This is a genomic window from Vibrio sp. ER1A, from assembly GCF_000733315.1.
Lineage (GTDB): Bacteria > Pseudomonadota > Gammaproteobacteria > Enterobacterales > Vibrionaceae > Vibrio > Vibrio mediterranei.
The window spans coordinates 96304-153974 of record NZ_JPJA01000088.1 but is presented as its reverse complement, the minus strand read 5'-3'; the positions used below and the strand labels follow the sequence as shown (position 1 = coordinate 153974).

General features: G+C 44.0%; 53 protein-coding genes (2 of these 53 only partly in view). 24 read left to right on the top strand and 29 right to left on the bottom strand.

The window, feature by feature from the left end:
- The 5 genes in view from ugpB to HW45_RS16340 are tightly spaced (at most 60 nt apart) and all read left to right on the top strand, a layout consistent with a single transcriptional unit that may run on beyond the window.
- Positions 1 to 444, top strand: the 3' end of a protein-coding gene (gene ugpB, locus HW45_RS16360; RefSeq protein WP_038228235.1) for a sn-glycerol-3-phosphate ABC transporter substrate-binding protein UgpB. Its footprint begins 864 nt before the window's first position; the window shows 444 of its 1308 coding nt (coding positions 865-1308); its start codon lies beyond the left edge, outside the window; it ends in the stop codon at positions 442 to 444.
- 60 nt (positions 445 to 504) lie between these two features.
- Entirely contained in the window at positions 505 to 1386 is an 882-nt protein-coding gene (gene ugpA / locus HW45_RS16355; protein ID WP_038228233.1) for a sn-glycerol-3-phosphate ABC transporter permease UgpA, read from the top strand.
- On the top strand, positions 1386 to 2234 hold the full coding sequence (ugpE, locus tag HW45_RS16350; protein WP_006072237.1) for a sn-glycerol-3-phosphate ABC transporter permease UgpE: 849 nt from the start codon (positions 1386 to 1388) through the stop codon (positions 2232 to 2234). The genes ugpA and ugpE overlap by 1 nt, the downstream gene beginning before the upstream one ends.
- Entirely contained in the window at positions 2235 to 3341 is a 1107-nt protein-coding gene (locus HW45_RS16345; protein WP_038228230.1) for a sn-glycerol-3-phosphate import ATP-binding protein UgpC, read from the top strand. It begins immediately after the preceding gene.
- On the top strand, positions 3334 to 4146 hold the full coding sequence (locus tag HW45_RS16340) for an HAD-IIB family hydrolase (protein WP_038228228.1): 813 nt from the start codon (positions 3334 to 3336) through the stop codon (positions 4144 to 4146). Before HW45_RS16345 ends, HW45_RS16340 begins: the two co-directional genes overlap by 8 nt.
- Before the next feature lie 84 nt (positions 4147 to 4230).
- Here HW45_RS16340 and HW45_RS16335 read toward each other — a convergent pair whose 3' ends face one another.
- Entirely contained in the window at positions 4231 to 5613 is a 1383-nt protein-coding gene (locus tag HW45_RS16335) for a nucleobase:cation symporter-2 family protein (protein ID WP_038228225.1), read from the bottom strand.
- Positions 5614 to 5862: 249 nt separating this feature from the next.
- On the opposite strand from HW45_RS16335, the gene HW45_RS16330 reads away from it, so the two are divergent.
- Both HW45_RS16330 and HW45_RS16325 read left to right on the top strand, forming a co-directional pair.
- On the top strand, positions 5863 to 7002 hold the full coding sequence (locus HW45_RS16330) for an acyl-CoA desaturase (RefSeq protein WP_038228223.1): 1140 nt from the start codon (positions 5863 to 5865) through the stop codon (positions 7000 to 7002).
- A gap of 90 nt (positions 7003 to 7092) precedes the next feature.
- Positions 7093 to 8316: an MFS transporter gene (locus tag HW45_RS16325; RefSeq protein ID WP_038228220.1), complete on the top strand. Its 1224-nt coding sequence runs from the start codon at positions 7093 to 7095 to the stop codon at positions 8314 to 8316.
- Here the strand turns inward: HW45_RS16325 and HW45_RS16320 are convergent.
- Positions 8313 to 9266 (bottom strand): sensor domain-containing diguanylate cyclase, encoded by a 954-nt coding sequence (locus tag HW45_RS16320; protein WP_006072227.1) that lies wholly within the window; start codon positions 9264 to 9266, stop codon positions 8313 to 8315. The genes HW45_RS16325 and HW45_RS16320 overlap by 4 nt on opposite strands.
- A complete protein-coding gene (locus HW45_RS16315; RefSeq protein ID WP_038228218.1) occupies positions 9263 to 10225 on the bottom strand; it encodes a response regulator in 963 nt (320 codons plus the stop codon). The genes HW45_RS16320 and HW45_RS16315 overlap by 4 nt, the downstream gene beginning before the upstream one ends.
- A gap of 421 nt (positions 10226 to 10646) precedes the next feature.
- Between HW45_RS16315 and HW45_RS16310 the strand changes: the two genes are divergently transcribed.
- Together HW45_RS16310 and HW45_RS16305 are read left to right on the top strand one after the other, a co-directional pair.
- A complete protein-coding gene (locus tag HW45_RS16310) occupies positions 10647 to 11846 on the top strand; it encodes a helix-turn-helix transcriptional regulator (RefSeq protein ID WP_038228215.1) in 1200 nt (399 codons plus the stop codon).
- A 108-nt stretch (positions 11847 to 11954) separates the two neighbouring features.
- The gene (locus HW45_RS16305; RefSeq protein WP_038228213.1) at positions 11955 to 14441 is read left to right on the top strand and encodes a hypothetical protein; all 2487 of its coding nucleotides are present in this window, start codon (positions 11955 to 11957) and stop codon (positions 14439 to 14441) included.
- Positions 14442 to 14473: 32 nt separating this feature from the next.
- Here the strand turns inward: HW45_RS16305 and HW45_RS16300 are convergent, their stop codons facing one another.
- On the bottom strand, positions 14474 to 14728 hold the full coding sequence (locus tag HW45_RS16300) for a DUF1289 domain-containing protein (protein ID WP_038228210.1): 255 nt from the start codon (positions 14726 to 14728) through the stop codon (positions 14474 to 14476).
- Between the two features lie 229 nt (positions 14729 to 14957).
- Here HW45_RS16300 and HW45_RS16295 point away from each other — a divergent pair, with 229 nt between their 5' ends.
- Complete coding sequence (locus tag HW45_RS16295) at positions 14958 to 15413, top strand: META domain-containing protein (protein ID WP_006072222.1); 456 nt, start codon at positions 14958 to 14960, stop codon at positions 15411 to 15413.
- A gap of 59 nt (positions 15414 to 15472) precedes the next feature.
- Here HW45_RS16295 and HW45_RS16290 read toward each other — a convergent pair whose 3' ends face one another.
- From HW45_RS16290 to HW45_RS16280, 3 genes are all read right to left on the bottom strand, one after another.
- Positions 15473 to 16405, bottom strand: coding sequence for a class I SAM-dependent methyltransferase (locus HW45_RS16290; RefSeq protein ID WP_038222543.1), 933 nt, complete (start codon positions 16403 to 16405; stop codon positions 15473 to 15475).
- Between the two features lie 26 nt (positions 16406 to 16431).
- Positions 16432 to 17118 carry a TIGR01621 family pseudouridine synthase gene (locus tag HW45_RS16285; RefSeq protein ID WP_006072220.1) on the bottom strand — a complete coding sequence of 229 codons (687 nt, stop codon included), beginning with the start codon at positions 17116 to 17118 and terminating at the stop codon, positions 16432 to 16434.
- 92 nt (positions 17119 to 17210) lie between these two features.
- Positions 17211 to 18554 (bottom strand): sodium-dependent transporter, encoded by a 1344-nt coding sequence (locus tag HW45_RS16280; RefSeq protein ID WP_038228209.1) that lies wholly within the window; start codon positions 18552 to 18554, stop codon positions 17211 to 17213.
- 508 nt (positions 18555 to 19062) lie between these two features.
- On the opposite strand from HW45_RS16280, the gene cls reads away from it, so the two are divergent.
- The 3 genes from cls to HW45_RS16265 all read left to right on the top strand — a co-directional run bounded on the left by cls (position 19063) and on the right by HW45_RS16265 (position 22239).
- The gene (gene cls / locus HW45_RS16275; RefSeq protein ID WP_038228207.1) at positions 19063 to 20520 is read left to right on the top strand and encodes a cardiolipin synthase; all 1458 of its coding nucleotides are present in this window, start codon (positions 19063 to 19065) and stop codon (positions 20518 to 20520) included.
- Positions 20521 to 20662: 142 nt separating this feature from the next.
- Positions 20663 to 21868, top strand: coding sequence for a cystathionine beta-lyase (locus HW45_RS16270; protein ID WP_038228206.1), 1206 nt, complete (start codon positions 20663 to 20665; stop codon positions 21866 to 21868).
- Positions 21869 to 21924: 56 nt separating this feature from the next.
- Positions 21925 to 22239, top strand: a complete 315-nt coding sequence (locus tag HW45_RS16265; protein WP_038228205.1) for a DUF6693 family protein — start codon at positions 21925 to 21927, stop codon at positions 22237 to 22239.
- Between the two features lie 69 nt (positions 22240 to 22308).
- On the opposite strand, the gene HW45_RS16260 is transcribed toward HW45_RS16265, so the two are convergent.
- The gene (locus tag HW45_RS16260; protein WP_038228204.1) at positions 22309 to 22944 is read right to left on the bottom strand and encodes an NAD(P)H-binding protein; all 636 of its coding nucleotides are present in this window, start codon (positions 22942 to 22944) and stop codon (positions 22309 to 22311) included.
- Positions 22945 to 23094: 150 nt separating this feature from the next.
- On the opposite strand from HW45_RS16260, the gene HW45_RS16255 reads away from it, so the two are divergent.
- Positions 23095 to 23709, top strand: coding sequence for a DsbA family protein (locus HW45_RS16255; RefSeq protein WP_038228203.1), 615 nt, complete (start codon positions 23095 to 23097; stop codon positions 23707 to 23709).
- Positions 23710 to 23771: 62 nt separating this feature from the next.
- Here HW45_RS16255 and gyrA read toward each other — a convergent pair whose 3' ends face one another.
- Entirely contained in the window at positions 23772 to 26399 is a 2628-nt protein-coding gene (gene gyrA / locus HW45_RS16250; RefSeq protein ID WP_038228202.1) for a DNA topoisomerase (ATP-hydrolyzing) subunit A, read from the bottom strand.
- A gap of 312 nt (positions 26400 to 26711) precedes the next feature.
- Between gyrA and ubiG the strand changes: the two genes are divergently transcribed.
- From ubiG to HW45_RS16220, 6 genes are all read left to right on the top strand, one after another.
- Entirely contained in the window at positions 26712 to 27422 is a 711-nt protein-coding gene (gene ubiG, locus HW45_RS16245; protein ID WP_038228201.1) for a bifunctional 2-polyprenyl-6-hydroxyphenol methylase/3-demethylubiquinol 3-O-methyltransferase UbiG, read from the top strand.
- A gap of 489 nt (positions 27423 to 27911) precedes the next feature.
- A complete protein-coding gene (nrdA, locus tag HW45_RS16240; RefSeq protein ID WP_038228200.1) occupies positions 27912 to 30203 on the top strand; it encodes a class 1a ribonucleoside-diphosphate reductase subunit alpha in 2292 nt (763 codons plus the stop codon).
- Between the two features lie 74 nt (positions 30204 to 30277).
- Complete coding sequence (gene nrdB, locus HW45_RS16235) at positions 30278 to 31411, top strand: class Ia ribonucleoside-diphosphate reductase subunit beta (RefSeq protein ID WP_006073932.1); 1134 nt, start codon at positions 30278 to 30280, stop codon at positions 31409 to 31411.
- Positions 31411 to 31686 (top strand): class I ribonucleotide reductase maintenance protein YfaE, encoded by a 276-nt coding sequence (gene yfaE / locus HW45_RS16230; protein WP_006073928.1) that lies wholly within the window; start codon positions 31411 to 31413, stop codon positions 31684 to 31686. Before nrdB ends, yfaE begins: the two co-directional genes overlap by 1 nt.
- Before the next feature lie 325 nt (positions 31687 to 32011).
- Complete coding sequence (gene cspE, locus HW45_RS16225) at positions 32012 to 32224, top strand: transcription antiterminator/RNA stability regulator CspE (protein ID WP_006073927.1); 213 nt, start codon at positions 32012 to 32014, stop codon at positions 32222 to 32224.
- A gap of 282 nt (positions 32225 to 32506) precedes the next feature.
- On the top strand, positions 32507 to 32716 hold the full coding sequence (locus tag HW45_RS16220) for a hypothetical protein (protein ID WP_038222859.1): 210 nt from the start codon (positions 32507 to 32509) through the stop codon (positions 32714 to 32716).
- 194 nt (positions 32717 to 32910) lie between these two features.
- Here the strand turns inward: HW45_RS16220 and HW45_RS16215 are convergent, their stop codons facing one another.
- From HW45_RS16215 to HW45_RS16200, 4 genes are all read right to left on the bottom strand, one after another.
- A complete protein-coding gene (locus HW45_RS16215) occupies positions 32911 to 33762 on the bottom strand; it encodes a sterol desaturase family protein (protein WP_081875840.1) in 852 nt (283 codons plus the stop codon).
- A 24-nt stretch (positions 33763 to 33786) separates the two neighbouring features.
- The gene (locus HW45_RS16210; protein ID WP_038228191.1) at positions 33787 to 34806 is read right to left on the bottom strand and encodes a DUF2804 domain-containing protein; all 1020 of its coding nucleotides are present in this window, start codon (positions 34804 to 34806) and stop codon (positions 33787 to 33789) included.
- Between the two features lie 206 nt (positions 34807 to 35012).
- Complete coding sequence (locus HW45_RS16205; protein WP_006073920.1) at positions 35013 to 35252, bottom strand: hypothetical protein; 240 nt, start codon at positions 35250 to 35252, stop codon at positions 35013 to 35015.
- Between the two features lie 193 nt (positions 35253 to 35445).
- Entirely contained in the window at positions 35446 to 36687 is a 1242-nt protein-coding gene (locus HW45_RS16200) for a CinA family nicotinamide mononucleotide deamidase-related protein (protein WP_038228188.1), read from the bottom strand.
- A 162-nt stretch (positions 36688 to 36849) separates the two neighbouring features.
- Between HW45_RS16200 and HW45_RS16195 the strand changes: the two genes are divergently transcribed.
- Positions 36850 to 37419, top strand: coding sequence for a TetR/AcrR family transcriptional regulator (locus HW45_RS16195; protein WP_006073917.1), 570 nt, complete (start codon positions 36850 to 36852; stop codon positions 37417 to 37419).
- Positions 37420 to 37463: 44 nt separating this feature from the next.
- On the opposite strand, the gene HW45_RS16190 is transcribed toward HW45_RS16195, so the two are convergent.
- The 9 genes from HW45_RS16190 to HW45_RS16150 all read right to left on the bottom strand — a co-directional run bounded on the left by HW45_RS16190 (position 37464) and on the right by HW45_RS16150 (position 46552).
- Complete coding sequence (locus tag HW45_RS16190; protein ID WP_038228186.1) at positions 37464 to 38966, bottom strand: arylsulfatase; 1503 nt, start codon at positions 38964 to 38966, stop codon at positions 37464 to 37466.
- Between the two features lie 17 nt (positions 38967 to 38983).
- Positions 38984 to 39385, bottom strand: coding sequence for a DUF4345 domain-containing protein (locus HW45_RS16185; protein WP_038228184.1), 402 nt, complete (start codon positions 39383 to 39385; stop codon positions 38984 to 38986).
- Positions 39386 to 39465: 80 nt separating this feature from the next.
- A complete protein-coding gene (locus HW45_RS16180) occupies positions 39466 to 39933 on the bottom strand; it encodes a hypothetical protein (RefSeq protein ID WP_038228182.1) in 468 nt (155 codons plus the stop codon).
- Between the two features lie 4 nt (positions 39934 to 39937).
- Entirely contained in the window at positions 39938 to 41179 is a 1242-nt protein-coding gene (locus HW45_RS16175; RefSeq protein ID WP_038228179.1) for an anaerobic sulfatase maturase, read from the bottom strand.
- Between the two features lie 100 nt (positions 41180 to 41279).
- Positions 41280 to 43022, bottom strand: a complete 1743-nt coding sequence (locus tag HW45_RS16170; RefSeq protein WP_038228178.1) for an arylsulfatase — start codon at positions 43020 to 43022, stop codon at positions 41280 to 41282.
- A 13-nt stretch (positions 43023 to 43035) separates the two neighbouring features.
- Positions 43036 to 43458, bottom strand: a complete 423-nt coding sequence (locus HW45_RS28410) for a tetratricopeptide repeat protein (RefSeq protein WP_051868174.1) — start codon at positions 43456 to 43458, stop codon at positions 43036 to 43038.
- Between the two features lie 9 nt (positions 43459 to 43467).
- Positions 43468 to 43875, bottom strand: coding sequence for a hypothetical protein (locus tag HW45_RS16160; RefSeq protein WP_038228175.1), 408 nt, complete (start codon positions 43873 to 43875; stop codon positions 43468 to 43470).
- Between the two features lie 63 nt (positions 43876 to 43938).
- Positions 43939 to 45114 carry an iron-containing alcohol dehydrogenase gene (locus HW45_RS16155; RefSeq protein ID WP_038228172.1) on the bottom strand — a complete coding sequence of 392 codons (1176 nt, stop codon included), beginning with the start codon at positions 45112 to 45114 and terminating at the stop codon, positions 43939 to 43941.
- A 22-nt stretch (positions 45115 to 45136) separates the two neighbouring features.
- Positions 45137 to 46552 (bottom strand): coniferyl aldehyde dehydrogenase, encoded by a 1416-nt coding sequence (locus tag HW45_RS16150; RefSeq protein WP_051868172.1) that lies wholly within the window; start codon positions 46550 to 46552, stop codon positions 45137 to 45139.
- A gap of 290 nt (positions 46553 to 46842) precedes the next feature.
- Between HW45_RS16150 and HW45_RS16145 the strand changes: the two genes are divergently transcribed.
- A complete protein-coding gene (locus HW45_RS16145) occupies positions 46843 to 47358 on the top strand; it encodes a glycine cleavage system protein R (protein ID WP_038228169.1) in 516 nt (171 codons plus the stop codon).
- 100 nt (positions 47359 to 47458) lie between these two features.
- Here HW45_RS16145 and HW45_RS16140 read toward each other — a convergent pair whose 3' ends face one another.
- Positions 47459 to 48139, bottom strand: a complete 681-nt coding sequence (locus HW45_RS16140; RefSeq protein WP_038228168.1) for a DNA-3-methyladenine glycosylase I — start codon at positions 48137 to 48139, stop codon at positions 47459 to 47461.
- Positions 48140 to 48267: 128 nt separating this feature from the next.
- Here HW45_RS16140 and HW45_RS16135 point away from each other — a divergent pair, with 128 nt between their 5' ends.
- Positions 48268 to 49062: a fumarylacetoacetate hydrolase family protein gene (locus tag HW45_RS16135; protein WP_006073898.1), complete on the top strand. Its 795-nt coding sequence runs from the start codon at positions 48268 to 48270 to the stop codon at positions 49060 to 49062.
- Between the two features lie 3 nt (positions 49063 to 49065).
- Here HW45_RS16135 and HW45_RS16130 read toward each other — a convergent pair whose 3' ends face one another.
- The 6 genes from HW45_RS16130 to HW45_RS16105 form a co-directional block, all read right to left on the bottom strand.
- Positions 49066 to 49671 carry a DNA-3-methyladenine glycosylase I gene (locus HW45_RS16130; RefSeq protein WP_152559684.1) on the bottom strand — a complete coding sequence of 202 codons (606 nt, stop codon included), beginning with the start codon at positions 49669 to 49671 and terminating at the stop codon, positions 49066 to 49068.
- Between the two features lie 41 nt (positions 49672 to 49712).
- Positions 49713 to 52817 carry an efflux RND transporter permease subunit gene (locus HW45_RS16125; RefSeq protein ID WP_038228162.1) on the bottom strand — a complete coding sequence of 1035 codons (3105 nt, stop codon included), beginning with the start codon at positions 52815 to 52817 and terminating at the stop codon, positions 49713 to 49715.
- A complete protein-coding gene (locus HW45_RS16120) occupies positions 52817 to 53893 on the bottom strand; it encodes an efflux RND transporter periplasmic adaptor subunit (RefSeq protein WP_038222853.1) in 1077 nt (358 codons plus the stop codon). The genes HW45_RS16125 and HW45_RS16120 overlap by 1 nt, the downstream gene beginning before the upstream one ends.
- Position 53894: 1 nt before the next feature.
- Entirely contained in the window at positions 53895 to 54929 is a 1035-nt protein-coding gene (locus HW45_RS16115) for an efflux RND transporter periplasmic adaptor subunit (RefSeq protein ID WP_038228161.1), read from the bottom strand.
- A 167-nt stretch (positions 54930 to 55096) separates the two neighbouring features.
- The gene (locus tag HW45_RS16110) at positions 55097 to 55864 is read right to left on the bottom strand and encodes a carbohydrate deacetylase (protein WP_038228160.1); all 768 of its coding nucleotides are present in this window, start codon (positions 55862 to 55864) and stop codon (positions 55097 to 55099) included.
- A gap of 21 nt (positions 55865 to 55885) precedes the next feature.
- Positions 55886 to 57211 carry a 6-phospho-beta-glucosidase gene (locus HW45_RS16105; RefSeq protein ID WP_038228158.1) on the bottom strand — a complete coding sequence of 442 codons (1326 nt, stop codon included), beginning with the start codon at positions 57209 to 57211 and terminating at the stop codon, positions 55886 to 55888.
- A gap of 102 nt (positions 57212 to 57313) precedes the next feature.
- Here HW45_RS16105 and HW45_RS16100 point away from each other — a divergent pair, with 102 nt between their 5' ends.
- Positions 57314 to 57671, top strand: the beginning of a protein-coding gene (locus tag HW45_RS16100; protein WP_038228156.1) for a LysR substrate-binding domain-containing protein. Its footprint extends 539 nt past the window's final position; 358 of the gene's 897 nt are visible here — the first part of the coding sequence; its start codon is at positions 57314 to 57316; its stop codon lies beyond the right edge, outside the window.

Here is a 57671-nt window from a genome sequence, read left to right as displayed (position 1 = left end):
CCGTACGATGATGACCTAATTGCAAGGCCACAAAATACCATCATTGGCGGTGCATCACTTTGGGTACTTAGAGGTCATACGTCAGAGGAATACAAAGGCGTAGCTAAGTTCTTCACGTATTTATCGAGCCCTGAAGTTCAAGCAGATTGGCACCAGTTCACTGGCTACCTACCTATCACCAAACAAGCCTACGAGCTGACTAAACAACAAGGCTTCTACCAAGCGAATCCAGGAACGGATACTGCGGTATTGCAAATGACATCAACAAAACCAACAGCGAACTCAAAAGGCATTCGCTTTGGTAACTTCCTACAAACCCGCGACATCATTAATGAAGAGTTAGAAGCCGTGTGGGCAGGTAAAGCGTCTGCTAAGTCTGCACTTAACAATGCCGTTCGTCGTGGTGACGAGCAGTTGCGCCGCTTTGAACGCACACAAAAATAATTGTCTTTGTCTTTTCGCCGTCATTTTCTAATCGAGAGTGACGGCTCTTTGGTACACCGTATGTCATCACAAGTTGTTTTTAAAAATAAATGGCTGCCCTATGCGTTAATTGCACCCCAGCTTATTATTACCCTTGTCTTCTTTATTTGGCCCGCAGGTCAGGCTGTATTTCAGTCTTCTCAGTTGGAGGATGCGTTTGGCATCAGCCGTGAGTTTGTTGGTCTGGAGAACTTTACTAAGCTTCTCAACGATAGCTATTACCTTGATTCCTTTTTCACTACGATCCAATTTAGTATCAGCGTTGCACTACTGGCATTAGTCAGTGCGCTTATTCTCTCTGCTTTTGCTGAGCATATTGTTAGAGGTGCCACGGTATATCGCACATTTCTCATATGGCCATATGCGGTAGCACCTGTTGTTGCAGGATCTCTATGGCTATTTTTGTTTGACCCAACCATCGGGGTTGTTACTGATATTTTGAATTGGTTTGGGGTTAATTGGAATCCAACCTTAAACGGAAGTCATGCCATGTGGATGGTAGTAATAACTTCAACCTGGAAACAGATCAGTTATAACTTCCTCTTCTTCTTAGCTGCCTTGCAATCGGTTCCTAAATCGTTGCACGAAGCTGCTGCAATTGATGGTAGTGGTCCGGTGAAACGCTTTCTCACGATTAGCTTTCCGCTTATTTCCCCAACCAGCTTCTTCTTACTCGTGGTTAACTTTGTCTACGCCTTCTTCGACACCTTCGCCATTATTCATGCAATGACACAAGGCGGTCCAAGTAACAGTACATCGACGCTGGTATACAAAGTGTATAACGATGGTTTTATCGGACTCGATCTTGGTTCATCAGCAGCACAGTCAGTGATTCTTATGGTTTTGGTCGCAATGCTGACCGTTGTTCAATTCAAATACGTTGAGAAAAAGGTAGCGTACTAATGGTAGAAAGAAGACCTCTTTTCAATGTGTTTTGTCACATTATTCTTGTACTAGGCATTGTTTCTATTGCTTTACCGGTGTGGATCGCTTTGGTAGCGACGACACATGAGAACACAGAGTTTGCAACAGGCACACCGTTATGGTTTGGCGATCTGGGATTTAGTGTGTTCTCAGACCTGCTGAGCAATGAAAGTACATTTAATAACAACGCGCTTCCAATCACACACATGCTGACCAACTCTCTTATCATGGCGCTGTGTATCACCATAGGAAAACTGACTATTTCAATAACATCGGCTTATGCTGTGGTCTTTTTCCGCTTTCCTGGACGAATGATTGCGTTTTGGATGATCTTTTTCACGTTAATGTTACCGGTCGAAGTGAGAATCATGCCAACGTTCGAAGTCATCACTAATTTGAATATGCTTAACTCGTTTTCGGGATTAACCATTCCTCTCATCGCGAGTGCAACGGCAACATTCTTATTCAGGCAGTTTTTTATGACCGTGCCGAATGAGCTAGTTGAAGCGGCCCGTATTGATGGCGCAGGTCCGATTAAGTTCTTTTTCGATATTCTGCTTCCTCTCTCGCGCACTAATATTGCAGCGCTATTCGTGATCACTTTCATTTATGGTTGGAATCAATACCTCTGGCCATTACTCATTACCACTGATGCCCAGTACTACACCATAGTGATGGGTATTAAACAAATGCTTGGCGTCGTCGATGGAGTGATCGAGTGGAACAAGATTATGGCCACCACCATCATCGCCATGTTACCGCCAGTCATCGTGGTTATTGCTATGCAAAAAGTATTCGTCAAAGGCTTGGTAGATTCGGAGAAATAAATGTCAACGCTTACTCTTTCTAATATCGCTAAATGCTACCCAAATGGTTACCAAGCGATCCCTAATATTAACCTCGACATCGATGACGGTGAGATGGTTGTCCTTGTTGGCCCAAGTGGCTGTGGCAAATCCACCTTGCTACGTATGCTAGCCGGATTGGAAGAAATCAGTTCAGGTACTCTGCGTATCGACGATAACATCGTGAACGAGCTAGAACCCGGTGAACGCGATATTGCCATGGTGTTCCAGAACTATGCGTTATACCCGCATATGACGGTATACGACAATATGGCCTATGGACTACGCAATCGCAAAACGCCAAAAGCGGAAATACAGCGCCTTGTCGGCCAAGCTGCGGAAATGCTCGAGCTCGATGGTTTATTAAACCGAAAACCGAAGCAGCTTTCCGGAGGTCAGCGACAAAGGGTGGCAATGGGCCGCGCCATTGTGCGCGAACCAAAAGTATTTTTATTTGACGAGCCGTTATCCAACTTGGATGCCAAGCTACGAGTTCAAATGCGGCTTGAGATAAAACGCCTACAGCGTCGCCTTGGCACCACATCGGTATACGTTACGCACGACCAAGTCGAAGCCATGACACTAGCCGATACGTTGGTGGTACTCAATAAAGGTAATATTGAGCAAGTAGGCACTCCTTTAGATATTTATGACTATCCAGAATCTCTGTTTGTGGCAACCTTTATTGGTTCACCATCCATGAACATTCTCGACGCCAAAGTATCCGCTGAAGGTATAGAGCTAGGTTCATCGTTATTCAAAATGGATACCAAAGCTCTTAACCTTGGCTCAGTAAAACTAGGGCTTAGGCCTGAACATTTGACGCTAAACGACATTGACCCTTGGTTTCATGTAGAAGTTGAGCTCATCGAAGCATTAGGGGCTGATCTATTGCTCTATTGCATCACATCCGGAAGTGAGCCTCAAAAACTGGTTGTCCGTGTCGAAGGTCACTCTAAAATAGCCATTGGTGACCAACTTGGTATCGATGTTGATCGACAGCATATTCATCTTTTCAGCAGTGAAACCTCAAAGCGCCTTCATTTCAATGATCACACTACTCTTCAGCAAGAGGTCATTAATGCCTAAGTCGTTATCTGCGTTATCGCCGCATCAAGCGAGAAAGATCGAATGGCTGTTCACCGATGTGGACGATACATTGACTTGGGAAGGGGCATTGCCTCCCGAGACATTACTCGCTCTCAATAAACTAAGGTCGAGTGGGATTAAAGTCGTTGCTGTCACTGGCGCTTGCGCTGGGTGGTGTGACCAAATCGCCAAGCTGTGGCCAGTTCATGGTGTCATTGGGGAAAATGGCGCATTTTGGATGATGAAAAACCAACAAGGGTTTCACGTCCACTCACTACAACCGATGGACGAGATGAGAAGCAGCCAAAAAATACTGTTACAGCGTCTGGAAACGTTACTTGTTCACTACCCTGGGATCGAGTTTGCTAATGACCAGAGCTTTAGATTTTGCGACGTTGCCATTAACCTCGGGCAAGACCGTCAACCTGTCGCAGACGATGTTAGCGCACAGCTACTCAATGAGATTCGCTCGCTAGTCATTAACGGACAAAAAGTGAAAGCCACTCAGAGTTCCATTCACATCAATGTTTGGCTCGGTGAACACAGTAAACGATTCAGCAGCGAACAGTACCTTAAAGTAAGCGGTAACCACAACGTATTTGCATTGGAAACACTGACCTACATTGGTGATTCACTCAATGACGAGTCGATGTTTGATTGGCTACCCATTACATTTGGCGTAAATAACCTAACGCCTTTGCTATCAAAACTGCGGGCGAAACCCAGTTATATAACTAGTGCTAATGGTGGATACGGATTTGCTGAATTGGCTCAGCAACTGGTCGAAGCTCGTCACAATGCTTAACTTAGCGATAACCAAAAGGCCGTCTGTTAACGACGGCCTTTCCATCTCGACTAGTTACCTGATTATGTTCGTTGCAGAAAGGTATTACGCCTCAGGTAATGACTGAGATTTCAACACTGTCTCTTGCGGCTTGTCTTTCACCAATGACAGCAATCCAGTAATTACTAACGCCGCGATACCCGACATTGTCACTGGTGACCCCAATATAGTTTGTACCAGTTTGGGGGCTTCTTTTAGCAAATCTGGCACCAGCATAACGCCTAACCCTAGCCCCAGTGAAATAGCGATAGTCATAATTCGGCGTCTATCTAGTGTTTCACTTGCGATGATTTTGATGCCAGCTGCAGCCACAGTACCAAACATTACCAAGGTTGCCCCGCCTAACACAGGCTTTGGTATCGTCATCAAGATAGCTCCAAGTATTGGAAACAGACCAAGTAAGAATAAGATGCCAGCAATGAAGTATCCAATGTAACGACTGGCAATTCCAGTCAGGTGAATCACCCCATTGTTTTGACTAAAGGTGGTGTTCGGGAAGGTATTAAACACCGCTGCAATCATTGAATTTATGCCATCTGCCAATACGCCCGCTTTTACTCGTTTTATGTACTGCTTACCTTCAATCTTCTGTCTTGAAAACAGACAGTTGGCAGTTAGGTCACCCGTCGATTCAATCGAGGTAATCAGATAGATAAAAGCAATCGGTAGAAAAGCTTGCCAATCAAACGCGAATCCGTACTTGAAAGGAATAGGAATACTCAGGAATGGTTGCGATGAAAAGTCTGGCATGGTGACTTTTCCCAACATCAATGCCACTAACCATCCGACCAATAACCCAACTAGAATCGAAGATAATCTCACCATGGTATTGCGGCTCAAGTTTAAAATAACTATGGTTGCCAAAACTACACCGCCTAGCGCTAAGTTAGATGCAGAGCCAAAGTCTTCGGCGCCGAATCCACCAGCGATGTCAGTAATACCCACTTTAATCAGCGAAATACCAATAGTCGTAATAACAATGCCTGTAACAACAGGAGTGATGACCGCCTTTAGTTTATCGATAAATCTCGACAAAATAATTTCAACAAAAGCACCGAAGAAACACACACCAAAAATGGTCGAGAGCATCTCATCCGGGCCTCCCCCGTTAGCCTTAACAAGAAAGCCTGCCCCCAAGACAGAGCCTAAAAAAGCAAAGCTTGTCCCTTGGACGCAAATCATGCCAGCGCCAATTGGGCCAATTCGCTTCGCTTGTATAAAAGTGCCTACTCCCGAGACCATCAACGCCATACTAATAAGGTATGGGATATGGTCACCAAGTCCTAACACTCCTCCAATAATTAATGTCGGGGTAATAATGCCGACAAAACTCGCCAAAACATGTTGAAGTGCGGCGTAACTCGCGGCTTTGACCGAAGGTTTATCATCCAGTCCGTAGATTAAGTCACTGCTATGTTGCTGTTCCATGTGATTCCCTATGTATTTTTGATTGTATACAACTAAGACCACAAAGATTAAGCAATATGCATACCATTAATTAACCTTCTGTTTTTAAAAGATTTAGTCAAATTACATGCATCATATCGCACCACTTTCACCCGTCGATAGCTAGTATTGGTGCAATTTTCCGTTAAACACTGTAACAACTTATTCTTTGACTTACACGTGTACGCTGATATTCTAGCGAACAGTTGTAAGCTTAAATGGAGTTATTGTATGAACACGGCTCACAAGCCCCCGATAATTTGGTTAAACGTCACGATTTTTCTTGGCACCTTTATCCTTGCCACAGTAGGCACCACATGGTACGGCGTGACACACGGTTATACCCTTGCACACTGGGTTTGGTTACTCATTGCCTTTGTATTTTGTGGTATGTCCATTACAGCGGGCTATCACAGGCTGTGGTCACACAAGGCATACGAAGCACACAATTCACTGAAATACCTATTTGCTATTGGTGGTGCCTTTGCCCTGCAAAATAGTGCATTGCACTGGTCTTCAGATCATCGTGTTCATCACAAACACGTAGACAATAACGACAAAGACCCATACTCAGCGAAGCGAGGCTTTTGGTACTCGCATATCGGATGGATGCTTAGGGAGTATCAAGCCGCACGATACGATGATTATCGTAATTGCCGAGACCTTCAAAAAGACAAAGTGGTGATGTGGCAACACAAACATTATGTCGCCCTTGCCCTACTCACCAATTTCGGTATCCCAATTGCTCTAGGAGCAATTTATGGCGATCTTATCGGTTTCGTACTGATTGTTGGTGCACTTCGATTGGTACTCAGTCATCACACGACATTTGTTATTAACTCACTAGCTCATGTTTGGGGCTCTCAGCCTTACACCAGCAAAAACACGGCACGGGACAACGGAATTTTAGCGTTTGTTACGTTTGGTGAGGGTTACCACAACTTCCACCATATCTTTGAGCATGACTATCGAAATGGCATTCGTTGGTGGCAGTTTGATCCGACTAAATGGTTAATACGCTCTTGCGCTTACCTTGGGCTAGCCAAGGGATTAAAACGCGTGTCACCTTATCGCATTGAGAAAGCACGTCTGCTGCAAACCATGCAAACGGCCAAGGGCAAAATCTTCCAACTTCCCAACGCAGAGCAAATTCATTCGGTGATTGAACAAGAATTGCAACATTTGATCAGCAAACTGAATGAATGCGACGAACTAAAGACTCAACTTATCAAGTCGGCAAAATCCAATGTCAAAGAAAAGTATGAGCAAGCCTTATTGCGAGTGCGAATAGAGCAATTAGACATAACGTTAAAAGAACAAAGACGTCGTTGGTACAGTATGGTTAATAATCCTAGGCTAGTGATCAGCTAATGTGGTAGTCAATTAAGTTGACACTGGGCGAGCATCATTGATGCTCGCTTTTTTTTATACTTTCTCCCCTATTTATCACAGGATTTTGGTATGAAAAAAAGCAACTTATGGCAGCTAAGCCAAGCGTCAATGGGCGTAGTTCAATGGATAGGTCTTGCGATCATTGTTGCCCCTCTCATCCTATCCCGGACCGACAGCGCGCTACTCGTTGGTCAAGTGATGCTGATTTTAGGATTAAGTGGCTTAACGGCTCCTTTGCTTGGTTCTATCGCCGATAAATACACGCTTCATAAACCTATGCACCTACTCGCACTCATATGTCATGCCAGCGCATTACTGCTATTACTTTTCGTTTCTACAACTCAATGGCATTACTGGGGTATTGCCTGTTTGATTGGTCTTGGCAGTAACCTCCTGCTTATTCTCAATCCAACGCTTGCTTTGCGCTTAAATAGTTCGCCAAAAAGCCAGTCAAACGCACTGAAACACCTTTTCCAAATTCAAATGCTTGGGGTAGCCGTGGCTGGCGTAACCATTGCTTGTCTTGACTATTTGCAGCTATCCGTGAATATACAGTTGGGCACACTCTTTGCCTACGACCTGTTGTTGATCGTCGTTACAGTACTTTATCCACCGAAGACCCTGGTCTCTATCACTGAACCTCATGAATTAAGCACGAATTCGGATCGCAGCCATTCTAAAGTTGTTTGGTTTGGGTTCGTCATCTGCGTATTGATGTCTATGTTTGTGGGTTCAAATATGGTGGAGATGGGACCAGTCATTATTGATAAAGGGTTTGGCATTAACGTATCGAGTTCCGCATTCGGAATGGCTATCGCAGCACTTGTCACCCTCGTCGCACTTACTCCCGCGGGAACTTGGATGGCAACTCATGGAGCCCACTCCCTTTGGTTCATCACCGTGGTAGTAAACCTAATTGTAGGCATCAGTATCTGGTTTATGTTGGGCCACAATATTATGGCGCTTTTACCGCTCTCACTGATATTAATCTCCATTATCAATGGTGCGTGGAACGACATTTCTATTGCCGCTCTTGCGGACGAAATTAGCCCTTATCGACCTGCGACAGCGCAAGGTTTTATGGCAGCTGCCGTATCCGTAGGGTTCTCTATTGGTACTTACATCGTGGGGTTTCTGTTAGATCAAGATAAGATTGCCAGCGTGATGGGTTTTTTGGCTTTAAGCGGTCTAGTTGTCGCCATGCTTGCAAGTTGGGTACTAATTAAACTGCCAAAGACCAAAACGCTGCCTATTGAACAGCAGCGTTTTGAGTTAAAAGATAAACAGTGCTAGAGGATGGATGTGGCGTTACGGCCAGCTTCCTTGGACTGGTAAAGGGCTTTATCCGCGCGCTTTAGCCAATCTACGTGATTATTATCTTCAGCGCTGCACTCGGTGATACCTAAGCTAATGGTGTATTGGAGTGACTGACCATCGAACTCTAAACAGAGCTCCTCTACTCGTTTACGCAACCTTTCTGCAAAATACGACGCTTGATCTGCTGTCGTGTCGGTGAGTAAAACGGCAAATTCCTCTCCGCCGTAGCGACCACACACATCACTACCTCTCGCAGCCTTTAACAGCTGCTGAGCTGTCTCTTTGATCACGTTATCGCCAGTGGCGTGGCCATAGTTGTCATTGACACGTTTAAAATGATCGATATCGAACATTACCAGCGTTGACGTACGTCCAGTGGTCTGTACCGAATTAAATTCCTCAATAAACTGTGACTCCCAGTAAGCCCGGTTAAACAGTCCAGTAAGACCATCTGTGCGGCCTAACTCCGTCAGCTTCTCATTGGAGCGCTTGAGGTGCATTTTACTCTTAGCAATGTCCGACACATCTTGCAGCATAATAGCAAAATGCGTGACATCTCCTTGGGGAGACTTAAGTGGCGTAATCACCATGTTCTGATACATGTTGAGCAAGCCTTGTGATACAGGTGAGAAGTTTTTGAATTCAAAGATAATTGGACGATCTTCCCAGTTTGAAAACCCCCGAGTTTTGAGAGTTCCGGTCGATTCCAGTTTCGCTCTTAACCACTTTTCAGGAAGATTGGGATAACTTTCAAACAAGCACTTGCCCATAATGCTGTCTGCATTAATACCGCTATAGTTTTGCATGAAACTATTCCATGCACAGACATTGTATTCACGATCTACCACAATAAGACCCGCATCCAGCGTATCCAGCAACTGCATCGTCCAATGAAAGTCGGAAAGCTCGAGTGTCATAGTGGTCATTGTAAAAGCTCCATTTGACGGTGGATAATCTCCACGGATTCCACATCAAACATAAACAATACGGAGCAGAATAAGTCTAACGCTTCTGCATCATAGGTATATTCAATCGTAAATACGTGTTCGTTAGCATTGAGCATCGAGTTTTCGGGACTGAAATCCTCTATTCTCAGCGGCTCACGTAACGAGAACTCTAACCCTAGCTGCTCCGATAACGATACTAAGAAAGAAGAAACGAGGACATTCACTAGATTGACAACAATTTCATCGTGGGAAATTTCACCATCGTCATACCCCAAACGCCGTCCCACTTGTGCGACCGACTCACCCTCGATACAAACTAATGCCTCACCATGTAAACCACCACCAACAAACCGCTGTGCCGCCGCGCAGCTATTATCACGATTTAGGGTATCTTGAATCATCATGGTGAGCTCACTAAACGTCAGTTCGCCGACTCTTGGAACCGGTAATAGGATGAACTCTTTAAGCTGTTCTGAAATCGTTGCAGCACCCGCCCCCAAAGCGATATTCGACGTTTCTTGGAAGCGTTCAAACATCTGTTGTTTGCTAAATGACTGCTTTGAAGAATGCGCATGATGAATTGGGATCTGCAGATCATGAAATAGAGGAGTTGCCGATTCTGCTTTTAACGGTTTCTCTATGAATGCATAAGCACCGAGATCGAAACAGCGTTGTTGGGCAATTTCTTGAATGTCGCCAGACACTACGACCACTTTGGTCTGATGGCTGAATTCTTGAAGAGCTGTCAGTACTTCAAAGCCATCCATTTCGGGCATTGTTAAATCAAGAAATAAGATATCAATGGTATCGCACTGCATTGTTTCAAGTGCTTGGCGGCCATTTTCCGCAAATATGATCTCACCATCAAAAGAGCTTGCGATAAAACTCGCTAGACTTCTTCTTGCTACCTTTGAATCGTCACATATAAGTATCCGCATGAATCCATTAATATTATTGATAATTGACTAACCTATAATAAACAGAATTCCATCTGGGATACCAGCACCAATTTGAACTAAGATCACATTTTCATTTTAAATACGCCGTGCGATTAACCTATTTGCAAGGGAGAAATATCGTCTGACTTCTGCTCAAACTGTGGAATAAAGACCAGCCTTAATCTCTTTATTTTCCCCTATTCGCTACATTTAAAAAGTCAGTCAGCGGCATCTCTGAAGTTATTCTAGGTACCTATAAGTAACAACATACTCATTAGTACTTTGAATTAGTTTGATCGCACCCTCAAAATGCACTTAAACACTGTGCAACTAATTCAACATACAGAATAGCAACCTATATTTACCTCTTACTACTAACAATATTGCCATTAAGACAACCAAAATCAGATTCACACTACATATGGAAAAGTCACTTACAAGCCCACAGCAGGATGATATCGATACAAGTTATGTTGAACTGTTTGCTCAATATAGCGAATTGTTGGAATTACTCTATTCGGCAAGTCTGTCTCCAACAGGATTTCAACCGTTTCTAGATAAGTTGGTCGAGGTGTTTAACCTTGCTGATGCAACCATATACTTCACCAAAAAGTCGACACTAGATGTCTATTCTGCCTGGCTCTCTGGTCCCAAAGCTCCCGCCTTAATCGAGTTTGTAGATCGCAAATTGGATAGTGCTAACTATGTTATGGACTATGTACAAAGCAATCCGATGAGTCGTTTCTACTCCCTTGATAAGGACATTGGTCGCTCCCCTATTGAAACGCGTGCGGGAACTATTCTGGAGTCCGAAGAGTGGTTTGATTCCCATGGGTATCGAGATATGTGTGGTGCAGTCATACACCATGACAGTGAGAGTGTCGCTTGCATCGCGGCACACAGACTCATTGCTCAAGGCCCATTTGAACCTAAAGAGATGCTGATTTTGGATAATCTTATGCCTCACATTAAACAGGCGTATCTCTTATATCAGCAAAATGCCAAGCATGGCAATTTCTCGAATTGGGCAAATATCATCGAACATATTACCCAACCTACCTTAGTGTTTGGCCCCAGAGTAGAGCTGCTCCAATCAAATAGTAAAGCTCGCCAACTGCTCCATGAGCTGGAAGACGTGTACATCGATGGTCAACAAGTCATTTTTGAAAACCCCGACTATTTTCGACAGTTTACCGTGAAGGCTCTAAAAACCTGTTGCCTTGATTTTTCCGAAGATCAAACATTTCAGGTCTTAAACATCCTTGACACTTCAACGCGAAAGCTCACTTTGGTTTTTACACCAATTCAAGTAGAAACAGGGATACAAGGTGTCCTAGTTTATTTGATCGATAAAACTTCTCACCCTCAAATTAACCCAACGCTTCTTCACGATCTTTATCAGTTATCGGAAACAGAAATTCGCGTGTGTGAATGCACATTACGAGGATACAGTCGTCAGGAAATTGCCGACCAACTCAATCGGTCACCGCACACGATTAAAGATCATTTAAAGTCAATCTATTCCAAAACAGGAACCAGAAAACAGGCAGAGCTAATTGTGATGATTCTCACAACTACTAATCTGACTGCCCCCCCCACTTGGGGGGAAACAAAGCCATAGCGTTGCGTCATCCTCCATTGTCGATTTTATTAATAGCCATCTGTCCAAATATAAAAACAACGTCAGTTTGGGCTAGGTAATAAACCTTCAAAGGAAATGAGGCTTACTATGAAATTTGTAAAATCTGCGCTGACTCTGTCTATTGTGTCAGTGCTTGCTGCTTGTGGTGGAAGTGATGATGATTCCGGCACATCAAGTGTTAATAGCTATGCATTACAGGGCAAAGTGGTTGATGGATATATCTATCAGGCTTTGGTTTGGATTGATACCAATCAAAATGGTGTAAGAGACAGTAGCGACCCACAAGCAAAGTCGGGATTGGATGGTTCATATACGTTGGAGCTTTCGGAAGAACAGCAAAACAAACTAGTAGGGTTACCTATTCTCGCCGAGATTACTAATGAATCCGTTGATGTTGGAGATACCCCACCCGCCACAGCATCAGAGTTGCAGTCACTATTAGAGGTGGGAACATTAAAAACGGTATTTTCTGCCTCTCAAACCAGTCACTCCATAACGCTAAGTATGCCTCCATTAAGTAAAGCCGATCTTACTAGCCTAGAAAGCCAAGGGAGTCTGGAGGGGGGGATTATAAACCCGTTTACAACGGAAGCGCATGAAGCAATTCAGTCTACTTTAAACACTATGTTAGACCAAAATGAGTTGGATTCGCTCACAAGTGAACAAGTGGAAGCATTTCAAAACAATATTGACAGCTTAGTTAAAAAAGCAGTCGATGATAAAGTAGCAGAGATTAAACAAAGTTTGTCCAGTAACCTATCTGACGAAGCACTGGTTAATCTGCTAACGGGTGACTTTATTCTTGAGGGTGGCGACGCTAAAAGTGAACTAATGAGCGCGGCAGAATCTAAGGTTTCAGCTAAAGTCACGCTAGAGAACGAAATCAAAGAACTCGAGACACTCAACCCTGGAGCAGAAATCACTAAGGAATCTGACTCCGGTACTTGGGTTTTCACCCCCGAGCATACGGATTTAGAAATCTCCGTTCGTTATGAGTGGGAAGAGATAGAAAAGAAAAAAGACGGCGTAACCGAATACGAGTATAGCGAAACCACTTACTACACGCCTGAAGGCGCAGATGAACAAGTTTATAGCCAATTCACCGAAGTCTATTCTCAGGACAGCAATGGTAGCTACACCGAAAAACACAGTTATCAAGCCGACCTAAATCTAGACGGCACTCTCGATTATTCCAGCTTCTTCTACGATGTTGGGACTGAAACCAAGGTCGACGGAGTTACGATTGATACCTACGAACGTTATTTCGATGAATCCAACCCAGGAGATATTGTTGGCAACAACATTGTTGAAGATATACCAGAAAGAAACCTGACTTACGACTCGGTAGATGCGTTAGCTGCTGCTATTGAGAGCGGTGATCTCTCGGGTGTTGATTCAAAACAAATGATTACTCGAAATAAATCCGCGACCAGTGAGTATGAATTTACTACAGTGAATATGGCAGAATTTAAGGTCTCTGACTCAAGTGACTTAAGCGTAGCGTCCTACAAAGAGTACACTGAATCTTGGGAGTACTTCACCGGTGCAGAGAAAAATGTCGTGTACATGGATTGGAATGCCGATGACACCTTTAACTCAATCGACACCGTCGAATTAAACGCAGACGATAGTGAAGTATATCGATATCAACAACCTGTTTGGAATTGGGATGGATCTGAGAGTTCAGAATATCAGTTTAACTACTGGCAAGATTGGACCGTCGAGATTTCAGAAGATAGCAATGGGCATGAAGTGGTTCGAAATTTTGGGTCTAAATCGCTATTAGATGAGAGCACCAACTCACCCGAGCTTGATGACCAAAACGAGACGCAGGTATTCCATAAGTGGGACGAAACTACCGTGGAAAGAAGCAGCACGGACATACGCACACTGCTCAAATGGAACCATTATGAGCTTACTGGGCACAGCTTTTCTAAAAATGAAAGCGGGCAAAAATACTCGGTAACTATAGATGGAACTACTACGACCTATCCGGAATACTGGGGACAATATGCCGCTGACTTGGATGAATTTGTTAATCAGCTTGTTGATGAGGGTCTCAACTCTCAAGAGATTTGGCTAAACGTTATTAATGAGTCGATTCGCGGAATACGTCGAACAGAAGGTTTTGAATGGTGTGATGTCGATATTGAAGGTGACAGTGCGACTGCTGACAACTTTAGTACCCAACTAGCTAACTGTGGTGGGGCGCTTAGTTTTACCGTTAGTGATGTGCAGGACTCTCGCTTAACTCGACGTAAATCATCAGATACTGAGGTGCGGTTTTGGACACTGTATAGCAGTGGAAGCAGCTTGAGAGAAACGTGGAAGAGTAGTGGCAACACAAGTAGAAGCAACTATAGCTGGACAGTAAACAGTTCCGGTCACCTTGTATTGACCAATGATGATAACACTTTCACTCGCACCATCGTTCCTTACTTTAAAGGCGAACACGGCGCTGGCGTGTTAGTACTGGACAAAGATTCTTATGAGCCACAATACGATGCGATTTGGAGTGCCTACTTTACTGACACTTGGGGACTTTATATTCCAACCACCCCAGAGATAAACTAGAGGAAAGAAGCAGGAGCGATATCGCTCCTGCTTTAAAACAAATCTTGTTGAGGGCTATCGTCCTCTTCCAGTACCGCGTTTGTCACCGGTATTTTGCCTTGCATTAGTTTGCGGCGATAACGTTGACGACATAATTTAATGATATGAAGTTGCTGTGCGGTGGTGAAGCTCAACCAATTAAAACGCTCATCACGCTTACGCATGCATCCTTGACAATACCCTTTCTCATCAACTGTGCATACACGTACGCATGGACTTGGTACGGTGAAAAACTCTAGTTGCTCCATCGACATCCTTTATTCATATATTTGGACTACACTCTTCGAGCGAAAACAAACTTGGATAGTAAGAATAGTCTGATTTATGTGGCTTTTGCGAATCCAATATCACTGTTACGCAATGGTTTACACTTATCCAATTAAAAAACCACTATACTAAACATAACCTACTCCTGACAAAAAACAGTGTTTTATTAGTTAGGCTTGTCAATAATTTCATTCAGTTGGAGCAAATTATATGAAGATTTTTTCTAAGAAGTTACTTGCCGCAGTTGCACTTCCAGTACTAATGACGGCTTGTGCCGCGAACGACACTAAAGAGGAAGCGATGAAAGCTGTAACCGCACAAGATCTTCAACACCACAATTGGAACTTGGTTCAAATTGACGGCAACGCTATTCAAGTTGATGAACAGAACCAAACACCTCGCCTAGAGATCGGTGAAAAGATGACGGCAAACGGCAATGCTGGTTGTAACAACTTCTTCGGTCAAGGTGAGCTTAAAGATGGTCAATTCCGCATCGAAAAAATGGGGATGACTATGAAGATGTGTGCCGGCACAGCGATGGATATTGAACAAACGATGTCTAAAACGTTGTCAGATTGGAGCGATATCACCGTCACTAAAAACGGTCTTGAGCTAAAAGGCGCGGAGCACACACTTACGTTCGAATTGAAAGATTGGATGAACTAATTCCAATTACTTCCTACAGAAAACGGCACGCAACGTGCCGTTTTTTATTTTAAGTTTATTTAGCGAAAGAGTAATACCTTCAAACTGGCATCGTCATCTTTATCAGCAAACTCTGATGGATTAGCTAATCGCTCAATATAAGCAAGTGTTGGTGCTTCTTCTTTCATGCTGTCAATCAGGAAGCTTGGTGTAACACTAGGAGAGTTCACACACGCCATCACCTCACCTTGCTTATTCAACAGTTCAGGCAAACGTCGTAAGATCTTTTTGTAATCCTTAGTCAAGGCAAAACTCCCTTTTTGGAACGACGGAGGATCGATAACAATGATGTCATAGGGTCCGTGCTTTTTGATTTTCCCCCACGACTTAAAGATATCGTGCGCCATAAAGGTTACTTTAGACGTGTCATGGTCATTTAATCGGTGATTATCGCGTCCTTTATTTAACGACGCGCGCGCCATATCAACGTTAACCACATGTTCTGCCCCACCTTCAATTGCTGCAACGGAGAATCCACATGTGTAGGCAAAAAGGTTAAGGACTCGCTTTCCAGCAGCACGGTCTTTGACCCACTCCCGACCATTTCTCATATCAAGGAAAAGTCCAAAGTTTTGGTTGCGACCAATATCGAGTTGATATTTACAACCTAGCTCTGAGACAACTGGTCTTTGGTCAAGCTCACCCCATAAGACTTCTGTTGGTGCGCCATCACTGTACCGGTGCTGTAAGACAATCGACTTGCCTTGCACTTGTTGCCAAAGTTCGCTAGTTGATAAATCCTCAAGCCCTTGCGTGAGCACAGCCATAAACGTCTCATCAACGGGCTTGAACAAATTCACCAGCAACTGATTAGATGCCCAATCACAAGTTAATTGCTCCAAACCTGGCCAACACTTTCCTCTACCGTGAAAAAGACGTCTTACCTCTGCATTGGATTGAGACAGCCCAATTGAGATTTGCTCAAAGAATACACCTAACTGGCTAGCTTGCATCGCCTCGTTTTCGCTGTTTGTCTGTTCTATTTTTTCGGCCATGCTAACTCCCACGGTTGTGACCATTTATCGATAGCGTCCTCAACTTCTGCTGAGCGCCATTTTTCCCCAAGAGAACCCTCTCGCGGGTCACACCTAAACTGAAACAACTCACCACTTAGCTCAAAGCGCAGCGCATAGGCATGTAAATAGCCACGATCAGAACTGTCACTCGTGTTATAGATAGCATCGCCTTTAATTGGAGAACCAATCGACTTCAATGCAACACGAATTTGGTGTGTTTTGCCGGACAGCGGCTTACACAAAAAGACCCGTTCACCGTTTTCTGCTGCAGCAGAAAAAAACTGTGTCACCGCTGGATTATTCTTTGAATTAACCAACTTCCAAGACGAGCGTCTTGAGCGCTCCATATCGCCAATTATCGTCCCTTGCTTTTTCTTTGGCTTTTTACTGCCTATAGCTAGGTAATACTTGTCTATGTCGCGTTGCTCAAATAAGCGTGAAAACTGTGCCGCGACTTCAGCTCGTTTGGCTAATATCAGTAATCCCGATGTCATTTTATCAAGTCGATGGACCAGATGAAGTGACGATGCGCCAATAGCAATTGCAACGTCCGACACCAACATAGTGTCGCCATCATCTTTATGAACGCTCACTCCTGGATATTTGTTGATGACAACAAAGTCCTCATTTTCATAATGAATATCGAACATACGATGCCTTATCGCTAAGGAATAATGGGCAGGGATAATACACAAAAGCTGCTCAATGAGCAGCTTCTAGTTTGCGATAATGTGTAGATTGCTTACAAGAATGGGTAAGCAAACACCATTATGATGGCGATAGGACAAACCACTTTGACGTAAATAGGCCAAATACGCCAAAACCAAGTTTTCTCGATCTCTGGGTTGCCTTGTTGAATTTCTTTAAGCAGAGCATTCCGACTCCAAACCCAACCAATAACCACAGCCCAAACCACTCCCAACAATGGCTGCATATACATGGTTGACGCTGTAGCTACCCAATCAAATAGCGTATCGAAATTCGCAGCGATGAGTACGCTGAACAAAAGAATAGCAGCACCCAGAATAATGGCTGACTTCTCTCGCTTGATTTTTAATTCTTCTTGCAAACACGATACTGGTACTTCCAACATAGCGATAGATGACGTCAAGGCAGCAATCACCATTAAAGCGAAGAAGGCGACACCAACCACCTCTCCCACTAATCCCATTGAGTCAAACAAACTTGGTAAGACCGTAAATACAAGATTTCCTGAACTGATCAGCTCGCCTGTTTCACTAAAGATCTGCACACCATTTGCTTTTGCAACGAACATTGCTGGAAGAATTAGTAAACCAGCAAAAAACGCTACACCAGTATCAATTATGGCGACTTGACCCGCCGTTTTGGGAATATTGACATCTTTACTTAGATAAGAACCATAAACCATCATCGCACCAACGCCGAGCGACAGGGAGAAAAATGCTTGCCCCATAGCGTTAACGACCAATCCCCCATTTACATGCTCCCAGTTAGGAACGAGGTACATTCTTAACCCATCGAGAGCACCGTCTTGAGTGAAAATGTAGATAATGAGAACCAAAAACAGTGCAAACAAAACTGGCATCAATCGTGATGACCATTTTTCGATACCATCTGCGACACCACGGCGTACCACAAACACTGTCATCAACATGAATATGACGGTCAAGAGGACGTTTCGCCCTGTTCCAAAGGTGATTAACCATTCAGAAAACTGCTTTAAGCCAATCAACTTCATAATTGGGGAGATACCAAAGCCAATTAACCAGCCAGCTAAGATGGCGTAAAAGCTCAAGATCATTGATGCAGTTAGCATAGCAGTGGTACCAAAAAACACCGCTAATAGACGATTATTTGTCCAAATCTTTCGTAGTGACCCGATGGGGTTAGATTGCCCATATCGACCAATTGTAAGCTCAGCGACAAGCATTGGGAAAGCAAGTAGAGCCATCATCAAAAGATAGATAAGGAGGAATGCGGCCCCGCCATTACTGGCTGTTTGTGTCGGGAACCCCCAAACATTACCTAAACCCACTGCTGAACCAGCAGCAGCCATAATAAAGCCAAAGCGAGAAGAGAATTGGCCTCTATCGGAACTTGCCATCAGTATGTACCATATGTGTCTATTAACTAGACGAGTTTGCGGCTGTCCATGAGATGATTTTGGCGCACAAAAAAGCTGCCTTTGATTGGCAGCCTATCCCTGTGCTCACGATCTTTTGCTTTTAAACATAGGAGTGTAATCTTTAGTTTACACTTCATATGGAATTTATATCCAAGAGCGATATAGCAAGTAAAACAGCTTATCTTTAAAATTGGAAGCGCCAAACTTCCAACTGGACATTTTCCATTCGCTTTGCCGATACTTTGCGGTTTATTCCATCAACTGTAAACCCCTCAACTAAGCAAGTCTCCTCTTCTCTTACGACTTGGTATGCCGTGCTTCGATATTAATAACATCGTCATCAAAACAACGTCGAATTGTATAGAAGTTACCTATTTCATTAATTTTTATGGCTTGTGTAACAGGTTGTATTTGACAGGCAACTAACTATTCCAAATACTTGATTCTGAGCTTATTATTTGCGAAAGCGTCTTTCTATCGAGGCATAATGGACAAGGTATACCACTTTCTTACTCTCGCAGGCATCGGACTTTATTGGGTCCTAGTGGCAGGTGTCACTTTGCGCGTTGTACTAAAACGCCGTGCCGTCAGCGTTTCTCTCGCTTGGTTAATGGTGATATACATCATCCCAGTCGTTGGGGTTTTATGTTACTTCATGTTTGGTGAGCTTAACCTAGGTAGAAAGCGAGCGGATCGAGCTAGGGAAATGTTCCATCCCTTTGGTGACTGGTTTTATCAACTGAATGACTGCAACGCGCACGTAACCGATGGGTTAGGCACTCATATTTCGAAAATTGACCATCTGTGTAACAACAGAATGGGCATTCCTGCTCTATGTGGTAATCAACTTCAGCTACAAACCACACCACAAGAAATCCTGTTGTCAGTGATCAAAGATATTGAGCAAGCCAAAGAGAGCATTCGTATGGTGTTCTACATTTGGTATCCGGGTGGATTAGCGGATTCGGTTGCATCAGCGCTCATACAAGCCGCCAAACGCGGTGTAGACGTTAAAGTCCTTCTTGACTCCGCCGGTAGCCCCACGTTCTTCAAAAAGAGTCATTGGGCACAAATGATGCGTGATGCGGGTATTGAACTGGTCGAGGGGCTAGAAGTATCTCCTTGGCGTATTTTCCTACGTCGCTTAGATCTCCGTCAGCACAGAAAAATCATCGTTATAGACGATGAAGTCGCTTACACCGGCTCAATGAACATGGTCGACCCTGCTTACTTCAAACAAAACTCCGGCGTGGGCCAATGGATTGATATTATGGTCCGTATCGAAGGTCCTACAGTCAATGTGCTGTCTGCAATACATTGTTGGGACTGGGAAGTAGAAACTGGCGATCGACAGTTACCAGCTCAGCCCGAATGCGCTATAGAGATCCCTAAAGACTCTAAACCAGTTCAGGTCGTACCGTCTGGGCCAGGTATGCCAGACCAGTTAATTGGGCAAGTCCTCACCCTCGCAATGCATCAGGCAGAAGAGTCGGTAAGAATCACCACACCTTATTTTGTACCTAGTGCTGATTTGTTGGAAACGATCAAAACAACCGCACAACGAGGGGTCAACGTTGAGCTCATTATCCCGAAGAATAACGATTCGATTATGGTGAAATGGGCATCACGCGCATTTTACACCGACTTACTTTCCGCTGGTGTCAAAATCTACGAGTTTGATGGCGGTTTACTGCATACCAAGTCCGTTGTTATCGACGAGCTCTTTTGCTTAGTTGGTACCGTCAATATGGACATGCGCAGCTTGTGGCTTAACTTTGAAGTGACTCTTGCAGTGGAAGATCCAAGCTTCACCAAAGAGATGCACCAGCTGCAATCAAGCTATATTCAGCGCTCGGAGTTAGTCGACTACAGCGTATGGAAGCAAAGAAGTATTTATCATAGATTTTTTGAAAGACTATTTTATCTCTTCAACCCACTGCTCTGACCTTGGATGTCACTCCTACCCGACAACGTTTTATGAAGGCTAAAGACTTGAAACTCTTTAGCCTTCGTGTTTTATTGCGTCTATCCTCTTTTAAAAACTCGCCTTCCTACACGAAAGTTCAAGGCTAAGACAGGGAATCTAAATGTCAGAAAGCAAGACCACCAAATTTGTAACTGCTGGCCGCAGTAAGAAATGGACTAACGGCGTAGTTAACCCGCCTGTACAACGAGCTTCTACCGTTGTCTTTGACACCGTGGCGGAAAAAAAGCACGCCACCATCAACCGAGCCAACAAGACACTGTTCTACGGACGCAGAGGCACTAACACGCACTTTGCCTTTCAAGATGCTATGACTGAAATTGAAGGCGGTGGTGGATGCGCGCTCTACCCATGTGGCACGGCCGCTATTTCTAACGCCATTTTGTCGTTTGTTGAGACTGGTGATCATATCCTGATGGTGGATACTTGCTACGAACCAACGCGCGATTTTTGTGATTCAATCATGAAGAAAATGGGGATAGAAACGACCTACTATGATCCGATGATTGGTGAAGGCATCCGTGAACTGATTCAGCCCAATACCAAAATTCTATTTTTGGAATCACCTGGCTCTATCACAATGGAAGTTCAAGACGTTCCTTTGATGGCTAAGATCGCACACGAAACCGATATTATCGTCATGCTTGATAATACTTGGGGCGCTGGTGTGAATTTCTCACCTTTTGAACACGGGGTCGACGTTTCTATTCAAGCAGCTACTAAGTACATCGTAGGTCACTCCGACGTTATGCTAGGTACGGCAGTGACCCACGAAAAGTACTGGGATCAGTTGCGTGAACAAAGCTATCTGATGGGACAATGTGTTTCACCAGATGATGCATACTTAGGACTTCGCGGCATTCGTACGCTTGATGTGCGGCTGCGCCAACATGCAGAGAACAGTTTGCAAGTTGCGAAGTGGTTAGCAACGCGTGCTGAAGTCGACCATGTGCGTCACCCTGCTCTAGATACATGCCCTGGCAGTGAATATTTCCATCGGGATTTCACCGGCGGCAACGGGCTATTTAGCTTTATCCTTAAGACCAGTAATACCAAAGCAACAACGGCATTTTTGGATGGTATGAAGCACTTTAGTATGGGTTATTCTTGGGGTGGATTCGAAAGCTTAGTGTTGGCAAATGAACCAAGTAGCTTCAATTCATTACGAACGGTAGCCAACCCTAATTTTGAAGGGACGCTAATTAGACTTCACATTGGGCTGGAAAGCATTGATGATCTGATTAACGATCTCAAGCAGGGCTTTGAGCGCTATAATTCCGTTATACAAGAACAAACTCTCACCCAATAAACCTCAAATGGCTTTCAGTGTTGAAAGCCATAAATAATTCACGATAAGGTACTCTTATGAGATTACGAGCAGATGTCGCTATCTTTGACATTCTAGGCCACTTGCTCATCTGGTTAATTCTCAGCATTATCACGTTTGGCATCGCGCTGTTTTTCTTCCCTTATTCATTTTCCAAGTTCATCATAAATCGCACTTACGTCATTGATGAATCCGGCCGAGAGCGAAGAATGGACTGTGATATCGATCTATTTAGCGACTTAGGTCATGTATTGCTTTGGTTTATTATTTCAATACTGACATTAGGGATCGGCTATGTATTTTACTTTTATCGTGTTTGGAATTACGCACTCAATCACACCCGAGTAGAGTAGCATTACAGATAATCAATGAAGCTCATCGACATGTTGATGAGCTTCGTGTATTTCTGTACAAAATTTCCTTTAGCTATAATTCACCGTCGGATCAACACACTGGTATATCTGACCAATTGACGCCTCGTTCAACAAAATTTGATGTGCAAGGCGAGCGACTTCACTTCGAGTGATCGCACCATGTACTTCAACTCCTTGCGATAACTCCCCACAAGTTGTCACTTCCCCGTCCTTCAATCCACCAGGTCTCAATACCGTGTATTCCAGTTGACTGCTGGCTAACCAAGCCTCAGCTAAGGACTTCTCCCTTACCGCTGCCCCAAAGCCTGCTTTCGCTCGCTCTGAAAGAAACTTCCATGAATCTCCACATCCTAATGAAGTAACCAACAGGAAACGTTCAATACCTTTTGTCTCCAGTGCGTCTATCAAGTGACGGTGTCCGAGATAATCGACAGGTACGTCGGCTCTAAAGCTACCCATGGTTGACAGCACTACGGTGTCTTTCGGAAGACATTCCACCGCAGCCTCTACATCCGGCTGCTTAGTTGCATCACAAGCAATTAATTGAACGCACAAGCTGGCCAGTTCGTCGGTCTTTTTCGGGTCTCTTGCAACACCAATAACTTCCACTCTTTGACTTGCAAAATAGCGAACGGCAGCCAAGCCGAGGCCACTGCTTGCACCAAAAATAGTAATACTCTTCATTTCAACACTTCACATTGATAATGAGAATAATTTACACTATCAGAAATACCAGTCTAGGTGTTAAATCAAACAAGTGTGGGTTATAAGACAATTTTTCATGATAAGGTGAATCATTACACTCTTCGTTTAGCGAGAGACAAGGATAATCTTATGAGTAAAGCTGCCAAACTGTATTATGTTTATGATCCGATGTGCTCATGGTGCTGGGGTTATGCACCTACTTGGAATTTGATTAAGACACTGTTGGATGACCAACTAGACATTCAATACGTACTCGGAGGCTTAGCGCCCGACTCCAACGTACCAATGCCATTAGAAATGCAAACTCAAATCGCCTCTTATTGGCGCAAAATCGAAAGTTATTTAGGCACTGAGTTTAATCATGATTTTTGGACCTTGAATACGCCTAAACGCTCCACTTACCCGGCCTGCCGCGCGGTGCTGGCTGCACGTAAGCAGCAGTCCGAACAAGACATGTATCGTGCTATACAGCAGGCCTATTATCTTGAAGCAAAGAATCCCAGTGAGTCAGAAGTACTTTTCGACTTAGCTAAACAAGTTGGACTAGATATTGAAGCATTTAGACATGACTTTCTTTCAGCTGAGATCAATCAGCAGCTTTCGGGAGAGATAAGATTTGCTCGTAGCCTTGGCGGTAACAGCTTTCCTTCTTTATTTTTAGCCCATGATGACATCATTGTTGAGCTACCCATTGATTATAAAAATCCCAACACAACAATCGATTTAGTCAAACAGCAACTCTGAACGTTCTAGAGACGAAAAAAAAACCTGTCTCGTTGAGACAGGTTTTTCACTACAAATGTTGATTACTCTTCAGTAGCAGAGTCGTCAGCCGCTAAATCTCCAGATTCTGGCGCTTGAGTCTCTGCATTTGCTTCAACTTCTTCGCCCTCTGGCAGCTCTAACTCTTCGACTTCATCAATACGCTGCAAACCAACGACTGATTCGTCAGACGCGGTGCGGATAAGCGTAACACCTTGAGTATTACGACCAACTTGACTCACTTCAGCAACGCGAGTACGAACTAGCGTTCCTGCGTCAGTGATCATCATCATTTCGTCGCCTTCTTCAACTTGAATCGCGCCAACTACTGGGCCGTTTCGCTCAGAAACTTTGATAGAGACAACACCTTGTGTTGCACGACCTTTCGTTGGGTACTCTTCAAGTTCAGTACGCTTACCGTAACCATTTTGTGTCACGGTTAGAATGTCACCTTCGTTAGAAGGAACAATCAATGACACCACTTGGTCTTCATCTGCCAGTTTCATACCACGGACACCTGCCGCAGTACGACCCATAGCACGTACTTTGTCTTCGCTGAATCGAACTACTTTACCCTGCTTCGAGAACAGCATGATGTCACTTTGACCATCGGTGATATCAACGCCGATTAGCGAATCATCATCACGTAGGTTTACAGCAATTAGGCCGTTTGCACGAACGTTAGAGAATTGGTCTAGAGAAGTCTTCTTAACGGTACCGTCACCAGTCGCCATAAAGATAAATTTCTCTGAGCTAAATTCACTTACAGGAAGAATTGCCGTAATACGCTCACCTTCTTCTAGTGGAAGAATGTTAACGATAGGCTTACCACGAGCAGTACGACTTGCGAGTGGTAATTGATATACTTTCAGACGGTATGTCTTACCGCGCGTAGAGAAGCACAAGATATTGTCGTGAGTATTTGCAACAAGCAGACGCTCGATGTAATCCTCTTCCTTCATCTTAGTCGCACTCTTACCTTTACCACCACGACGCTGTGCTTCGTAGTCGCTTAGGATTTGATACTTCACATAACCTTCGTGAGACAAAGTGACTACTACGTCTTCACGAGCGATTAGCTCTTCCATATCAATGTCGTGAACCGCCGCTGTGATTTCACTACGACGCTCATCACCGTAAGTTGCTTGAACTAATTCAAGTTCTTCGGTGATCACTTCCATCAAGCGCTCTGTGCTTGCAAGAATGTGCATCAGTTCTGCAATTTCTTCTAGAAGTGCTTTGTACTCATCAAGAATCTTCTCGTGCTCTAGACCAGTTAAACGGTGTAGGCGAAGTTCAAGAATCGCTTGAGCTTGTTGCTCCGTTAGGTAGTACAGACCGTCACGAATACCGTATTGGTCTTCTAGCCAATCTGGACGAGCTGCATCGGTACCAGCACGCTCTAGCATAGAAGCTACGCTACCTAGCTCCCAACCGCGAGAAACCAGGCCTACTTTTGCTTCAGCTGGTGTTGGTGCGTTCTTGATAAGTTCAATAACTTCATCAATGTTCGCAAGTGCTAGAGATAGCGCTTCTAGAATGTGAGCACGGTCTCTTGCTTTACGAAGTTCGAAGATAGTACGACGAGTCACAACCTCACGGCGGTGATCAACAAAGCACTTCAGCATGTCCTTAAGGTTGAACAGCTGTGGCTGACCATTGTTTAGGGCAACCATGTTGATGCCGAATGTCGTTTGCAGCTGAGTCTGTGAGTACAGGTTGTTTAGAACCACTTCACCTACTGCGTCACGCTTACATTCGATAACAATGCGCATACCGTCTTTATCAGACTCATCACGTAGTGCGCTAATGCCTTCTACTTTCTTATCTTTAACTAGCTCTGCAATCTTTTCGATTAAGCGAGCTTTGTTCACCTGATAAGGGATCTCGGTAACAATGATGGTTTCTTTACCATTCTTGTCTTCTTCGATCTCTGCTTTAGAACGCATGTAGACCTTACCACGACCCGTCTTGTAAGCATCGATGATGCCTTTACGACCACTGATCAGTGCCGCTGTCGGGAAATCTGGGCCCGGAATGTAATCCATGAGCTCATCAATCGTGATGTCTTCATTCTTGATGTATGCCAAACAGCCATCAATAACTTCGTTTAAGTTATGTGGTGGAATGTTTGTCGCCATACCTACAGCGATACCTGACGCACCATTAACCAGAAGGTTTGGAATTTTTGTCGGTAGTACGGCTGGAATTTGTTCCGTTCCATCATAGTTAGGAACGTAGTCAACCGTCTCTTTGTCTAGATCCGCTAGCAACTCATGAGCGATTTTCGCCATGCGGACTTCGGTATAACGCATTGCCGCCGCAGAGTCGCCGTCAATCGAGCCGAAGTTACCTTGACCATCGACCAACATGTAGCGAAGTGAGAAAGGCTGCGCCATACGAACGATGGTGTCGTATACCGCACTATCACCGTGTGGGTGATACTTACCGATTACATCGCCGACCACACGGGCAGACTTTTTATATGGTTTATTCCAATCATTACCTAGAACATTCATCGCGAACAAAACGCGGCGGTGAACAGGTTTTAGACCATCACGCACATCTGGAAGAGCACGACCCACGATAACTGACATCGCGTAGTCGAGATAAGAGCCTCTCAGCTCATCTTCAATGTTTACGGGCGTGATCTCTTTAGCTAGATCGCTCATAGAGCCAATATCCCTCTATATTTTGATCGTATACTCGATACGTATAAGGTGACAAAATATAACACATTAATACCGTGTTCGGCATCACTTTCCCTTCGCTTTTATCATGTTGTGACCTTGGTTGCGATTCAAACGTCCACAATTTGCACATTTCCAATCTATGACCCTGAAAATCGGCGAAAAAACGGCCAATTAATCAGATAAATAGTGTGCTGGCTAAAGAATTCTGAGGATTCTGCCTACGAGAAGATATTTCCCAAACCAATTTGCGGTATACTGCATCGCAACCTTGGAACAAAACTCTTAGCATATATGGATAAGCAACAAAACGTAGACCTCAACGAAATTAAGAAATTTGAAGAGATGGCAAGTCGCTGGTGGGATCTAGAAGGTGAGTTCAAACCACTGCACCAAATCAACCCTCTCAGACTCAATTATGTCTTAGAAAAGGCCAATGGCTTGTTTGGTAAAACCGTTCTTGATGTAGGTTGTGGCGGCGGTATCCTTGCAGAAAGCATGGCGAAACAAGGTGCTGAGGTTACAGGGTTAGACATGGGTAAAGAGCCGCTTGAAGTCGCCAGACTGCATGCACTAGAAACAGGCACCAAACTTACCTATGTGCAAAGTACAGTGGAACAGCACGCCGCTGAAAACGCTGGCAAATACGATGTCGTAACATGCATGGAAATGCTAGAACACGTACCAGATCCTGCATCAGTCATCGCATCATGTTCAAAGCTGGTTAAGCCTGGTGGCCAAGTATTCTTCTCCACCCTTAACCGCAACTTGCAGTCTTACTTATTTGCCATCGTTGGTGCAGAGAAGCTGCTTAAAATAGTTCCAGATGGCACGCACTCACATGACAAATTCATCAAGCCTTCAGAACTTATCAAGATGATCGATAAAACTGACCTTACGGAAAAAGGCATTACAGGGCTTCTCTATAATCCACTAACCGATACCTATAAACTGGGTAATCGTGTCGACGTGAACTACATCGTGTTCACCGAAAAGTCGCTTTAAGTTCCTCAATAATGTAGTGCCAATTTCCTTCGGTTAGTTGGCACTCAGTTTCGTTAATTTTCACACACAAATCATTTACAAAAACAAGACACTTTCGCCGATTTTGTGTGCCGATATCGCAGTTTTATTGAGCTAAAGAATAACAACCAAAAATTGGCAAAGATCAAGGAATTTTTTTTCGCCTTTGTTTAAAAGAAAACCAATCTGCTAGCACGCAAATTTCACTACTAAGTCGGGTCTATCTTCAATGGTAAGTATCTACTAACCGAAATTTTTCTTTCCCCTAGTTATCCACAAGACATTCAATTTCTCAAACTTGAAAATCTCCCGCTATAGCACTATCTTGTAACTCGTAGTTAAGATGACCCCTATATCTTGTGTTGGAAGCCGAAACATATAGGGTGACATTGATCACGAAGCTATCGCTAAGACTCAACAAAATTTCATAAAAGTGAAGCTTCATATTGTTTTGTTAGGGAACACCTCAGAATGAACCAACAACTTACCGTTACTAAGCGTAATGGCCGCAAAGAAAGTATCGATCTCGAAAAAATCCATCGCGTCATCGCATGGGCTGCAGAAGGGCTTAACAACGTTTCTGTATCTCAGGTAGAACTCAAGGCTCACATCCAGTTTTATGATGGTATTACTACGTCAGATATCCACGAAACTATCATCAAGTCTGCTGCAGATTTGATTTCAGAAGACGCGCCTGACTATCAATATCTCGCTGCGCGCTTAGCTATCTTCCACCTGCGTAAAAAGGCGTATGGCCAATATGAGCCACCAGCGCTATTTGACCATGTTTCTAAAATGATAGAGATGGGCAAGTACGATGCGCATCTATTGGAAGATTACACTAAGTCCGAATTAGATGAGTTGGATAGCTATATCGACCACACTCGAGATCACGACTTCTCATACGCTGCCGTTAAACAGCTTGAAGGTAAGTACTTCGTTCAAAACCGTGTTTCTGGTCAGATTTACGAAAGTGCACAGTTCCTCTACATCCTGGTAGCGGCTTGCCTATTCGCTAAGTATCCAAAAGCGACTCGTCTTGACTATATCAAGCGCTTTTACGATGCAACGTCAACATTCAAGATTTCTCTACCGACACCGATTATGTCAGGTGTTCGTACTCCTACGCGCCAATTTAGTTCGTGCGTATTGATTGAATGTGGCGATAGCCTAGATTCTATTAACGCAACAGCAAGCTCAATTGTTCGTTACGTTTCACAACGTGCTGGTATCGGTATCAATGCTGGTCGTATTCGCGCGCTGGGTTCTGAAATCCGTGGAGGCGAAGCCTTCCACACCGGTTGTATCCCATTCTACAAGTACTTCCAAACAGCAGTAAAATGCTGCTCGCAAGGTGGTGTTCGTGGTGGTGCAGCAACTGTGTTCTACCCAATGTGGCATGGCGAAGTACAGTCACTACTTGTTCTTAAGAACAACCGTGGTGTAGAAGAAAACCGTGTACGTCACATGGATTACGGTGTTCAGCTGAACAAACTCATGTATGCTCGCCTAGTTCAAGGCGGCAACATCACTCTATTCTCGCCTTCAGATGTACCGGGTCTATATGATGCGTTCTTCGAAGATCAAGATGAGTTTGAACGTCTATACGTTAAGTACGAAAACGATCCGTCAATTAAGAAAGAGACCGTTAAAGCGGTAGAGCTATTCTCTCTGCTGATGCAAGAGCGTGCTTCTACAGGTCGTATCTACATTCAGAACGTAGACCATTGTAATACGCACAGCCCATTTGATTCGAAAGTTGCGCCAGTTCGCCAATCTAACCTATGTTTAGAAATCGCACTGCCGACTAAGCCATTATCAAACGTAGAAGACGACTCAGGTGAAATCGCTCTATGTACACTTTCGGCATTTAACCTTGGTGCAATCAACGAGCTCGATGACCTAAAAGATCTATCAGACCTCGTGGTTCGTGCTCTTGATGCTCTACTTGATTATCAAGACTATCCATTACCAGCTGCTTATAAGTCTACGATGAATCGTCGTACGCTGGGTGTCGGTGTTATTAACTATGCCTACTACCTTGCGAAAAATGGTGTTAAATACTCTGACGGTTCTGCAAATAACCTTACTCACCGTACATTCGAAGCGATTCAGTACCACTTGCTAAAAGCGTCTGTTGAACTGGCGAAAGAGCAAGGCCGTTGCCCATCATTCCATGAGACAAACTATGCGAAAGGTCTATTACCTATCGACACTTACAAGAATGATGTTGATTTAGTGTGTGACGAACCACTGCACTATGATTGGGATGAGCTACGTTCTGAAATCATGGAATTTGGTCTACGTAACTCAACACTGACGGCGCTAATGCCATCTGAGACTTCCTCTCAGATTTCTAACGCGACTAACGGTATCGAACCACCTCGTGGCTACGTTTCAGTGAAAGCATCGAAAGACGGTATCCTGAAGCAGGTTGTTCCAGACTTCGCTAATCTAAAAGAGAACTACGAACTACTTTGGAACATCGGCAACAACGACGGTTACTTGCATCTAGTAGGTATCATGCAGAAATTCGTTGACCAAGCGATCTCAGCAAATACTAACTATGACCCAAGCGTTTACGAAAGCGGCAAAGTGCCGATGAAGAAATTGCTTCAAGACCTACTCACTGCGTATAAATATGGCGTGAAGACACTTTACTACCATAACACTCGTGACGGTGCGAAAGACGACCAAAGCGACAAATCTACAGTAGTAGTTGAGCAAGATGACGATTGCGCAGGCGGCGGCTGTAAGATTTAATATCTCGCAGTAAACAAGTTAAGATTTTCTCGCCCTTCCCTTAAGCGGAGGGGCTTAAAAAGGATTGCAGCACAATGGCTTACAGTACTTTTACCCAAACAAAGAATAACGCACTAAAAGAACCAATGTTCCTAGGTCAACCAGTGAACGTTGCGCGTTATGACCAACAGAAATTTGAGATTTTTGAAAAGCTGATTGAGAAACAGCTTTCCTTCTTTTGGCGTCCAGAAGAAGTAGATGTATCAAGCGATCGAATTGACTACAACAAATTGCCAGAGCATGAAAAACACATTTTCATCAGTAACCTGAAGTACCAAACGCTTCTAGACTCGATTCAAGGTCGTAGCCCGAACGTTGCTCTGCTACCGCTCGTGTCACTTCCAGAGCTAGAAACATGGATCGAGACATGGTCATTCTCTGAGACTATCCACTCTCGTTCTTACACGCACATCATCCGTAACATCGTGAACGATCCAGGTGTGGTTTTTGACGATATTGTTGAAAACGAACACATCCTAAAGCGTGCGAAGGACATCGCACACTACTACGATGATCTGATTCAAGCGACAAACGACTACCACCGCTTCGGTGAAGGTACGCACAACATCAAAGGCGAAGAAGTTAAAGTTAACTTGTACGACCTGAAGAAGAAGCTGTACCTATGTCTGATGTCAGTAAACGCACTAGAAGCGATTCGTTTCTACGTGAGTTTCGCTTGTTCGTTTGCGTTCGCAGAGCGTGAGCTGATGGAAGGTAACGCGAAAATCATCAAGCTGATTGCTCGTGATGAAGCGCTGCACCTAACCGGTACTCAGCACATGATTAACCTGCTTCGTAACGGTCAAGACGATTTCTCATTCATGCAAATCGCTGAAGAATGTAAGCAAGACTGTTTCGACCTATTCAAAGAAGCGGCAGAGCAAGAAAAAGAGTGGGCAGAATACCTATTCAAAGACGGCTCTATGATCGGTCTTAACAAAGATATCCTGTGCCAATACGTTGAATATATCTCGAACGTTCGTATGCAGGCAGTTGGTCTTGATGCAGCTTATCCAGAAGCTACATCGAATCCAATTCCTTGGATTAACGCTTGGTTATCATCTGATAATGTACAGGTTGCACCACAAGAAGCAGAGATCAGTTCTTACCTTGTCGGTCAAATCGACAATGAAGTAAACGCAGACGACTTCGAGGGCTTCGAACTTTAATGCCAACCATTAAGATAAACTCTATCACCACTATAGAGTCTAACCCTTCAAACACAGTCTTAGAGACTATGGAGCAAGCAGGGTTAGAACCTGAATACAACTGTCGAGACGGGCACTGTGGCGCTTGCCGCTGTACACTGGTTTCGGGAGAAGTGGAATATGTAGGGTTTGCAATGGCATATACACAAGGTAATGAAATCCTGCCTTGTATTTGTCGAGCGAAAACTGATATCGAGCTCGACAATATTGCGCATCAAGTTAAGAAGCGAGCATAGCTCAAGTCATTCCCAAAACGGCTCTCCAGAGCCGTTTTTTATTGCTGCGGGTTTGAGCAGGTGTAGTCAGCGAGTGTGCAATTCCCTTCACTAAATCGTACAACATTAAAAATAACCCTTTACAAGGTGTTTTATAAGCCCCATACTGGCGCCGCTCTGTTGTTCAGAGTTATTAAATGAAATATCCAGTTGTAAAAGTAAAACTCTCAGAATCTCTTCGTTATTGTTGTCATCCTCAGTGTTTCCCTAAGCTTCATCGATACATTAAATAATTCCAGCCCATCAGCGCATCGCAACAATTTTAAATTTATATAAGGGACACATCATGTCTAACAAAGTAAACGGCACAGTAAAATGGTTTAACGAAGAGAAAGGCTTCGGCTTCCTAGCTCAAGAAAATGGCGGTGCTGACGTATTCGTTCATTTCCGTGCTATCGCATCTGAAGGTTTCAAAACTCTAGCAGAAGGCCAAAAAGTGTCTTTTGAAGTAGAGCAAGGCCAGAAAGGTCTTCAAGCTGCAAACGTTGTAGCTCTATAAGATTTTATTGATGAAAGCGGCATCATTAACCGCTTTCATCTTATCTTTTCACTTTGGATTTTAGAAAAAACTAGCAATAACCTCTCCTCTCAACGTTCTCGCTATACATTTCTCTATCAAGCAACACGCTCAAACATCCATCACTCTCTGATGGTATTAAATCTACAATTAGCATCATTATATTTAGGTAAATTATGTCTCGATCTATCGGCAGAAAACGCTTTTGGTTTTACCAAAACCGTGAATCCACTAAAAACACACAAAAATCCAAATAGGAGAAATATGAAAGTAACGTTTAAATCAATTAAAGATAATGTAACTTGGGTCTCTGAACCGCACCAACTAAACAGCGATATTTTGCTTAGACACTTCCTCACCAGAGCAAAAACCAAAGACCTAAATTTGGCGTTTAGTTACTGTGAATCTACTCATACTGGCACCATTACCAACGTCCATGACGAGCTAATTGGAAAGTTCTCGCTACAGGCTTGATACTCAGTACCTTCACTACTAAGGCCAGTATCCATTGGACATCACTATAACTATTCATAAACACTATCCATCAACGTGCTTACCGCCTTCAGCACCTTGATAATATTGCGACTTTTATAGTGCCCCTTGCGCCTTATTTACTCCTCGTTACAACAATCAACCTTTATCACAGCCTTAATTTGATCAACCTTAGGTTAATGCGTATCCGTTGGCGGAGATAAAATCATTTTGATTTTCGCCCTTAACGTTAGATCTTTGCGTGATAAGTCATTTAGCATTTCTTTCCATTCTGCAAAAGTAACCGTGATTGGATTGAAGCTATTAACTGGCTTACTGATTCCATAACGAACTTCTTCTACTTCAGGCTCAAAAGTCCCAAACATGCGATCCCAAATAATCAGAATTCCCGCGTAGTTTTTGTCTATGTATTGCGCGTTGACACCATGATGAACTCGATGGTGTGATGGGGTATTAATCACCCATTCAAGGGGTCCTAAGCGACGTATCCATTGTGTATGAACAAAGAACTGTAGACCTAGATTCAGCAGCACTACAAATACCACCCATTTGGGGTCGAAACCTATAATGACCAATGGCATCCAAAACAGCCACATTCCCGCTAGCGGGTACATTAAACTCTGTCTAAATGCGGTACTGAAGTTCATATTCTCGGAACTATGGTGGACAACGTGAGCAGCCCACATCCAGCGAATGCGATGACTCGCTCGATGGAACCAATAGTAGAAAAAGTCTTGTAATACCATTAACGCCAAAAACATGCCTAATGACATCTTGATATCAAAAAGTTTCCAGCCAAACACTAGTAAGTATAGTTTGGCGATAAACAGACCCGCAATGAGATCGGTAAGTTGATGAAGCCCAGCCAACGAGAAGTTACATGCCAATTCCTTTAGAGAGTACTGGGCTGAGCTTGGCAGGCGGTTTCCCCGTTGACCAAGCCAATACTCGAGCACCATCATAATGACAAATAAAGGAGCTAATACAATTAACAACCACTCCGGGTTTTGAACAAGTTTATCCATCATATTCCATTGATTCTTTGTTTGTATTTACCACTTTGCAAAGTGGTCTTCGGTTAATCCCATTACTTGCGAAAGTTGATACTCGCGACCTTCTTCATCCTTTACAACACCAGAAAAATGGCCAATGAACTGGCGAAAATTACTTTTAAGTACCCAAAGATTGAGTTTCTCTTTACGAGCATTAAGCGGTTGAAAGGTCAAATCAACTCGCCCTTGCTCATCATAAATGCGCCAGTCAGAGTCTGGTACTTGTCGGTCAAAATCAAACATTACACCCGCTAATAGACTACGCTTACCATTAACCCAAAGTACATTTTCAGTTACCCCCGTCTCGTTTACTCCAGCCGCGAGATTAAGACCAATTGTCACACCTTGAGCTTTACCGTTAATACTCGCCCAGCGCCAACTTGTTTCACGCCTCATAAAACCTGCTGAAAAGTCATACCCCCCTAGACAACTTTCCATCGGTTGCGTTTGACCACCTACCTTGAACTCTCCCCTCACATTCAATGCATTATGCTTTTGCGTATAAGTCCATCCGTTGTAGCCTGTAGGCGATGAAACCATTAGCGGTGTACTTTCTGCATCTCCGGCATCAAGCAATACGTCCAATTCAAACGCCTTACACTTAGCTCGAACCCGCCACTCTCCCTCTTCAATATCAAAGCAAATCTGCCCTTGATTGAACTGTGCTTTCCCTTTCCAAGGCGACGCTGTGAGTGAATACCCTAATCCCACGGGACGCATCCAACTCTCTTCAACGAGTTGTTTTTTTTCAATGTCATAGAGATAGCAAAAACTTGTTCCAAGGTAGCGAATATCAGCGATCGCTATGCCTAAAACGTATTTGGAAGTAAAAATACTGACAAACTGAAACTGCTTGTAATGGAAATATTTAGCGAGTGAACTGCGTTCTCTATCCATTGTGGAATAGTAGCGAAAGCTGGCAATGTCTAGTGCTTCAGGAATGGATAAAAGATGACCGTAGTTAGGTTTACCATCTACTCCCATTAGCGATTTAATTTGTTGAACAGAAGGCGTATTCATTCTAGTACTTTCTCTTCTCATAGCCTTATTTAGGCCTTATTTTTGTTGGTTCACAAAGTGTGGGTTCGCAAAGTATGAGACAAGAATCGGCAACTGTGGACAAATTAGAGCAAAAGCACAAAATGGATCACAGAATCGTACAAATAAACATCAGAAAAAGAAAAGGCTGATCAAATTGATCAGCCTAAAGTAACTTGAATTGGGTCTCAGTCGACAGTCGACAATATGGAGTCTGCTGTACCCATAGAAACATGTTTGTCTGCAATGCGACGTCCACCGTCATCGTAGAGTGAGATTCTAAAACCGTCGTCAGACAGGATCTCTTCCATAGGAGCCTTCAACCACATAGCTGCTATATCACCGCATTTTTTGCTGAGTGCTTCGCCAAGCATAATCTGCTCATTGGCGATCTGATAAAACACTCTTATTCTTGATTGCTGGATCATATTTACCCCTCCTACACACCACCATTTTCAGGGTGAACATTGATTTTAATCAAATAAAAAGAAAGGGCTACTCTCAAAAATGAGAATTTGAAATTCCTGTTAGAGATCAGCTTATTGTGAGCTAGATCTAATTTTCATATATACATAACAAAATAGAATATAGGCACTATGTTGAATATTTATCTTAGTAGGATCAAGTTAACTGATCCGTTGGTAGAAATATCTCTTCGGTACGAGTAAGAAAGCCATAATCGGGGAACATTGGCTTATTATCTAGGTAACGTCTAAGCATATCTCCCGCCACCGTACTAATGACCGTTTTTATACTTTGAGAGCTGTAGCTTCGTTGCAATTTTAGCGTCTGCCCCCATTCACCTTTGGGCGTTGAAAGCGCTACGGAGAACTCTCCACCTTCAAGCTTTCCTGTGGACAAGGCAATATCTGAACTGCAGTTGCTTTTTGTCGCTCCTGCTAACGCTAGAGTGGCCCCCAACCTTTCACTGTCTCTATCAAGCGGCGATGCCGTTTTAGAGCCAAGTACCCATGTTGCCCCGCAATATTGCTCAATCTGTTCATTGTCTTGAAGCCAAGAGGCTAGGTAACCCTTGGTACCATGTTCAGATATAGCGATGGTTGGTTTATGTAACTCAACCAAATGACCAATTCTGTCCAGCATAGGTTGATCGACACTGACAACATTACTATGCAAGAGCTTCTCTATCATCGAGAGCACTCTTGACCCTATTTCTAAATCGTCTGAAGGACCAAACAGTTTGACTTCGATAAAAGGAAGATAAGAACGATAGCCCAACTCATATTCCGGCGGTAGATTAAGACTTGAAAGCGTGTCTGCAATACCAGATTCCGATAGGCCAAACGTATATAAACGTCGGCATACCCTACCTTGTTGATTAGGGAATTCATGTTTTAAGTCAGGCAAAATCTGCTCAAGCGTCATTTTTTTGAATTCGCTTGGGACACCTGGAGTGAAGTAAAACAAGCAATCATTGATCATCATTTTGAAACCACATGCGGTGCCAATTGGGTTATCAACCACCACCGCGCCCTCTGGCAACATTGCTTGTTTGATGTTGCTGTCAGGCATGGATTTACCGCGTTGAGCATAGAAGGCTTGAAGTGTTTCCGACCAACCTTGGTTCAAGACTAAAGATTGATCCGCGGCTTCCGCAGCTACTTCAGCAGTGAGATCATCAGACGTAGGACCCAAGCCACCATTGACGATCACCACATCCAGATTCAAACTCAGCATGATCATTTCTTGTAGCAACTCAGCTCGCTGATCACCTACTGTAGAGCGCTTCGACATGGAAAACCCATGCTCATAAAATACACGGCTGAGCCACGCGGCATTGGTATCAACAATATCGCCATACAATACCTCTTCACCAGTACTCAACATTGCAATTTTAGGCATGATCTCTCCTTGTAGGTTTTTTCATAAGGATGACATGAGTTATTGAAATAGCAATAGCGATTTTGTGGCAAATCATCCGATTAACGATGTTAACGCTGCTAGACTGTACGGTCTGTTTGTTCAGAGTTACAATAGTCGCCGATTTCAACAAGTGGCGGACTTATGGCTGATTTAAAACAAACACTTCTCGACGCTGGGTTTGACCTCATTAGCGAACATGGATTCGCTGGCATTGGTATTATGAAGATCATTCAGCAAGCGAACGCAACGAAGGGCTCTTTTTACCATCATTTCAAATCGAAGGAAGATTTCGGCCGCCAGTTATTAGAAGACTATTTTGAAGACCATCTAAACACGCTCAGTCAATATCTAGAAGACAGCTCCATTGCCTTTGAACAGCGCGCGTTACATTACTTCGAGTTTTGGTCAGATTCAAAGGTGACAGAAGATTTTCGGATTAAATGTTTAGTCGTGAAATTGTCTGGTGAAATATCTGGGACATCATCAAGTATGCAAGTCGAACTGGATAACGGCGCTGAAAAAGTCATTAATCGCATGGCGGATTATTTCGCATCTGGTAACGAGCAAGGTCTGCTAGCTATAGAAAATCCATACATGGTCTCGCGAACGCTTTATGCCAAGTGGTTAGGTGCCACATTACTTTGCGCGATGCAAAAAGACCGAACGCATTTAGAGCAAGCCATGATGGAAACCAAGTTACTGATAAAATAAGGGCTGCAAGCAGCCCTTTAGTAAACTGAGTTAATGAACCACCATTAGCGCCCTATTCCGGACGCATCCACCGCATCCGGCTCAAAAGTGACAGGAGGCCACTCTTTAAAGGTTTCTAAGTGTTGTTGTACCGCTGCCTGAGCTGGGCCAAATGCCCACATTTTCTTGCCCATCCAGTTGATGTACATACCAGACTCCTCGGCAGCACGCTCATAAGGATCGCGGCGTAGGTTGAAGAGTAGCGGTGCATTAAGCTCTTCCTTCGGTCCACTCCAGCCATGGTTTTGCACCACAAAATGAGCTTTCCAATCACCAACGCGAACCGCTTGAAGTCTGTCACGTTCGTAGTAAATGATTTCTTTACGATTTGACGGTGCTAGTTCAGTGAGCATGGATATTTGATTGTAACCATCTAAATGCGCTTTAAAGCCTTCATACCCTGTCAGCATTTGTTGTTTGAGATCGCTTGGTCCACCTGCGGCTTCAACCAGCGTAGGTAACCAGTCCATACCATCAAACATCCCGTTGTGTATTTTTCCTGCTGGAATTTTACCTGGCCAGCTCACCAACAGAGGCGCACGGACACCACCTTCCCAAGTTGAGCCTTTTTCACCATGGAAAGGCGTCATTCCGCCATCAGGCCAAGTCATGATTTCTGGCCCATTATCCGCCGTAAAGATCACAATCGTGTTATCCGCTACACCCAACTCTTCTAATTTGGCAAGCATCTCACCGACATGATCATCGAGGTCTTTCATCACGACTTCTTGCAAGCCCCAACCGTTTTGTCCGAGCATAGCTTCGTACTCTGCAGACAAGTGAGTCCAAACATGGCCTCTTGAAGGGCAATACCAGGTGAAGAAAGGCTTGTCTTGTTTCACCGCATTTTCGATGAAGTTGATGGCATGTTTATTAACCTCATCATCTAAAGTACGCATGCGTTCGATGGTCAAAGGCCCGTCATCTTTGATGGTTTGTCCACCCTTGCCATCTGACTTGGAATGAATCACATTTCTTGGTGCGAATTTCTGGAACGCTTCGTCTTTTGGCCAATCAGGATCTTCAGTGTATTCCATCGCATTAAGATGGTATAACCAACCCCAATATTCATCGAAACCATTCATTGTCGGTAGCACTTCATCTCGGTCACCTAAATGGTTCTTACCAAACTGACCAGTTGTATAACCTAAGGTTTTCAGTATTTCCGGCAGTGTCGGTGTTTCAGCATTCAGTCCTACTGGACTACCTGGAAGACCAACAGTATGCATGCCGGTACGAACGGGGAACTGTCCGGTAATAAACGCAGAGCGCCCTGCTGTGCAAGAAGGCTGAGCATAATAGTCCGTCAGCAACATTCCTTTTTCAGCAATACTATCAATATTGGGCGTCTCACTACTCATTAACCCTCGATGGTAAGCACTTAGGTTAGAGATACCGATATCATCAGTAAAAATAACAAAAATGTTTGGTGGCTTTTCATTCGCATTCGCAAGTGAACTCAAGCCTAATAAACTCAGCACTAACCATTTCATTAATATACGGTGCATCCTGCCTCCTAATATATTCACGAGACTCGCTTGGTTTCAAAATCATCTTTTTTGAGAAGCACAATCCCTACTACTCCAAATCCTATTTCGAGGAGAAGATAAACGACTAACAGCCCATTTGGTATCCCATCGACGACCATGCTGATAGCACGACCTAAACCCAGCCCCCACATAAACACAATCAGACTTTGTAGTGCAGAACGCGCCATTTGCTGCGTCCCGAAAGCCCCCATAAGCCAATAAACCGCCAATGCAAGATAAAGCCCCATTACAGCGCGAAAGATATGACTCACATTAATCGGTGATGCATCAATATCAAACAGGAAAGGTAAGGTAATGCTAGGAACCAAGCCATACATTAAGGCAATAGGGATTAATCCAAGGACCGCCAATAACAAGAACTTTTGTGTATGCGTCATGTTGCTTCTCCTGTTTATTCTTACAGACTAGCTGCTGGTATCTATAAAGCAAATTTTCAGATTTAATAGAGTAAGTTAGCTCAAAGCCCTATCTGACTAAGTAAGCCTTGTAAATTGAGATGTGTACTAAGATTTAATGCATTGACTAGGCTATAACTCAAACCGCTCCAACACAAAATAGACAATGAAAGTAAAATAAAGGTAGTAATGTGACTTTGCCTGAGACGCCTAGCGACCAAGGTGTAGAGAGGGATGCCAACTAGAACAGGAGCAAGTGTGGCCATAGTCTTATTACCATACCTTTTCCACGCGGTTACGAATCTCCTCAACTTTGGCTTGTAGGGCTGAAAATTCTTTCTCGCATAAAGGTAAAAGGAATATCGTCCTATAAACCAGCCAAAATAGCCTGCCATTAATGCTGGAACCACATTAAACAGCAACATTTCTGGATAACTAAAACCAACAAAACCTGCTAATGCCGGACCGGAATAGGTTTTCCAAATACTAAGCAGCGCCATGACCAAGCCGAGTAGTAAATAACTATCCATATTCTCACCCAGTAGCTGTACATGTTGTTTTCGCAATTCCATTTAGCTCAAGTATATGCGTAATCACGGGGTCAACATGATGAAATATTTGTTGCCAACCTTGGCATAAGTAATTAAGTCCAGGGTTACCGTACTTATCTTTTATGATTCGGTTCTTTGGACACTCACCATGACAAGCAAACCTCACCTTGCACTCCAAACATTGTTTGGGCAACGCTCTTTGTTTCGCAAAACCAAAGGTCATTTGCTGTTTTGATAAAGCGATTGCCGCCAATGGCGTCTGCTCAATATTGCCAATTTTGTGTTCAGGATGAACATAGTGATCGCAGGCGTAAACATCGCCATTAGGTTCGACAGCAATGCCCTTGCCGCATATATCGCTTAGCGTACACATCGAACTCGGTTTACCCATCCAAATTCCGAAAAAGTTTTCAAAGTAAGGAATATGAACTTTGCCAAAATCTTGCTTCATCCATTCATCAAAAATGGTCGTTAAGAAGTCTCCCCATTGAGTCGGAGCGACACTCCAACTTGTTGTTTGAGCGGATACAGGGATGATTGCAGCTTCAGAACACTGAGCCCATTTTATCTCTTCATCTCGGTCAACAACTGGGATAAATTGAATTTGTGATGGTTGAATCTCATCTCTTAAGAAGCGATACACCTCTAAAGGGTAATTTCCATTGACGTTGTTGACACAAGTCAGCGTCGCAAAGTGTATACCATGACGCTTTAGACGTTCTGCGGCTTCAATCACCTTGCTAAACGTCCCCTGCCCGCAGCGGTTCTTGCGATATGTATTGTGAAGCTGTTCTGGGCCATCAATACTCAAACCTACACTAAACGCGTGTTTCGCCAAAAATTGACACCATTTGTCATTGATTAACAGCCCATTGGTCTGAATATCATTCACTATCTTCACATAGGGTTTGGCGTATTTCGTTTGAAGCTCTACTATTCGTTCAAAATAACTAAGACCTAGCATCATTGGCTCGCCACCATGCCAAGAGAAGACGATCGCTGGCGTGTTTTGACCTTGAATGTACTGGCGAATATAACGCTCTAGCATCTCATCACTCATCTTGTACGAGCGATTCTTGGGATACTCTAGTAGCTGTTGTTTATCCAGATAATAGCAATAGTCACAGTTAATATTACACACCGCTCCAATAGGTTTCGCCAACGCCTGAAACTTAGCATGAGGCTGACCTTGGTACTGAGGTACATTAAGATGATAGTGGGACATGGTGTATTCCTCTTAAGAAAGTATCCAAACTGTTCAACATTTTTAAATGGATGAACTCGCCTCAATACAAACCGGTCAGTTTGCATTGAGGCGAAATTTTTTACTTCACGTTTTCAAATGGATTCCATTGTTCATCCACTGGTACGATACCCATTGTTTTTTCGTACTCTTTGTAAGCAGCTAACATTTGTTGGAACTGCTCAGGACGTTGGTGTTTCAGGTCTATCATTTCAGCAGGGTCTAACTTGGTGTTGTACATATGCCAGTCACTGTCCCCTCCCATCCCCTTCGAAATTCGAATGATCTTAAAGTCCCCTTGAAGAAGAATGCCGCTGCCGAATAACTCGAACGCGATAGCATTGTCTTCGCTATGGACAGTCTCTTGCTCACCTTGTAGATAAGGCATAATGCTTTGACCGCTCATTGGGGCCACTTTTCTGCCTTTATATTTACCGCCAGCGGGTTCAACATCGGCCACATCCAATATTGTGGCAGCGAGGTCTTTTACTTGAGCCAATTCATTAGTTTGAGTTCCGGCCTCCAGTGACTCCTTCTCTCCAAGCACACCTTTGGCAGGTTTGATGATCAGAGGAACACGTACTCCCCCTTCTGCTGTATACGCTTTAAACCAAGACAATCCACCAGTGGATGCACTTGCCCATTCTGGGCCCAATGAGACACTTGAGTCTGCGTTACCCAGATTTTCGGTACTATTGTCAAAGTGATAATCGGTCCAAGTACGAATCAGATCACTTACATTTTTCCCCGTAATATCCGTCGCTTCCGGACCGTTGTCTGCGAGATAGATAATATACGTATTGTCGTACTCACCTATCTTCTTCAAATAATCAGTTACCTGACCTATCTGCTGGTCTTGAAGCTCCATCATTCCCATAGCAATGGCCATTTTTTTGCCATACCATTGCTTTTGTTCATCTGACAGATCATCCCATGGTCTACTCAGTGAATTTCTATCGGACATCGTAGCGCTCTTTGGAATTACGCCCATCTGTTGCATTCGTTTAAAGCGGTCTTCTCGAACAGAGTCCCATCCGTGCTCTACGTAATAAGCAATCTTATCTTCAAACGATGCTTTAGGTGCTTGTAGTGGCAAGTGAATCGCTGTGAATGGTAAATAGGCAAAAAAAGGTTTTCCGGAGTCCTTATTACTATCAATCATGCTGATTAACTCTTCGGTATAACCTTGGTCTGAATACTCTCCCGGATACTTATCTTTTACTTGTTGACCATTTTGATAAGTCGGCTCGACCTCTACGCCGGGCATTTCACCTTTTTGCAACGCTTTTGCTGTTGCTTCATTTTTCGCCGGGAACATCATATCTCTATTGAAATGATTCGAACCGCCAGCCAAAATCCCGTAGCTCTGTTCAAAGCCACGATCATCCGGCAGGAAACCATCATCATGACCCAAGTGCCATTTCCCAGAAAGGTAAGTATGATAGCCATTATCACGAAGTAACGTCGCTACGGTTACGCCATCTTTAGTGAGGTAGCCTTCATAACCTGGCTTGCCAATAGCTGGCGGATAGGCGGCATAGTCGAACGTACCTAGCCCAACCTCATGACTGTTGGCACCCGTTAACATCATAGAGCGAGTGACAGATGACGTGGGTGAAGCGTGGAAGTTGGTAAATTTCACCCCCTCTTCAGCCAGTTGCATCAGGTTTGGTGTTGACACTTCAGAGCCATAAGGTTGCGTATCAGCAAATCCGACATCATCACCAACGATGAGTAAAATATTAGGTTTTTCCTGCGTAGCAAATGCATTTGGTGCACAAGAGGCTGCTATGGCCGTGCATAGGATAGTTTTGGAATTATTCATGGTTCACCCTTGTTTAGTGAGCACTTTGTGACATCCAATGGAGCATATCCAGTGCTCTAGGATGATTCTGTTCAGCGGCTTTGCCTATCCAGCTAACCGCTAGAGAATGATCTTTCTCGCCACCAGTCCCTGCTGCGTACATAAGACCAAGCTGTAATTGAGCGTCTGCATTCCCTTGAGTCGCTGCTCGTAATATCCATTTGCGTGCTTTTTCTTGAGTAGATTCAAGATATTCACCCTCAGATTCGACACCTTGCAGATAAAACATACCAATCTCGTACTGCGCCGCAGCGTCACCCGCATAACCGTTTTGAAACGTAGTACCAACATCACTAGATAAGGTATTTGGTGTGTCTGTTACGTACCCCAGGCATGCCGTCCCAATAAAAAGCAAACAGAGAAAGCTAAGCGACCAATTTTGAATGCGTTTAGTCATAGTCTGACGCTAGTGTTGCGAGGTTGAGGCTTGTAAACGTATGGTTTTCTGCTCTTTCCAGTATGCTAACGTCCAAATCACAACGAACGTATCCATGGCTCCTGCAAGTAAAAAACCGGTAATGTGAGGGCTGTTGTAGTTAAGCAGAAGAAGAATCACCATAAACCCTTTCTCCACCGCAGAATAAAGCATGATGCTTTCTCTCCACTGAGGTTTGAAAGCCGCACCCACCATCATCACCCCCATCATGCCTACCATGACACCCCAGTGTTGATAGAACACAAAATCCTGCTCCAAATATGGTAATTGCCCGATGTGAGTAATGGCCCATTGCGGAAAAAATGCATAAGCGAAAGCCGCCGCGGTTCCAATACCGGTAACCAATAGCATCTTGTTGACGTGTTGAGTAAAAAACATAGTTGACTCCTAGTAATCAAAAAGTGAGGCACATCCCTATGCCGCAATGAGTAAGTTGGAAAATTAACAAGTAGTCTCGAGTATTGCGGTGACTTTTTCTTGAGCAATCGGGTAGAACTGGAAACTGATGTCTTTTTCTATCCCAGAGACAATCTGCGCTTTTTTGTTGTCATCTAGGTTCCATTTGGCAAAGCTCTGGGTCGCATTCACTAACGTCTGGAAGGCACGTAATGAATGTACAACCTCTTGGTGTTTTTCGGCATCTGTTAAGCTAGGTGATATACCAAACACCGCTGCTAATTTGTTAATGCTTGGGAGGTAAAACTCTGGAAGTACTTCAATCACCACTGGTAATAAGACACTATTGGCATCACCATGTGGGATATGCGCTATCGCGCCAAATGCGTGCGCGCAGTTATGGATCGGTATACCACCTAAAGACGAATAGAACGCAGAAATAGCCATGGTACTTGCTTGTAGGAGCTCACTACGAGCCGCTACATTTTGCGGAGACTGAAGTACTTGCGGTAGGTTATTCAATATCAAGCGACACGCCTGAGTCGCATAAGCATCAGTGAAGGTATTACTTAACGGCGATGCCAACGCTTCAATAGCATGAGTTAATGCGTCCATACCTGTCGATACTGTTAACGCTGCTGGCAAATTCACTGTCAGCTCAGGGTCTAAAACAGCAATATCGCACTCAAGTCCAGAGACGACTAAACTCGCTTTAACCTGCTCTCTGTCATTATAAAAAACAGCGATAGGCGATGCTTCTGCACCTGTACCTGCCGTAGTCGGTACGCCTATATGAGGAATTGAAAACGGTTTTACATCGGGACCAACTTCAAGACGCCCACCACCTTGAATCGCATCACGGATATCATCAAGCTTATGTTCTAAACCATATTTGATACCTTTTGATGCATCGATAACGCTCCCCCCGCCGAGCGCCAAAATACTGTCTGCATTCACCTGTTTTGCAAATTCCAGAGCGCGATTAATATCCAAACAGCTCGCGTCCGCTTCAATATCGGTGTAAATCCCCGCAAGCTTCACCTTCTCTTCTGTCGAAAACAGCGATGCCAAACGCTCTACGAAACCCAATGACTCAAGGCCTTTATCGCTGACCAACAACACTCGCTGCGCCCCTTTCGCTTTAAACAGGGTTGGGATCGCTTCTATGGATGATGCACCAGAGTGAACGACGGTTCTAAGGTTGAAAGTAAAGTTATTCATAGTTGAATCTCCAATTAGTCAGTTATGCGCACAGTGTTTTTAGTACTGCACGTTTGAATTCGTTATCTTCAGGACCAAGTAATAAGCTGACATTGTGTTGCTCTGCATCGGTCGTCATCACCGTCTTAGCGTGAGAGAAAGTTAGGAAGCCTTCTTTACCGTGGTAAGCCCCTTTTCCAGACTCACCAATACCTCCAAATGGCGCATCATCGACCGCTAGGTGGAAAACGCAGTCATTAATGCACATACCACCAGAGTGCACCTGATTAGCAACTTTGCGTTGCAATGAGTCATCTTCGCTCATCAGGTAGAGCGCTAGGGGCCTCGGTCTCTCGGTAATAAAGTTAATTGCACTATCAATGTTGGAATAGGTGATGATCGGCAATAAGGGACCAAAAATTTCTTGGGTCATAACCGGTGATTGCAGAGATGGATTAACAATTAAGTGTGTCGCCATCAGTTGTCGTTCCACATCGAGCGCTTCTTTATGACAAGCCGTAACCTGAGACTCTGCTGCCACTTCATTGGAGAGTAAATCATGAAGACGTTGGAATTGACGCTGATTAATCAGACTAGTCATCGAGTCGCTGTTTACCCCTTGGGGAAACAGTTTTTGATAATGCTCGACATATGCCTTAACAAAAGCGTGCTGCTTGCCTTCGGGAATCAATACATAATCAGGAGCTACACACACCTGACCATTATTCAAACTCTTGCCATAAATAATGCGTTCCACAGCCATCTCAATATCAGCGTCATCCGCGACAAGAACTGGCGACTTGCCGCCAAGTTCTAAGGTGACTGGCGTTAGGTTTTCTGACGCAGCTTTCATGACCTTACGACCAACTTCTGTCGAGCCAGTAAAAAGCAAATGATCGAATGGTAAAGAGGTGAACTGAGCAGCAATATCGGCCTCACCTTCAATGACGACAACCTCGGTATCGCTAAAGCAGCATGCAAGCATTTCACGAATGACCGAATTGGTGGCAGGGGTAAACTCACTCAGTTTGATCATCGCCCTGTTACCCGCAGCAATCGCAGATATCAAAGGACCAATAGAAAGCATGACAGGGAAGTTCCAAGGAGTAACGATGCCGACAACTCCTTTAGGTTGATACACCACCTCTACAGTGGAGCTTGAAAGTAATGGACCCGCGTCTCTCGGACATGGACTCATCCATTGCGCTAACTGGGATAAGGTGTGGTCAATATTGCCAATGCATGGCAAGACGTCGGCAACTAATGTGTCCTGTCGGCTTCTCTTTCCGTAGTCTTTATCCAGAGCATCACAAAGTGCGTCACTGAATTGTTGCAACGACACTTTTAACGACGTAAGCACGGCAATACGAGCCTCATAGCTGGGCATTGGTTCGCTTTGATAGTGCTTTTTTAATCGCTTGTGAATGAGTTTCAAATCATCAAAAGTCGTATTTTGCATGGTTGTCCTCCTAAGAAAGTGATCACACAATAATCAAAACAAACCGGTCGGTCTAGTAGTTAAATGTCAGAGAACTGTAAATTAGATCTGCGAAAGGGAGAGGTATTATGGCTAACTCTTTGTTGACCAAATAAAAACCATAAAAATTGTGCGCCTAATTACAGTTCAATAATCTTGTTTTGTTTTTAGAGTGAATACTTGACGTTCATCATGCGACCGACCTGTTTTAGATCTAAACTGGAGTTAACTATTCAAATAGTTGTTGGTTTTAAACCTGTGGAGGGAATCGTATGAGCAGCAGTACTTTCATTGTCAACTTTGTTGGCCAAGCTAGCCCAGCCACCATTAAAAACCTTGCATCAGTTACCCACGAAAACGGCGGTAAATGGCTGGTGAGTAAAGTGAATTTTATCGAAGACCATGTGGCCGCCGTCATAAAAGTCGAACTTCCTACGGACAATGTTCAAGCAGTCAAAAGCGCTTTCAGTGAACAGCAAGGGTTATTAGTTCAAATCACCGATACCGCTGAGCATCGTCATGACCAAGAAGAGGTATTCCAGTTACGATTAGATGCTAACGACCGAGCCGGTATCGTTAACGAAATCACCCAGTTCTTAGATGGGCAAGATATCCGTATTCTAGATATGGACTGCCAGCGTGTATTTATCGCGGGGGGCGGGGGTATTGGTTCAAGCCTATTTACAGCAACAATGGCACTCAAAATACCCGCAGCAATGAAAATTAAAGATGTGGCAAGTGAGTTAGAATCGTTGAGTGAAGATACGCGAGTGATTCTGGAATCATAAATAGGTTTGCTTAAGAGTTTGCCCTACTTAATCTTCCCCCTGCGCAGCAGGGGGAACTTATGTCTCAAAAATATTGGAAGAGAAAGTCTCCCTTACCTAGCTAAACTCGATTATCGCCAAAACCATAAGCAATGATTTGACTGATTTCTGAAAGTGACCGACCCGACTCTTGGTGCCATTCCATAAATGCTTTGTTTGCAGCATTCATCGCACGTTTTGTTCCTCTACCCGAGTCAATGATATTAGTATTACGTAAATAGCCTTCTACATCATTTGATAAAATAAAGGTGTCTACACCCAATTGCCTCAGCGCATAAGGCCCAGTATTTCCACCGAGTCTTGCACCATGTTTTTTAAGGTGTGCCCACAGTTCGACGATCGATTCTTTCGGCCAATCGGCTACCATTTGCGCAAAAGACTCGTGCTCGTAGCGAGCAGCTTGGATCATCGAAGCATTAACTGGTATCGACATGACTTTAGTCATATGACGAATGATTTTTGGGTCTTGGGCTTTTTGTTCCCACTGTTCTTCAGACAGCATTAGTAGCGGGTCGATTCTGAATTGGAAAAAATGTTCCTCGAAGTTTGGCCATTTGTTTCTTACCACTTTCCACGATATTCCACTTTGGAACACTTTCATTGAAAACGCAGACAACCAACGATCTTCAGGAATAGCTGCCACCTCATCTTGGCTCAGTGGTTTGGAGACGATCGACTCAAGTCCTTGCTCACCACCTTTTCTATCTGCCGCTCTGGCGTAAATCGAATCGAATTTTTCCATATCTTTCCACTACCTACTAAGTTCTATTGAACCAGACATCTATTTTCACGTAATTAATAACTCAACACTATACTCTGTTGAGCACACTTTCATAGATGTATTCAGGAACCTATTCTAGGACGGCGGCAATGAGACTCTTACTGTTACTGATTTTTCTACCATTTCAATCGCTAGCGGCGCAATATGGACTCGTCGAGTATCAAAACAAACAACACTGGATACGCGTCTCACAACAAAACCCAAACCACTATGATCTGTTGTCTTCAAGACCATTTGATAATCCTTCTACCGTAAAAGTCATCACAGCCGATGAAGCAACGTTACTAGCCCCTATTACTCACGGTAGCGTATACGCTGTCGGCCTCAATTTTCGCAGTCATGCAGGCAACTCTGGAGCTGCAAAGCCGGAGATTTTCTTCAAGTCTATCGACGCTGTTAGGTTGAGCGGTGCATTGTCATTTCCCGATGAGGCAAATAATGTTCATTTTGAGGGAGAGCTTGTCATTGTGATCGGCAAGACATGTCACGACACAAGCAATCAAAATGCGTTGAGTTGCGTGTTTGGGTACTTAGCGGGCAACGATTTGACGGAACGCAGTTGGCAAGGTCAAGATCTGCAGTGGTGGCGTGCTAAAGGTGCAACAGGTTTTGGTCCTGTATCTAACTTCATTACAACTAATGTCGATATCGGCAACCAAGAAATCGTTACGCGTCTTAATGGCAAAATCATGCAACAAGAAACACTGGCAAACATGATTCACAATGTCCCAACAATCGTTAGTTATATCAGTAAATACATTACACTACGACCTGGTGATATGATTTTTGCTGGTACACCAGGTCGAACAAGAGCACTTAGGTCGGGTGATAACGTGTCGGTCTCAATTGAAGGGATCGGACAGGTTTCCAACACCATAGAGTAGTCTCTAAACTAACTGGTATTCTAGGCCAAGCTTCTGATAGCTATCGATAACCTCTTGGCGTCGATAGCAAGAAACACTGTGATCATTGATTAGTCCCGCCGCTTGAAGGTGAGCGTAGATAATGGTCGACCCAACAAACTTAAAGCCACGCTTCTTAAGGTCTTTACTTAACCGATCCGAGACCTCAGACGTGGCTGGATAATCTTCTAGCGTCTTAGGACTAGTTACTAATACCTTATTGTCGACAAACGACCAGATATAATCACAAAAGCTACCAAATTCTTCTTGTATCTCAATGAAATGCTGAGCGTTGGTGATAGTTGAGCTGATTTTCAATTTATTGCGAATAATCCCACTATCCTCCCGTAAACGACGTTCATCTTCTTGGGTAAAACGGGCTACTTTCTCTACATCAAAGTTAGCAAATGCGTTTCGATACCCTTCGCGACGTTTTAAGATGGTATACCAACTCAATCCTGCTTGAGCGGATTCCAACACTAGATACTCAAACATAGTTTGGTCGTCTAGTACGGGGACACCCCACTCCTTATCGTGATATTCCACATAATCTGGCTTGGTTTCATCAAGCCATGGGCATCGTTTGCACATCGAATTCATTTCTCCTTAATGGATAGAGGTATTTGGGAGCATTACGCTGCTCCCATAACTCTGTGGAAGATACGATACAGCACTGGAACGACAATTAACGTCAATACAGTCGCAAATCCTAAACCAAACATAATTGTTACCGCCATCGGCTTGAAAAAGATATCCGGTAATAACGGAATCATCCCCAAGATAGTAGTGATCGCTGCCATACACACTGGTCTCACTCGACTTAACGCCGCATCAACGACCGCTAAATACGGCTCTTTTCCGGTTTTAATTTCTATCTCAATCTGGTCAAGTAAAACGATACCGTTTTTTAATAACATCCCGGACAGACTTAGAAAACCCAATAATGCCATAAAACCAAATGGGGTATTTAAGGCAAGTAGTCCGGTAGTAACACCAATGACGGCCAGAGGCACAGTTAGCCAGACGATAAGTGCTTCCTTCACAGCATTAAACAAGAAGATCGTAATTAAGAACATGAACAGATAGCCCATAGGCATTGTTTGGAACAGAGACTCTTGCGCGTCCCCAGAAGACTCATATTCTCCCCCCCACTCTAATGAATAACCTGGCGGTAGGTCTATCGCCTCAATTTTAGACTGGATACGCTTTTGGAGCGTAGCAGCAGTTTCTTCGCCCAGTAGATCTGGATCTGCCATCACCGTCAGCATCCGTTTGCGATTCTTGCGGACAATGATCGGGTCTTCCCAGCGAGTATCATATCCCTGTGTGACCTGTTGGAATGGAATAAACTCACTCAGTGCGGGACTCCAAATCATCATCCCTTCAATGTTACGAATATCCACTCGCTCTTCGTCTGGTAGCCTTGCCACAATAGGCATCAAGGTTGTTCCATCTCGGTACAAACCAACAGACTTACCGGAGAAGGACATCATTAGCACATCATCTACATCAGATTTTGTAATGCCGTAACGTCTAGCCTGACTCTCATTAAACACTGGCTCAAGAACTTTAGTGCGTTCGCGCCAATCGTGTCGAATGTTGTAAGCCCCCGGGTCGGCATACAAAATATCCATAACTTGCGACGCTATGCTCCTAAGTACCGTCGGGTCAGAGCCAATGATTCTCGCTTCAATCTTTGCACCACCTCCAGGGCCGAGTTCAATTTGCTTAAGCTTGTAGTTTATCTCCGGAAAAGTTGCGTCTAGATAATCTCGGAACCGAGCCATTAGTGGCTGCAATGCCTCATAGCTAGTGACCCTAGTGGTAATTTCTCCATAAGCGGCATAACTCTTTTCCGGTGCATAAGTCAGCATAAATCGCTGCAACCCCTTACCCGCCGTTGTCGTGATATGGTCAGCTTCTGGTTGCTCAGAGATCCAAGTTTCAATTGCTTTAAGCTTGGTATTGGTTGCTCTAATATCGGTTCCTTCTGGCAACCAAACATCCACTTGGAACATAGGCGTTGTAGAGGCTGGAAAGAATGACTGTTTAACTTGAGTAAATCCATATAAGGCCGCCACTAGTGCCATAATTAATACTATCACCGTCGACCAAGCTCGATGCATACAAAACTCAAGGAACTTTCGGTAAGCAACAAAAACAAATCCGTTATAAGGATCATTGCCTTCCTCTCCCTCCTTCACCTTCATACCTCGGAAAAACAGATCGGCGAAGAAAGGCGTAAGAGATATAGCAGTGAACCAACTTAGCATGAGTGAAATTAATAGTACGGAGAATAATGTGCCGCAATATTCGCCTGTTGAGTCTTCTGACAAGCCAATAGGTGCAAAAGCAGTAACCGCAATCACAGTCGCTCCCAGCAACGGCCATTTCGTTTGCGTCACAATATCGGTTGCGGCTTGAAGCCGAGTCCTCCCTTTTTGTGTTCCTATTAATATCCCTTCGACGACCACGATGGCATTATCCACCAGCATACCCAGCGCTATGACTAGGGCTCCCAGAGAAATCCTTTGAAGATCAATAGCCATGTACTGCATGAAAATGAAAGTCCCGAGGACCGTAAGCAGTAAAATCAGTCCAATCAATAAGCCCGAGCGTAGCCCCATGAAGAACAGCAACACCACTATTACAATGGCAACGGCTTGCCCTAAGCTAACTACGAATCCACGAACTGATTTATCCACTTCCTTTGGTTGACTGTAAACTTCGTTGATTTCGATACCAACTGGCTGTTGATATTTTAGCTCCGCCAATCGTCTGTATAACCTGTCACCGACTTCGACTACATTGACTCCACTAGCAAACGAGATTCCTACATTGAGTGCAGTATCGCCATTATAAGTAATGATGTTCGATGGGACTTCGATAAACCCTCGCTTTATCTCTGCGACATCTTTCAAGAAGATCAGACCTTGAGCTCCACCTTCCGTAAGGATGAGGTCACCGAGCTCCGACACATCAGTAAACTCTCCGGTTGGTTGAATACGAATGTATTCATCACCAATTCGGGTTGCACCTGCGTTGGAAACAATGTTCTGAGTTTGAAGCAAATTGAAAATCGTGCTTGGTGCGATACCAAGAGCGCTGATCCGTTTTATCGAAATCTCAATAAATACTTGTTCTTGTTGGTCACCTGTTACCGAGACCTTACTGACTCCGTCTACCAGTTCTAATTCACGTCGCAGATAGTCGACATAATCTAGAAGTTCTTTGTAGTTGTATCCTTCTCCCGTTAAGGCAAACAACACGCCATATACATCACCAAAGTCATCAATTACCGATGGCTCATTCACCCCCGGAGGCAACGAGCCTTTCACGTCATTTACTTTACGACGAAGTTCGTCCCATATTTGAGGTAAGTCATCAGGGCCATAGTTGTTCTTCATAGTCACAGTTATCTGAGACAGACCACGACTCGATATGGAGTTGATCTCATCCACATAAGTGAGCTGCTGAATAGCTTTCTCTATCGGATACGTAACTTCCTCTTCCACTTGTTGAGGCGTCGCACCAGGGTACGAGGTCACAACCATCGCATCTTTTATCGTAAATGCCGGGTCTTCCAATCGACCCAGTCCAAAGAATGCAGAAACCCCACCTATCAGGAATATTAACGACACCATCCAACTGATGACTTTATTGCGAATAAAATACGCGGCAACGCCCGTAACCTCGTCATCCGATTGAGGCAATGATTGTTGTTTTTCTTGGTTCATCACTTCGCCTCCTGCGAGAGTACTTCCACTTTAATGCCGTCTCTGAGCCTTGCAATACCAGCAATCACTATCTGTTGCGTTTGCTCTAAGCCATCGACTATTTGAATTGTGGTTTGAGAAACTTTACCCGTCGTCACTTTCTGTTTAGTTACCGTACTGTCTTCATTTAGCAGCCAAACGAATTTCTCATTGTCATTGAGCGAATCGCCATCTTGATTAAAGACAGCCTCTATTGGAACACTCACCCCTCGAGTCAGATTCAGACCAACATCTTTAGCTTTGGATGTCACGTCCACCGCCATACCATCTAGAATGTATTCGTTTTTCGGCATCGGCAGCACTAATGTAGCTGTAAAAGTACCCAGGGAAGGGTCGGGCTCGGTGGTAAACTCTTTAAGCCGTGCGGTATATTCATTACCTGAAGGCACGCGGACGAGAGTTTCAATGCTAGCCAAATCGCGGTTCGTAGGTTGGTTTAGTGAAAAGCTGTCAGGGAGTTGAACAATCACCTCTACTTCATCGACGCTATGGATATTGACCACTTGCTGACCGATTTGAACGTTCTCAAATTGTTCTGCTGACACTCGCGATATTACGCCATCTACCGGAGCAAGAAGCTCTGTAAAAGATAGTCGCAACTTAGCGAGTTCAAGTTCTGCTTTGGCATAGGCTCTTTGCGCTGCAATTTCATCGAATTGTGATTGCGCTAATAGTCCCTTTTTAACCAAAGGACTTGAGCGGCGAAATTGACTGTCAATGACGCCAAACCGTGCTTGCGCATTGTCTACCGCCAATTGGTAATCTGTGGGTTCAAGCACTGCCAGCACATCACCTTTTTTCACAAAATCACCTTCTTTAAGATCGATAGAGCTGATTTCTCCAGCGACTCTAAAGCTGAGGTGAGAGCGATCCGCTGCCATAGCAAGAGCAGGAAAATAAAGACTATTTTTCAGCTCGGTTTTACCAATTTCAGTGACTCTCACTTTAGGAACTTCCTCTCTCGTTCCCACTTCGGGTTTGCTACAGCCTGATATTATTGCAGCAAGAACTAAAATACTTACTAAGCGACTATGCATATCAAAGCCCTCTTTCCTTGACCCACTCACGGACCTTAATACCTGGTTCAATCCCTTGCACCCCAGAAACTACTATTTGATCGCCATCGTTTAGTCCACTAATAACCTGTCGCTTGTCGTTAAGCTCTACTGCTACTTTCTCGACAATTCCTTGTTCACTAACCCGCCAAACGCACTTAGTATCCCCTTCCATAAACAGTGCCGATTGAGGGATTACCGTAGCGCCAGTGCTGCGAGTGACTACGCTTACCTGACCAGCCATTCCAGGTAGGATCCCCACGTCTGTCGGTCTCTCCATGATCATGGTCACTTTGTAACTGCCCGTCTTTGGGTCAGCCTCAGTATCAATTTCTTGAAAAGTTAGTTCGAATGCACGTGATGGATAAGCATCAAATACCATGGAAGCATCTACTTGATTTTTCGATTGGAATCGATTCAACAATAGATCAGGCAGCTGAAAGATAACCTTAATAAGTTGATTCGATTGGATATTCATAACCCCTTCTTTGGCTTGAATGTACTCGTAATTGTCTGCAGGGATTATGGAAATAGTACCGTCATACGGGGCAAGCAGTTTGGTATAGCGTAAATTGGCCTTAGCTTGAGACCAATTGGCTTGAGCGGAATTCATGTTTGCCTTTGCTTGGTCAAAGTCTTGTTCGGACACGACTTTATCCTTGCGTAACTTAAGAGCCCTTTGATATTGAACATCCGCCAATTGGAAGTTCGCCTTGGCTTGCTTCTCTAATAATTGATATTCGTCGGGATTGAGCTGAGCAAGTAATTGTCCCTTAGAAACGGGCTGGCCTGCGCGCACTACTATTTGCTCTAATTGCCCGGGAACACGGAAAGCGAGAACGGCTTTATCACCCGCTTCTGAAGTAGCAGGGAATGTGCGCTCAAATTTACTATTGCCAACAGCGACGTTAAACAGTTTGGCTGGACGAGAGTCCGGTTCAGGAATTGGCGGTGGTTCTTGTCCACAGCCACTTATTAGACTGGCGACTATCACCAAAAAGGAAAGCTTGCTCTTCATTCTCAACTGCCTTGTTCTTAATGTACTTTAAAACATAGTCGAGAGAATCGTGCCTTGCCAGCAACTCATTAATTAATAATAGATTTATGCTAATTTTCTTAAATTTCACAAGCTAATGAGCAAGGTGAATATCCTCACCTTGCTCTATTGAATTTTCGTAAATGATTTTATACGTTCAATGCATCAAAGCCGACACACTCAATTCCTTGTTGCTGCAACCACAATGACATCTCTAAGTTGGTGAGAATTCGCCATTCTTCAACCCTTGAGTCGGTGTAACTTGAGAGTGCGGCAAGCTCCTCACTAACCTTTCGAGCGGGATGGCACATGAGCTCTATCGTACCACTCGGCTTTTGCTCTTGGTAAGCAAGAAGCATCGCTTTTAAGTGTTCGATCGTCGCTCCCTCAGCATAGAACCCCATATCAAATACATCCGGTGTAGGGACAGCTAACAACTCTTGCCCTTGGATGATGTTATCGATTCTCCGCACAGGAAGTCCAACCTTGTTCACCGCTTGAGTAAAACCTTGTTTTAGGGGTCGATAGACGCCTCCAAAATGATGACTATCGATGTGATTAATATTGAATCCCATATCTAACGCAGCGCGGTACTGAGCCTTCAGCTCAACTTCTACCTCGTCACTCGAAACATCTGATTTGTTAAACAGTATCGTCTTATCAAAGAATTCTCCGTCATCATTCACCAAGCTAGGGATAAGATCAGGATCTGAGATCGGTCTACCTGCGGTAACGGTAAAGTGTAAGCCAACCTCCGATATGAGCCCTCGTCGATACAATTCAGCGGCATGCTCTACAGCAGGCTGATTCATCATAATCGTCGTCGACTTCACCATTCCAGCATGGAAGCAATCTGCTATCGCTAAGTTCACCGATTCAGTCAGCCCAAAGTCATCTGCGTTCAAAATGAGTTTCATAACTACTAACCTAGATTATTCTTATAAGAAGTGCGTAAACGCTGGCATAAAGCCTATATTCTCTCGAATCGTTTCTCTTAGCGCTTCGTCAATGTGTTGGCCACTATCAACAATTGGGTTAAGCATGAGCGCACGTTTGGCAAGATTAATATCGCCCGTGATTGCTGCTTCCACCGTTAACGTTTCGAACTCTTTCATCAGTTGAATTAGCCGTAATGTTCCGGTTTCAAATGGCGCGACGTTTAACGGAATAATCTCACTACTGGTAATAATAGAGCTCACCTCAACCGTACAGTCATCAGGCAAGCCTTGAATCGCACCATTATTACGAGTATTCACATGCATGATTGAACGCTTGTTGTTGTGAATGCTGCTCATCAGTTCACAGGCTGCTTCAGAGTAGTAAGCACCACCACGTTCTTCAAGCAGTTTAGGCTTGGTATCCAACGTAGGATCTTTATAGATTTCCAACAGCTCAGCTTCTACTTTTGCCACTAGATCAGCTCGATTACTCTTACTCGCTGAAGCAGCATACTCTTTATCGAGAATGTCACGCGATTGATAGTAGTAGCGAAGGTATGCGCAAGGCACCATACCTAAACTCTTAATGATACCTTCATCCCATTTAAACGGAGGGATGTTCTTCGGCGTCATTCGGTCGTTACCAGCAAGTAGTTCATTGATGACCTCTTCACACTTATCTTTGCCATCATGAAGAATTTTTCGAGCCCACACCAAGTGATTCAGTCCAGCGATTTGCATAGTGATGTCTTTACGATCAACACCCAGCATTTCAGCAGCACCTCGCTCCATATTCACAGGGACGTTACACAGTCCGACGGTTTTTATTTTCGAGTACTTAGTCAGCGCTTCAGTAACCATACCCGAAGGGTTGGTGAAATTAAGCAACCATGCATTAGGACATAGCGCTTCCATCTCCTTCGCAATTTCCAACGCTATAGGGATCGTTCGACACGCATTGGAGAATCCCCCAAGGCCATTAGTCTCTTGCCCAATAACTCGATATTTTAACGCTATTCTCTCATCACGTAGTCGGGCTTCAATCCGGCCCGCCCGAAATTGAGAACAAACGAAATCTGCATCAACTAGAGCTTGTTGACGATTTGTCGTCAGGTGTACGGTAATGTCGCACTCGGCTTTGGCGATCATTCTTTTGGTCAGATCAGCAATCACCGTTGCTTTCTCCATTCCTTCGTCAATATCTACTAACCAAAGATCCGATATTGGTAGCTCTTGGTGTCGAGTCAACAATCCTTCTACCAACTCTGGCGTATAGCTCGAACCACCACCAATTACGACTACTTTTAGCTTTTTAGTCTGCTTCATCACGTTTACCCTTCCGATTTAAGATTACGTGATGTAATTTATAATCAAGAAAAACGTTAAACAAACCAATAAATCGAACCAATACATTAGCCGGAGTAATCCATGAATCTAAACCACAATCGACAGCAGTTGTTATCACTCTTGCATACGTTTAATGTGGCGGCTCGACATCTTAGTTTCACTCACGCCGCACAAGAATTATTTCTTACTCAAGGAGGCGTAAGCCAACGCATTAAAAAGCTTGAAACGCTGCTTAACTTTAACTTGTTCATTAGGAAAACGAGGAAACTCGAACTTACCCCAGAAGGACAGCGGGTTTTCAGTATTCTGAATACCTCATTTGAATCTATATTTTCTGAACTGTCAGACATCCAAACAGGTGAGTTAACGGGTGAGCTATACATCGCGACCTCCCCCTATTTCGCATCATCGTGGTTAATGCCAAGACTGCCGGATTTTC

Coding starts and splice junctions, on each gene's coding strand:
- ugpA (WP_038228233.1), top strand. CDS start 505: ATGTCATCACAAGTTGTTTTTAAAAATAAATGGCTGCCCTATGCGTTA.
- ugpE (WP_006072237.1), top strand. CDS start 1,386: ATGGTAGAAAGAAGACCTCTTTTCAATGTGTTTTGTCACATTATTCTT.
- HW45_RS16345 (WP_038228230.1), top strand. CDS start 2,235: ATGTCAACGCTTACTCTTTCTAATATCGCTAAATGCTACCCAAATGGT.
- HW45_RS16340 (WP_038228228.1), top strand. CDS start 3,334: ATGCCTAAGTCGTTATCTGCGTTATCGCCGCATCAAGCGAGAAAGATC.
- HW45_RS16335 (WP_038228225.1), bottom strand. CDS start 5,613: ATGGAACAGCAACATAGCAGTGACTTAATCTACGGACTGGATGATAAA.
- HW45_RS16330 (WP_038228223.1), top strand. CDS start 5,863: ATGAACACGGCTCACAAGCCCCCGATAATTTGGTTAAACGTCACGATT.
- HW45_RS16325 (WP_038228220.1), top strand. CDS start 7,093: ATGAAAAAAAGCAACTTATGGCAGCTAAGCCAAGCGTCAATGGGCGTA.
- HW45_RS16320 (WP_006072227.1), bottom strand. CDS start 9,266: ATGACCACTATGACACTCGAGCTTTCCGACTTTCATTGGACGATGCAG.
- HW45_RS16315 (WP_038228218.1), bottom strand. CDS start 10,225: ATGCGGATACTTATATGTGACGATTCAAAGGTAGCAAGAAGAAGTCTA.
- HW45_RS16310 (WP_038228215.1), top strand. CDS start 10,647: ATGGAAAAGTCACTTACAAGCCCACAGCAGGATGATATCGATACAAGT.
- HW45_RS16305 (WP_038228213.1), top strand. CDS start 11,955: ATGAAATTTGTAAAATCTGCGCTGACTCTGTCTATTGTGTCAGTGCTT.
- HW45_RS16300 (WP_038228210.1), bottom strand. CDS start 14,728: ATGGAGCAACTAGAGTTTTTCACCGTACCAAGTCCATGCGTACGTGTA.
- HW45_RS16295 (WP_006072222.1), top strand. CDS start 14,958: ATGAAGATTTTTTCTAAGAAGTTACTTGCCGCAGTTGCACTTCCAGTA.
- HW45_RS16290 (WP_038222543.1), bottom strand. CDS start 16,405: ATGCAAGCTAGCCAGTTAGGTGTATTCTTTGAGCAAATCTCAATTGGG.
- HW45_RS16285 (WP_006072220.1), bottom strand. CDS start 17,118: ATGTTCGATATTCATTATGAAAATGAGGACTTTGTTGTCATCAACAAA.
- HW45_RS16280 (WP_038228209.1), bottom strand. CDS start 18,554: ATGGCAAGTTCCGATAGAGGCCAATTCTCTTCTCGCTTTGGCTTTATT.
- cls (WP_038228207.1), top strand. CDS start 19,063: ATGGACAAGGTATACCACTTTCTTACTCTCGCAGGCATCGGACTTTAT.
- HW45_RS16270 (WP_038228206.1), top strand. CDS start 20,663: ATGTCAGAAAGCAAGACCACCAAATTTGTAACTGCTGGCCGCAGTAAG.
- HW45_RS16265 (WP_038228205.1), top strand. CDS start 21,925: ATGAGATTACGAGCAGATGTCGCTATCTTTGACATTCTAGGCCACTTG.
- HW45_RS16260 (WP_038228204.1), bottom strand. CDS start 22,944: ATGAAGAGTATTACTATTTTTGGTGCAAGCAGTGGCCTCGGCTTGGCT.
- HW45_RS16255 (WP_038228203.1), top strand. CDS start 23,095: ATGAGTAAAGCTGCCAAACTGTATTATGTTTATGATCCGATGTGCTCA.
- gyrA (WP_038228202.1), bottom strand. CDS start 26,399: ATGAGCGATCTAGCTAAAGAGATCACGCCCGTAAACATTGAAGATGAG.
- ubiG (WP_038228201.1), top strand. CDS start 26,712: ATGGATAAGCAACAAAACGTAGACCTCAACGAAATTAAGAAATTTGAA.
- nrdA (WP_038228200.1), top strand. CDS start 27,912: ATGAACCAACAACTTACCGTTACTAAGCGTAATGGCCGCAAAGAAAGT.
- nrdB (WP_006073932.1), top strand. CDS start 30,278: ATGGCTTACAGTACTTTTACCCAAACAAAGAATAACGCACTAAAAGAA.
- yfaE (WP_006073928.1), top strand. CDS start 31,411: ATGCCAACCATTAAGATAAACTCTATCACCACTATAGAGTCTAACCCT.
- cspE (WP_006073927.1), top strand. CDS start 32,012: ATGTCTAACAAAGTAAACGGCACAGTAAAATGGTTTAACGAAGAGAAA.
- HW45_RS16220 (WP_038222859.1), top strand. CDS start 32,507: ATGAAAGTAACGTTTAAATCAATTAAAGATAATGTAACTTGGGTCTCT.
- HW45_RS16215 (WP_081875840.1), bottom strand. CDS start 33,762: ATGATGGATAAACTTGTTCAAAACCCGGAGTGGTTGTTAATTGTATTA.
- HW45_RS16210 (WP_038228191.1), bottom strand. CDS start 34,806: ATGAATACGCCTTCTGTTCAACAAATTAAATCGCTAATGGGAGTAGAT.
- HW45_RS16205 (WP_006073920.1), bottom strand. CDS start 35,252: ATGATCCAGCAATCAAGAATAAGAGTGTTTTATCAGATCGCCAATGAG.
- HW45_RS16200 (WP_038228188.1), bottom strand. CDS start 36,687: ATGCCTAAAATTGCAATGTTGAGTACTGGTGAAGAGGTATTGTATGGC.
- HW45_RS16195 (WP_006073917.1), top strand. CDS start 36,850: ATGGCTGATTTAAAACAAACACTTCTCGACGCTGGGTTTGACCTCATT.
- HW45_RS16190 (WP_038228186.1), bottom strand. CDS start 38,966: ATGCACCGTATATTAATGAAATGGTTAGTGCTGAGTTTATTAGGCTTG.
- HW45_RS16185 (WP_038228184.1), bottom strand. CDS start 39,385: ATGACGCATACACAAAAGTTCTTGTTATTGGCGGTCCTTGGATTAATC.
- HW45_RS16180 (WP_038228182.1), bottom strand. CDS start 39,933: ATGGATAGTTATTTACTACTCGGCTTGGTCATGGCGCTGCTTAGTATT.
- HW45_RS16175 (WP_038228179.1), bottom strand. CDS start 41,179: ATGTCCCACTATCATCTTAATGTACCTCAGTACCAAGGTCAGCCTCAT.
- HW45_RS16170 (WP_038228178.1), bottom strand. CDS start 43,022: ATGAATAATTCCAAAACTATCCTATGCACGGCCATAGCAGCCTCTTGT.
- HW45_RS28410 (WP_051868174.1), bottom strand. CDS start 43,458: ATGACTAAACGCATTCAAAATTGGTCGCTTAGCTTTCTCTGTTTGCTT.
- HW45_RS16160 (WP_038228175.1), bottom strand. CDS start 43,875: ATGTTTTTTACTCAACACGTCAACAAGATGCTATTGGTTACCGGTATT.
- HW45_RS16155 (WP_038228172.1), bottom strand. CDS start 45,114: ATGAATAACTTTACTTTCAACCTTAGAACCGTCGTTCACTCTGGTGCA.
- HW45_RS16150 (WP_051868172.1), bottom strand. CDS start 46,552: ATGCAAAATACGACTTTTGATGATTTGAAACTCATTCACAAGCGATTA.
- HW45_RS16145 (WP_038228169.1), top strand. CDS start 46,843: ATGAGCAGCAGTACTTTCATTGTCAACTTTGTTGGCCAAGCTAGCCCA.
- HW45_RS16140 (WP_038228168.1), bottom strand. CDS start 48,139: ATGGAAAAATTCGATTCGATTTACGCCAGAGCGGCAGATAGAAAAGGT.
- HW45_RS16135 (WP_006073898.1), top strand. CDS start 48,268: ATGAGACTCTTACTGTTACTGATTTTTCTACCATTTCAATCGCTAGCG.
- HW45_RS16130 (WP_152559684.1), bottom strand. CDS start 49,671: ATGTGCAAACGATGCCCATGGCTTGATGAAACCAAGCCAGATTATGTG.
- HW45_RS16125 (WP_038228162.1), bottom strand. CDS start 52,817: ATGAACCAAGAAAAACAACAATCATTGCCTCAATCGGATGACGAGGTT.
- HW45_RS16120 (WP_038222853.1), bottom strand. CDS start 53,893: ATGCATAGTCGCTTAGTAAGTATTTTAGTTCTTGCTGCAATAATATCA.
- HW45_RS16115 (WP_038228161.1), bottom strand. CDS start 54,929: ATGAAGAGCAAGCTTTCCTTTTTGGTGATAGTCGCCAGTCTAATAAGT.
- HW45_RS16110 (WP_038228160.1), bottom strand. CDS start 55,864: ATGAAACTCATTTTGAACGCAGATGACTTTGGGCTGACTGAATCGGTG.
- HW45_RS16105 (WP_038228158.1), bottom strand. CDS start 57,211: ATGAAGCAGACTAAAAAGCTAAAAGTAGTCGTAATTGGTGGTGGTTCG.